Below are 57671 nucleotides of genomic sequence, written 5' to 3' on the forward strand. Positions count from 1 at the left end.
GCTATTTAGGTACAGACCCTAAGCATCGTTACGCTGGTATCCATTTTATGGTGGTTCTATTCGCCGTTGCCGTGGAGAGCCCTTGACCGTCGACTCCTTTGCAGCAGTCATCTTTCGAGGCGCTCAACACACCTCCATTGGAGAGGCTTCTATCCGACCGAGGGCGGTCAAATGCACTATCCGGGAATAAGTGGGCGAGATCGCAAGGCGGATTGGGCATAAATAAGAGCATGTCGCCCACCATCTGCGCGCGGATTCAACTGGCGACATCATAACTGTGACTTCGTCGAAGCGGGCCCGAGCTAAGCGCGTCGGCTCCAGAAGCGCCGCACTATCTTGCGATAGCGGCCAAATGGCCGGTCTTTTGACCAAACATACTCGTTCGATCTCGTCTTAGTGATCCCTCACAGGGCCAGCTGGTTCGGATCACTGTCGGGCCAAGCGCCGGATCGAATGACCTGAGCCGAATTAGAGAAGCCTTGCTCGCGACCTTGCGCGACCTTTGTTTGCCGTTGGAGTCGCTCGAGGTCTGCGGCGCGGATGTGGCAGCGGATCACGTGACCGGGCTCCGCTTCAACAAGCGGCGGCTCCGTGATCTCACAGATCGCTCCAACCTTACGAGGACATCGGCTGTGAAAGACGCAGCCCGACGGCGGATTCGCCGCGGAGGGGATTTCGCCCGTCAAGCGGATGCGCGATTTGACGGTCCCATTAAGGTCGGGGGCAGCTGAAAGAAGAGCCTCCGTGTACGGATGGCTTGGACCTTCGAAAACCCGCTCTGATGGTCCCAGCTCCATGATGCGTCCGAGATAGAGCACGGCAATTCTGTCGGAAAGATAACGCACGACGCCGAGATCGTGGGAGATGAAGACATAGCTGACGGAACAGACAGTCTGAAGCTCGGCGAGAAGATTCAAGATCGCCGCCTGAACTGAGACGTCAAGCGCCGAGGTGGGTTCGTCGCAGACCACAACGCGAGGATCGCCGGCAAAGCTTCTGGCTATTGCCACCCGCTGTTTGAGCCCGCCTGAGAGCTGCCGCGGCCGGAGAGTTAGATGTCGGGTAGTCAGCCGGACCGCCGCTACGAGAGCATCGAGGCGGTCCGCAAGCTCGGTGCCACGAAAGCCCCCGAGCTTGCGCAATGCACGACCAATGATGCGGCCGGCAGAGTGGGAGCGATTCAGCGCCGCGTCTGGATTTTGGAAGATGATCTGTACCGCCTTCACCTCTTGATCCGTTCTGCGGTCAAGACTGGCAGCGAGTGGCTTGCCGTCCAGCTCGATGGTTCCGCCGGAATCGGGACGCACAAGGCCCAAAAGCATCCGGGCCAGGGTGGTTTTGCCTGAGCCGGACTCGCCGACCAGACCAAGTGTTTCTCCGTGCAGGAGGCTTAGGGAAACATCGACAACCGCACGGACTGTATGGGTGCTTTGGCCATAAGTCTTCGAGAGATTGGCAATCCGCAGGACCGGCGCTGCCGCCAATGAGGGCTTTGGTACCGCCACATCGGCCGGTGTGGCAGGGGGATGATCAGCGGTCCGATCCGAGTAGTGGCAGCGCACGAGCCGACCGTTAGAATCCCGCAGCTCAGGAACTTCCGTTCTGCAGCGATCGTCGGCGAGCAAACAGCGCTCGGCGAAGGGGCATCCCGGCAGGAGCGCGCCGGGCGAGGGTAGAAAGCCAGGAATCGTGTCGAGCCGTCCATGGTCCTTCCGCTGCCCTCCTCGCGGCAGGCACCGCAGAAGCGCCCGAGTGTACGGATGGCGCGGTGATCTCAGGATCTCTTGCGTCGGCCCTTCCTCAACCAGCATCCCCGCATAAAGGACACCGATGCGGTCGCACGTCTTCGCCACCACCGCGAGGTTGTGGCTGATGAACAGGATCGAGGTACCAAGCTCGCGCCGAAGATCGGTGATGAGGTCGAGGACCTCGGCCTCCACGGTAGCGTCCAGGCCGGTCGTGGGCTCGTCAAGAATGAGCATTGCGGGACCGTTCGCAAGCGCCATCGCGATCAATACACGCTGCAACATTCCGCCTGAGAGCTGATGCGGATAACGTTGCATGACCGAACTGGGATCAGCGATACGCACCTTTTTCAGCATGTCCAGTGCGCGAGCTTGGCGTTGTGCCGTCGGGACGCCGGCCACCTCGAATACCTCGACCAACTGCCGCCCCACCTTCAGGGAAGGATTCAGCGCTTTGCCAGGGTCCTGATAAACCATCGAGATTTTTTTTGCCCGCAATTCCCTGAGCGCGTCGGGCCCGAGCCGCATCACGTCCGCGCCGTCGAGTATAACCGACCCGCCGGTAATTCTGCCATTCCGGGGCAGATAGCGCACCGCTGTGAATGCCACAGTAGATTTGCCGCAGCCCGACTCCCCGACCAGCCCGTATGCCTCGCCGCAAGCAATCTCAAAACTTACATCGCGCAACACCGCACGGCTTTGCCCGCCAGCGCGGTAGGCAACCGACAGTCGGTCCAGGCGAAACGCAGGCTCAACCATCGAGGGCTCCATGCAGCCCGTCGGCTAGTAAATTTACCCCAACTACGAGGCTAGCAATGGCCAGCGCGTCGAAAAGCACCGTCCACCAATATCCCCCGCTGGTCATCCCGTAGTTGGTCGAGATCGACAATCCCCAATCCGGCGAGGGTGGCTGCAGGCCAAATCCGATGAAGCTCAACGTGGCGACGGCGAAGATCGCATAACCGAGGCGCACTGTTGATTCCACGAGAATGGGCGGGATTATATTGGGTAGAATTTCGAAGAACATAATGTGTGCCGCATTCTCTCGGCGGAGAGCGGCCGCAGCGACGTAGTCGAGCTCCCGTTCCGATAGCACGGCCGAGCGAACGGTGCGGGCGATGAGAGTACCGAAGGACAGCCCGATGACGATGATGACTGTCATATTGGAGGTCCCGAGCGCGACGATCGCGAGTAGCGCGACAACGACCGACGGGATTGCCATCTTCGCCTCGATTAATCGCGAGACGAGGTCATCGACGATGCCTCGGAAATAGCCGGCGAGAAGCCCAAGCACGGTTCCAAAAACGGTGGCCAGGATCGTGGCGAGAGGCGCGACGGTGAGGATGTCGCGCGAGCCAACAATGACGCGGGAAAAGATATCGCGGCCGAGCTGATCGGTGCCGAACCAGTGGTCTAGCGAGGGGGGCCCGAGCGCATTCAGGATGTCCTCGGCTAACGGGTCGTAGGGTACGAAGCTCCGCCCGAAAAGGGCGCAGATCACCCAGAAAAGCACGATGGTCATGCCAACCAGAAAAGAGCTGGAGCGGAACAGCGCGAAGAAAATCTCTTGGCGCCTGCTCCATTGTACAGCGGGGGCAAGGTTAGTCATTGGCATTCCTAATCCGAATGCGCGGGTTGAGAAGAGAGTAGAGGAGATCGGCGACCAAAGTCGCTACGGCATAGATGAGACCAATAGTCAGTACGCACGCCTCAAGCATCGGGAAATCCTTGCTTTTGGCCGCGTTGAAGATCAACGACCCGATTCCCTGGTATCGGAACAATGTCTCCACCACGACAAGTCCGCCAATGAGGTAGCCTGTCTGACTGGCGATGACAGTGATTGTCGGCAGTAGCGCGTTCCTGAGGACGTGCCGCCAGATGACTTCTCGCCAGGGAAGGCCCTTCAGGACGGCGGTGCGGGTGTAATCAGAATCGAGCGCCTCGATCATTCCTGCACGTGCCATTCGGGCAATGTATCCAAACAGAACAAGGACGAGCGGCATCGCGGGCAAGATCAGATAGTAGACTTGGACCAAGAGCCCCGCGCCATCCGGCCAGGCGGCGGAGATTGGCAGCCAGCGCAGCCAGACGCCGAAGAGTAGGATCAGCACGATGCCGGTCACGAATTCGGGCAGCGCTGTCATTGACACACCGGCGATACTGATGATGCGATCAATTGGCCGGTTCACGTTCAGCGCGGCCAGCAACCCGCCGAGAATGCTGAGCGGCACGACGAGCACAAAGGCCAGCGCCGAAAGCTTCAGCGAATGACAAAGCGCCTGTAATACCAAGGGGGCTACGTGGACCCGATAGATGTACGACTCGCCCATGTCGCCTTGAATGAAATGCCAGATCCACGTGCCATATTGCACGAGGAGCGGTCGATCCACGCCGAGCTGATGGTTCACCTCATTTACCGCATCGTGGTCGGCGAAGGGGCCTAGAATAGTTCGGCCAACGTCGCCGGGCAGAACCTGCCCGGCAAAGAAGACGAGCAGGCTCAGCAGGAAGAGTGTCATCAATGAAAACGCGAGTCGTCGAGCAAGGAAGCGTTTCATGAGGTTCTTGGGTGAAGTCGGTAGAACAATTGGTCGCCACGGATTCCTTTGTTCAAGCGAGCCAAGCGAGGTTATGCCTTTCCCGCATTCTGAAGGAAGAGCTGCATCATGCCGGTCGGCTGGACCCCGGCGATGCCGCGCTTCACCACAGTCAGTTTGTCGTAGAAATAACCGTAGAGCACCGGTGTTTCTTGCAGCAGTAGCCGCTGGATTTTGCCTGCTGCAGCCCGCTGCGCATCGAGGTCAAGTGCGGCGATATAGCTGTTGGCGAGCGTGTCGAACTCCGTGTTCTTGAAGTGCGCCGGATTCCAAGGGCCACTGCTCATCAGCGATGATGTGAGATAGACGTTCGGCACGCCGCGGTGCCCGAAGTCGGAGATACTCATTGCCGAGTCCAAGTATGGCGATTTGCCGAGGACAAGACTTCCGTAAAAAGAGGCCCGATCCATGATTTCGAGCTTCAGGTCGATGCCGATCGCCTTGACCCAACTCTGAATGAGCTGTGCGTAGGCCGGGATTTCAAGATATTGCATCGTGGTGAGTGTGACCTGGAACCCCTTCTCCATCCCCGCCGCCTTCATCAGCTCTTTTGCCTTGCTGATGTCCTGATTGCGTTGCGGCACCGTCGGGTCCATCGAGGGATAGATGGAGGCGAAGGGGCTGTCGTTGCCGATCACGCCGCGCCCCCTCAACAGGCCTTTCGTAAGTTTTTCGCGATCCAAGCATAGCGCAACGGCCTGACGGACACGCGGATCTTTGAAGAATTCGCTGTCGCACCGCATATTGACCGGCTGATGCGCAACGGAATGTAGACTCATGACATCCACAGTCGGATCGTCCAGCAGCGCTACACCGGCAAGGGCGGAAACCGTATTAATGATATCGACCTGCCCGGCCTTAAGAGCAACGATTTGCGGCTGGATATCAGCAAAGAACGTGAATTCTGTCCGCGCGGGCAGCGCCTGCGCGCCCCAGTAATTGTCATTGCGCACAAAACTCGCCCCGACGTTCCGGGTGTACTTGTCGATCTTGAACGGACCAGTACCGTCCCACGTCTCCTCAAAATTGCCGGAGTAGCTCGCGGGCAGAATAATGGCATTGGGGGTGTCAGACGAGACCAAGTAGGGGAAGTTGCCGTTCGGACTGTCGAGATGAAACTCCACAGTGTAGTCGTCCACCTTCCTCGCACCGCCCTTCTGGAGGATTCCCTTAAACGCCGAGAGCGCACCTGAGGAGTTTTTCGGATCGGTCAGGCGGTCGAAGGTCGCAACGACGTCGTCGGCCTTCATCTCGCCGCCCGAATGGAATTTCACGCCTTTGCGCAGCGCGAAAGTCCAGATGGTGCCATCCTCGTTGGGCTTCCAGCTTTTCGCGAGACAGGGCTTTGGCAGTAGGTCCGGTCCATCGATGCAGAGATACTCACCGACCTGCTGAATCATCAGGTACAAGGGGGCGTTGGACCCCTTCACAGGGTCGACGGCCGTCGACGGGGGATAGCATGCGACCCGAATGGTGGCACCTGGCTGAGCGACGGCGCGGGCTGCCGTTGGCGCTGCACCGAACCCAGTCGCCAACGCTACCCGCCCAAGGAACGGCAGCGACAGGCCAAGCAAGCTGCCGTGCCGCAAAAGCTCTCGACGGCTCACGCGGCCATCAACGAAAACGTCGATCAAATGGTTCTCGAGAGGCGTGAGGCCGGAGCGAAGTTCGTCGAGCGTGGTGATAGCTCGGGTCATGGCGATTCCCGTTTCTGACAGAATGCGCTACGCTTCATGCATATGAGATACGCAGCGTCGGACGAAGAGAGCCTTTCGACCGGACTTTTTCGATCTCTACCGTCGATTCAGCGTCACGGTGAATTGCGTAAAGCGACCCGATCAAGGGCCCGGAACCGTGGTAGTTTAAGATTAACCCGACGCTCGCGCTCGAATCATGCGAATTCAGGCGTGAGCACGCATAATTGCCGCTCCATCTCGAGACGAAGTGCGGAAAGGCGGCAGGGTTTGTGTTTTTTGACTTTCCTCGCGGCTTCAATTATCTGAACGCGAACGTGTGATAGACGGGTTCACTTCCATTCGGAGCATTCACCTCCGACCGGAACTTTCATAAGGCAGGCACAACGCGCCTCGCTGGCCTCATGAAGTCGCGTGGCTGCAAATGGCTTTCTGAGTCGTAAGGAGATCGGCATGTGCGCAGCTCTCGTGGCAGACCAATCACAAGAGCTTTACACCCGCCAAAATCGATGGCCGGGATCGGCCACAGCGACGACCCGCTCGTCCTCCCTCCCCCTGTACCGCGTTGACAACTCAGGCTTCGCTTACGAACGTGGTTGAACGGTCGGCTGAGACTTAGACTGGGACGTTGTATCTACTCATCAATAGCTTCGCGTTGGTAACGGCGTCATATACCGGCAGGCCGGTCTGCTCACGCACCTGCTGCGTCACTATTGGAAACCCCGCACATTCGAACAGGATGGCCTCGATATCATCGTGTTGCTTTCGCATAAGCGCGATTGCAGCTCCCACGTCTCTGGCGACTTGTGGAATGGTGTAGTTATTCTCAGGCCCCGACATGATGCGCCAGGTCTCAGAATTCTCAATGCCAGCAACCACCACACGATCGAGCGACACTACACCGGCGAGTTTTAGCAGATCGGTGCTCAGGGGTCTTGAATCGAACGTCAATACGGCGACTCGTCCCTTGATTGTGGCGATAAGATACGGCAGGAGCAGCAAAGAGGACATCGAGACAGGCACTGTTAGGGCCCGCGTCATAGCCTTCTGGTACTTAATCGTGAATCCGCAATTGCTCGTGATCGCGACCGCCCCCTCACGCACCAAATCCTTCGCTGCGCTTATGAACGCGGCTTCCATTTTGTCGTCCTCGCCACCGAAAACGACATTCTTTGTCCATGCGCCTGGAGCTTGGCGATAAAGCGTAGGAAATGGGAAGGTAGCAGGATTACTGAGCGATCCCGCCATGGTCTGAGGAGTATTCTGTAACTGCAACACGCCAAGCGCCCCACTTTTCTGCGCCATGTCAGATCTGCCTCCCGTGAACCTTGGAATTCATTGCCGCCTTCCACGTCACCAGCGATCTGGCAACGCCAAGCAACAGTTCGCCGATATCTTCGTGTCGTCCATCCATGAAGCACCCGCCCGGAATCGGCTTGGCCAATTCACGAGATTCGAGCACGGATCTGAGGAAAGCATATGGCCGATCGGAGGTGCTTTTCTGTCAAATCAGTCTACATTGGCGCCGAAATCCCGCATCAGTTCCGAAAACTCGAAGACCTTATGAGATCGCACCGGCGATCTAAGACCAGAGGCCTGCGACCTCAGAGCTGGATTGTAAAGCCAACAGTGGCCATGGTCGCCAACAAACTCGCTATGGGCGGCGACCGGCGCAGTGTTCGCTAGCGAACGCCAAATGCCAACACCAGGCGCGCGCGACGAGATCGAGGCAGCTCCTTTGCTCCTAGGAGGAACTTAGGGGCTCTGATCTCCGAAAGGAGACCGGGCGCTTCGGATCGATTCGAGTGGACGCCTGCTAAATTAGAGATGCCAGCCCCTAGAAACGCTCGATCGGCATCCTAGTCGGCGACACAGAAAAACGGCGCATATCAACCTAAGGCGCCTAATTTCCGCTCAAAATTGCGACCGCAAGATGGTTTTCACCGCACGATTGCCATTATCATGCATCTGCTATTTCAGCATAGTTGCGGTCGAATTTACAACCTTGAGAAAGCCATCGCCGCCGATGAATGCGAGCACTGCAATGAAGGTCGGCCCGGAATTATCCAGTGTGTTTGATCATATTGCGAAGAACAACGACAAGTTCGTCAGCCGTTTGCTTGATTATTTGAGGCATCCCAGTATTAGCGCCCAGAACGTTGGAATGGGTGAGGTCGTTGAACTGCTCGTGAGCATGCTGCGCAAACTGGGGCTCGAAGCGAGCGCAATCCCCACCGCAGGTTATCCTGTGGTCATGGGAAGGTGGGAGCGCGCGCCCGGAGCGCCGACGGTCTTGCTCTACGGGCACTACGACGTCCAACCTCCAGATCCCCTGGAAGCCTGGATTAGCCCTCCATTTGAACCGGTGATTCGGGAAGAACGCGTATATGCGCGCGGTGCGGGCGACAACAAGGGTCAACACTTCGCTCAGATCCTAGCCTTGGAGTCACATCTGGCCGTACATGGCTGTTTGCCATGCAACGTAATAATTTTGCTAGAAGGTGAAGAGGAGATAGGAAGTCCGCACATTGCCGAGTTCGTTGACGCTCATCGGGATCTACTCAAGGCGGACTTAGTGGTCACGGCAGATGGGCCCCTTCACGAGTCGGGACGCCCGATCATTACATACGGCGTCCGCGGAATCGTAGCGTTCGAACTGCGGGCTCGTGCAGCCAGATCGGATGTGCATTCAGGCAATTTCGGGGGCCTTGCGCCGAACCCGGTTTGGACGCTTGTGCACCTGCTAGCGACAATGAAAAATACAGAGGGAAACATTACAATTGATGGCTTTTACGATGATGTTGGCGCACCAACAGAGCTTGAGCGCACGGCGGCAGCACGATTACCTCTAACCGCTGAGGACATTCAGCGGGCTCTCGGTCTTGCAAAGCTCGATAACCCAACAGATCTGCCGCTCGCGGACAGGCTTATGTTTCGTCCGACATTGACCATTAACGGACTCCACGGTGGGTACGGCGGGCCCGGATCGAAAACAATCGTGCCGCATGAGGCCTTCGCGAAGTGCGACGCTCGACTTGTCGAGCGACAAGATCCCGAAGACATTCTTAGGAAAATAGAGGCTCACGTTAAGAACCATGCTCCGGACGTGGAGTTCATACGCATAGAGTCGACGCCTCCATCAAAAACCCGCCTCGACGCACCGTTCTCAAAAGCTATTCAGTCCGCGTTACAGATTGCACACGGCGTAGAACCTCTGATCTATCCCTCACTTGGAGCAACCCTGCCCGACTATGTCTTTACAAAGATACTGGGCACACCGTCCTTTGTAGTGCCTTATGCCAACGCCGATGAAGCCAATCACGCCCCAAACGAGAACATCAAGATTTGCTGCTTTCTGAACGGCGTTCGTACCGGAGCGGCCCTGTTGGATGCTTTGGGGGGATCTCCACGCTGAAGCGGAGATTCGCGTGGCTATGTACAATCGCGCAGCGACCCCAACACCGGCAGCGACCGTCCCGCTGACGTCACAGACGTTGGCCGTTTCGTTGGCAGGCAGATCCGGAGAATGAAGAGAAAGCGGATTTCATCTCGTTCTCGAAGTCGAGCTGTTGTTCACGAGCGCCGCCTCAGCTGCCGTTCCTTCGCGCCGCAGGGCATCTTGCACGTACCTAGCAGCGACCGAGCAGAGCCGGCGTCTGGAATGACCGGTCTGAAGTTCGATTTGGAAAGCGCATGCGGTTGGTTGAAATTGCTCGCCTATTCAGGATACTGCTATCATGTAGATGTTTGCGCTGCACTTTGTTGCGGCTTTGGCGATTTCCTGCATCGGGCGGGCATATTGCGACGAAATAGACCTGAAGGCTGGAGCGGATATGCAATACGATCGAATTGACGCCCGGATCCTTGAGATTGTGCAAAAGAATAACCGCCTAACTTCTGAGGTGATCGGTGAGTTGGCTGGGCTTTCCGCTACCGCGTGTCAACGAAGACTGAAGCGGCTCCGTTCGGAGGGCATCATCGAGGCTGATGTTTCCATCGTTTCGCCGAAGGCAGTGGGACGGCCTATTCAGATGCTCGTGCTAGTGAGCCTCGAGCGCGAGCGTTCAGATATCATCGACAAGTTCAAGAAAGCGATCAAATCATCAGCTGAAGTCGTGAATGGATTTTACGTTACAGGGGATGCTGACTTCGTTCTGTACATCACTGCACGTAGTATGGAAGACTATGAACAGTTCACCCGCCGATTCTTCTATGAGAACTCAGATATTAAGGGAATCAAAACGATGGTCATTATGGACCGCGTCAAGGCAGGTTTTGCCGTTCCTATTGAGGCCCCCTCCGAAGAATAGCGTGACATTTCAGCTCGCAAATCCGCGTGTTTACACTCAACTTAAACCGTCGATCGTCCATTTTACTGCTGCGGTCTGGCTGACCAAGGTTTGGTCCACGAATGGGTATTCGACCTCAAGCCACAAACCGTAGCCTCAACAGTGAGCTCCGCCCGGGAGCTAACCAACGGAGATTCGGTGTCCGTGCCCACGTGCAGTGGTGGACCGGAGCCGTAACTCGAATACGCCAAGGGGTCAGGAGAGGTCTCAAGCTTACGCACGGCGTGTTGCGACCAGACGCAGAGAGCAATAATGGACAGCACGCGCCGCGAGATCGAGGCTTAGGTGAAGCGGATGTGCCGAGCGCAGCCTACTATGGCGCTCAAAGCGTGCGCGCAATCGGAAATTTTCATGCACTCTGTTAGCCGTCGCCTGTTTGATTCGACGCTCCGCAACTCTTATGGAAGCGACTCAGGGAAGGGCGCGCGATCCCGATTTTGATTGTAGCTCTTCGTCAAGCGAGGCGATCACGCCGGCTGATGTGCTATGGAAGAATGACAAAGGCCTTCCGAACCGTTTCAATGATTTTCCATTCACCATTGGTATTAGGGTGAAAATAAATGGAATCGCCGGCTTCGAGGACAATCGTCGGCCCGCCGTCCGGCGTGAACGTACAGCGTCCTGATAGAAACGTTGAGAATTCCGCCTCAGCAACCTGACGGCGCCATTTTCCAGGCGAGCATTCCCAAACGCCGGCACTGGTTGAATCGCTCGAAGACTTGAAGGCGACTTTACTGCGCATAATGGAGACCGGCTCACCGATCGGCCGGGCAACCGGGCTGATGCTATCGAGCTCATTGCTAGGAAGATTGGCTGACGCTTTGAGGATAACTGGAGTCATGATTGGTTCCTGTTCGTATACTTAATTTCAGTCACGCTTCGATGGCACATAGCCGACGGGAGCAAGGTTCGCGATCGCAAGAGTAAGTGGATCAGTGCGCCGGGAACGATCTTCCAGGCCCTCTTTCCGGCGCAACGCTTCGCGGACAAGGACGGAGCCAACATATCGGAAGGGCTCGACCGGGAAATTGTCTACGCCCTCACGAACCAGTCCGCAATTGGACCAGTGGTCCTTTTGGTCAAGCGCGAGAGATGCAAGTATTTTTCCACCCAGAACAGTCGGCCCGACTCCCTGCCCAGAAAAGCCAATGCCGAAAAGAATGTCGGGGTGATTGTCGAGGTAGCCGAAGAATGGCAGTCCATCCACGGACCGATCAATCGGGCCAGTCCAGGACGATTCGATATCCATGCCATCAAGCATCGGGTAAAGATTGCGGAAGCTTTCCTCGACTTCGCCAGCCCTATGCGAGGGCCCTTCGTAGTAGTTGGCTACCTGTCCTGCGAATGCGAAGTGTCCTAGCGATTTGCCGAAAACGATACGACCATCAGGCGCGTTCCGATAATAGTTCAGGAACATGCGAGAATCGCATATCGCCATACCGTTCTCGAATCCAATCTCTCTCAGCTTGCTGGGTTAGCCGTTGTCGCGATCATGTCACTGGAAACGATCGCCACCTTGCGCCGAAGATAAGAGAACTTCGCTCCCCAGGCGTTCATGGCAAGAATGACTTTCTTGCTTGTAATCGAGCCTTTGTGCGTGATCACCTTTGGTGTTTTGGTCCGTTCCAATCTCACCATGGGCGAATGCTCATAGATTGTCACGCCCAGCTTCTGAGCGTGCCTTCGAAGGCCGAGGGCAAGGATGGCTGGCTGCACCGTCGCGGCATCTGGTTCGAACACGCCAGCCAGGTTGCGACTAGTGCCGCTTAGCCGCGCCACATCCGCATTGTCGACCACCTCGAAGGGCCGCACGTTGTGTTTGCCCAGTTCATCGATCAGGACGTTCCAGCAGCCAATTTGTGGACGGGAAGTAGCGGTCCAAAGCCAACCATCGGCTCGGAACTCTGCATTTACACCATTATCCCGGCAGAATGCTCCAATTTCCAATACTGCGTCCGCTGAGCTTTTCGCAATCCGGGTTGCTTCAGCTGTACCGCAAAGCTTGTGCAACGAGAGATACTTAGCCCAGAAGCTGGTGACAAATCCGCCATTGCGACCGCTGGCGCCCGACCCGCACAGGTCTCTCTCCAGTACCGCAACTTTCAATGAGGGCGACCGCTCTTTGATCCGGATTGCCGTCCATAGACCCAGATAACCGCCGCCGATGATCGTCACGTCGGCCGTGACGTGTACCGATAAGCACTCCACCTGAGGCGTTCCTAACCGGTCGAATGCCTGCTTTAACCAAAAATTGTCCATCCTGCAGAGCCTATTGAAATTGCATTTACATTCATAATAATGCGTTTGTGGGGGTTTTTGCGTCGCAGTTTCTTGCCGTTTGGACCGTTTCCTGCATCACGCAGACATACTGCGGTGAAATTCACCTGAGGCTCGAGCCGACATGCAATACGATCGAATAGACGCCCGCATCCTCGAAATCGTGCAAAAGAACAACCGCTTAACCACTGACGTGATCGGGGAACTAGCAGGAATTTCAGCGACGGCGTGTCAACGACGGCTGAAGAGGCTTCGTGCGGAAGGCATCATCGAAGCGGATGTCTCCATCGTTTCGCCCAAGGCGGTAGGAAACCCGATTCAAATGCTCGTGCTAGTAACGTTGGAGCGGGAGCGTTCAGATATTGTCGACAGGTTCAAGAAGGCGATCAAAGCCTCAGCCGAAGTCGTCAACGGATTTTATGTCACCGGCGACGCCGACTTCGTGCTCTACATAACTGCGCGGAGTATGGAAGATTATGAGCAGTTCACGCGACATTTCTTCTACGAGAACCCGGATATCAAAGCGGTCAAAACGATGGTTATCATGGACCGCGTAAAGGCGGGCTTTGCCATGCCCATTGAAACTCCATCAGACGATTGATCTCGCGTGGGCTTCTGCCCGCTGTGCACTTTGCAGTGATAGCTCGGTCTAAACGCCCAGAAGTTGTCGCTTTCGCTCGCCGTCGCCGCTTCACGGAGTATCAGGAACTTTTCCTTTGGTGCTCACAAGGGATACGGCGCTTCGTCACTCATCCAGTCTGCAGGAATGACAAAAGTACTGGGGCGAGGGTCTGCGGCAGCTCCAAAGGATTTTCAGTCTGACGAATAGGAAATCAGGGCGCTCTCGAGGTCAGTAGAGTAGTCCTGCTTTTTTCGTCGTAGCACTACAGCTACAGCTGAGTAGAGGGCAGTGTGCTTTGCATCAGACGTCCCGGTCAGCCTGGGAATACGACAGTTTTCTTTCCGTTCATCAGCACGCGATCCTCGAGGTGATGCCTCACCGCGCGGGCGAGAACGCGCCTTTCAATATCGCGGCCCTTCCGGACGAGATCGTCTGGCGTATCGCGGTGCGAAATCCGTTCGACATCCTGCTCGATGATCGGTCCCTCGTCGAGATCAGAAGTCACATAGTGCGCTGTCGCTCCGATCAACTTGACTCCTCGTTCGTAGGCTTGGTGATACGGCTTGGCGCCCTTGAAGCCTGGCAAGAAGGAGTGGTGGATGTTTATGCAGCGACCCGACAACTTGGCCGAAAAGCCGTCCGACAGAATCTGCATGTAACGGGCGAGGACAACAAGCTCTGTGTTGGTCTCCTGCACGAGCCCCCAAATCCGCGCCTCCTGCTCCATTTTGGTCTGCTTGCTAACCGGGAAATGATAGAAGGGCAGCTGGCCTAGATCTGTGCAAGCTAGGTGCTCGCGGTCATGATTGGAAACGATCGCGGTGAGTTCCATCTGCAGTTCACCGATTCGCCAGCGGTACAGTAAATCCGCCAGACAATGGTCGACCTTAGAGACGAGCAGCATCACACGTTTCTTTACGGAGCTCTGCCGTAGATTGAATGTCATGGAAAGACGGCCAGCGAGTTCCTCGACTGAGGCAGCGATGTCCGCTTCCGAGTTCGCATGCTCGAGGCGATTGAAGACAACGCGCATGAAGAATCGACCGGTCTCGTTATCATCGAACTGCTGAGCATCGATGATGTTGCAACCAGCTTCGAATAGGATCCGCGAGACTGCCGATACGATTCCCGGGCGATCAGGGCAAGACAAGGTAAGAATCATGGAACGGTCGGACATGGCAGTCGCCGCCAGCGGCGGCCCTCGTAAAACACAGAGCTGAAAGTCATTTTTTAGAGCGTGCCATGAGCAGCTCCGGGGCGATTAAATCTTCGGCCTTTCGCAATTCGCCTTTCACTCGAGTGCGATTTGAATCGTAGAAAGGACGAAGCGATGCGATGGCAGCGTGCCTTTGGCTGGCGATCTCTATTTCGAAGTCTCCTTCAGACAGCCATTTGGCACTCACCCCACTCGCGCAATGCAGATATCCCATGCCGATACCGCAGCCGAGCGTGTGACCGAATCCCGCTGAACGCAGGTAACCAACGAGAGATCCATTGCGCCAAACGGGCTCTGTTCCAAACATGAGAGGCACCGCGCGGGGCGCGGCTAACTGCACAAGGCGTCGGTGCGGGATTTGGCCGCGCTGAGACTCGAGAGTCGCGCGGCCGATGAAATCCTCCCCCTTGTCCCAAGCAATTGTGAATCCCAGCCCTGCTTCGATCGGCGTATCTTCATCACTTACGTCTGCCCCCCAATCGCGGTAACCCGCCTCGAGGCGCAGCGTATTCAGTGCCACGTATCCCGCGTGTTGCAGATTGAGATCGCGTCCAGCAACGATCAGTGCATCGTAGACACCCAACGCCTGCTCGGTGGGAATATGCAGCTCCCACCCGAGTTCGCCCACGAAAGTCATGCGGAATGCGAGCGCCATGCCATAGCCAATTTCGATTTCTCGGGCCGTGGCGAACGGAAACGCAGCTTCTGAAAAATCTGCTGGGCTGACGCGCATGAGCAGCTCTCGTGAACGCGGCCCCATCACCGACAGGCATGTGTAGCCCGACGACACGTCGGTGACGAACACGTGGCCTGCTTCTTTGGCATGAGTCCGCAACCAGGCAAGATCTCGAATGCGCTGAACGGCTGCAGTTACGACCAAGAATTCATTCTCACTGGTTCGTGCGATCGTGACGTCTGACTCCATGCCGCCGCGGTCATTGAGCCACGGCGTGTAGACAACACGCCCCACCGGAGCATCAATGTTGTTAGTCGAAAGGCGTTGAAGAAACGCAAGTGCGTCGCGGCCCTGCACAAGAAGATGTGCGAATGAGGTCTGATCGAAGAGTGCAACTCCGGAACGAGCCGCCTCGTGTTCCGCCCCGCTTGCCCTGAACCAATCATCGCGAGCAAATGTGGCGTGGCCGCTCGCCGGCATCCCGGGATAACCAAACCACTGCGCTCGCTCCCAGCCCGCAGCCTCGCCAAAGTTCGCGCCAGCGGCAGCTAGTCGATCATGCAGCGGCGACACTCGCACGTTACGAGCTGTCATGGGTGACTTGTGAGGCCAATGAAGCGCGTAAAGAAGTCCAACGGCCTCGCCTGTTCGATCGCGCAAATATCGGCGGTTGCGCTGGAAGGGCATGGCGCGTCGGACGTCCATTTCCCAATAGTCAGCCGTCGGCATACCGGTCGACATCCAGTCGGCCATCACTTTGCCCGCACCGCCGGAAGATTCGATGCCACACGAGTTGAAGCCAGAAGCAACATAGAGGCCAGCGATGTCGGGCGCAGGCCCCAGCAAAAATCGATTGTCGGGCGTGAAACTCTCTGGTCCGTTGAAGTTCAGTTGCAGTCCTACATCCGCAAGCGCCGGCATACGTCGCATAGCATTGATGAGGTGAGGCTCCATGTGATCGAGATCGTCAGGAAGAGACTCAAAACTGAATTCTGAGGGAATGCCTTCCATGCCCCATGGCTTGCCTTTCGGTTCGAAGAAGCCAACCAGCAATTTTCCTGCATCCTCCTTGGCATAGAAGCATGCATCAAGGTCGCGCACTGTGGGAGTATCAGGCAGCAAGCCTGAAATGGCCTCGGTCACCACGTAGAAATGTTCTGCGGCGTGGAGCGGCACGGTCCAATCAAGGTCAGCAGCCAGCGTCCGGGTCCACATCCCTGCGCAGATGACCACCTTTTCGGTGCGCACGACGCCCTCGGCAGTTTCGACGCCAGCGATTCGCCCCTTCTCAACCAGAATGCGGGTCACCGGCGTGCGTTCCAGGACTTTTGCTCCTCCCTGCCGCGCGCCAGTGGCGAACGCGCGCGCCGTGTCCACCGGATTTGTCTTTCCATCGGAGGCAATCCACGCCGCGCCAAGTACGTCGCTTACGTCGAGCAAGGGCACCCGCCGCTTGGCCTCCGCAGCGTCGATGATCTCAACATCGAGACCAAAGGAGCGCCCCATAGACGCGCCTCGCTTCAACTCCTCGAGACGCGCAGGCGTCGCCGCGACGGTAATCGACCCACATTGCCGAAAACCGGTGTGCTGACCGGTCACCTGCTCAAGCTCTCGGAATAGGCCTGCGGTATACTGAGCCAGCTTCGCCATATTTTCGCTGGCGCGCAGCTGGGTAACGAGCCCCGCCGCATGCCACGTAGTACCGCAGGTGAGCTGGTCGCGTTCGAGCAGCAAAACGTCGCGATGTCCAAGTCGAGTTAGATGATACGCGATGGATAGGCCAATGATGCCACCACCGACGATTACGTATTCAGCTTGGGAAGGCAGTTTGCTTTGCATTTGAACAACTCAGAGAAATGACCGCAGGCTGCCTGGACTTTCCGCAGGATCAGCAGGTGAATAGCGCGGCGTGTTTGGAGGCTTGGGCAGAGCGCCACGGAACAGCGCACTATACGGGAGCCGATCCGCACATGCGCGAAATCAAAAGTCCATGCATATTGTGCCTGATGGCTGATGCCGCGCGTCATGCAGGTATGCGCGATAACGGTACGCTATCTGGAGCTTCGCAAATTGGTCCCCTTCCGCGTTGTAATTCGGACTTGGTCAGCCGGAGCGTTCTATTTCTCGCGCAAATAGTATCGGGCTGATGGAGTTGAATTAAACTGAAATGGCGCTCCCAAAGCAGAAATACTGCACGCTCTCCGCAAGGTGTGAGGTTTTTATTCTGTCGACTTAAAGTTACCTGAGCACATCAGACGCGATCCAGCGCGCGCAGCGCATGCCGTGTTGGTTCTCGCTTGGAGAAATCATCCTGCCGAGAACGGCACTTGATCCGCCATAGATGAGATTGTCGGACGCGGCGTTCGCTTCACCGCTAGAATTTGCGGGCGTCTCGGCGGACATGGGGCCGTGCCGTCGTCCGCCGATGAACCGGAGGCGAGTTGTTCAGATGCCCACCGCATATCTGCCCTCTGAACGGGACGCTTGCTTGCATGCGGCGGACAAAGACCGCGCTATGTTTGACCGGTATACCTCCTGCGATGATTGCCTAGCGACGATCTTCTTCGGCGGGAATAACGCGAAGGTCGTCCGTGCTTATTGTGACGCTGAGAAGATCGCCTGTTTTCGGATGGCGCCAAAACGGAAAGCGCTCCTGCATCGTCAGCTGCTCTCCGTTAAGGTCAAGCACGATTCGTGTCGCCCCACCGTAGTAGTGCGCCTGCAAGACGCGCCCTTGATAAGATGGTCCGCTAGCGTCATCGGTCGATAGCCGGACGTGCTCCGGCCGGATCACCGCTGTCGCAGAACCAGCACTCCAATTTCCATCGAGGCGCAGGCCCGCCGCCGACGTAAAACTGCCATCAGGGCCTACTGTCCCCTTCAGAAGAGAGCACCAGCCAATAAACTTGGCAACGAAAGGTGTTTCCGGCGACTCGTAAATCTCGCCAGGCGTGCCAATCTGTTCAACCTGACCGGCATTCATAACAACGATGCGGTCCGACATAGCCAGCGCTTCTTCCTGATCATGCGTCACAAACAGGGTCGTGACGTTGACGCTCCGCACTACTTCCCGCAACTCTTCTCGCATGCGTAGGCGCAGCTGCGCATCGAGATTTGAGAACGGTTCGTCAAGAAGCAGTACTGCTGGTCGCATCGCAAGAGCACGCGCAAGCGCGATCCGTTGCTGCTGCCCGCCAGACAGTTGCGCCGGAAGACGGTCGGCTAAATGAGGCAGCTCCACCAGCCTGAGCATTTCCTCAACCCGCGCTTTGCGCTCGTCACGCGGCCATTTGAGATTTTCGAGGCCAAATTCAATATTTTGCGCGACCGTCATATGCGGGAATAAGGCGTAGCTCTGAAATACCATTCCGGTATCTCGCCGATAGGGTGGCTGGCGCGTCATGTCGACGCCGTTTATCGTAATGCTACCTGACGTCGGTTCTACAAATCCCGCCACCATGCGCAGCGTTGTTGTCTTGCCGCAGCCTGACGGTCCAAGCAGGCAAAGTAGTTCGCCACGACGGACCCCAATCGAAGTGTTCGAAACTGCAGCAACTTCACCGTAGTATTTGGAAACAGAGCGCAATTCGACGACAAGATCATCTGCTTCAGGCACGAAGTTGTCACGCTCTTTCGATAAAGCCAGCATATTCACTCCTATCTACGCAAGTCTTTCCGCGCCAATCAGACGTTCAATTGTTAGGATAACGACCAATGTTACGACGATCATGAGGCTAGAGACGGCCGCCACTAGTGGGTCATAGCTGGTATCGACGTACGCAAAGATTTGTACCGGCAGAGTAACGTGGCCGCCGTAGGTGAGAAATGAGGAAACGGTCACGTTTCCAAACGATGTCACGAAAGCGAAGATCGAAGCAGAGAGTAAGCCGGGCATGATCAGCGGCAGCGTAATGCGTCGAATGACTCGGAATGGTGTAGCTCGGAGGTTCATTGCGGCCTGTTCGAGTTGCTGGTCGTGCAAAGTAAGGCTCGCCAGGATCGTACGCACGACGTATGGTATCGTAAGAACTAGGTGTCCCAGAAGTAACGGATACATTGTCTGTGTAAGATCGAGCCACGCGAACAGCTGCAACAATCCGATTCCGAGCACGACAGCCGGGACCACCAGCGGCGAGAACGCCAGGCCTTGCAAGAATGCCTTTCCTCGAAAAGAAAACCGGTTCATGGCGAATGCGCCGGCAAAGCCGACCAACAGCGCGACGATGGCAACCAGCACAGCCACGTAGGTACTCGTCCAGAGCGCGGCCATAAATAATTCGTTTGCAAATGCGACTTTATACCATCGTAGAGAAAACCCCATGGGAGGGAAGTTCATGGTGTCGCTGCTGGTGAACGATGATAGAACCACTAGGATCGCGGGCGAGGCAAGCATCAAGTAAACGAGCGCACGAATAAGCGTGCCGGACACGGCCATCAGACGATCAATTAGATCAGCGCGCATAGACTCATCCCCTGACGGTGAAACGCGAAGCAACCAACGCATTGAGCGCCACTGTGAAGGCAAGTCCGCTCACGAAAAGTACGAAAGCCATTGCCGCACCAAACGGCCAATTCAGTTGCGCCATAATGGTCTCATAGATCAGGCTTCCGAGCATCGCGACGCGTGCTCCGCCGATTAGACGAGGCGTTATGAACGCCGAAATCGAGAGAACGAATACAATGTTAAAGCCAACGAGAATTCCAGGCACGGCAAGTGGAAGAATGACCTTTCGAAAAGTCACGAAGCGGTTGGCACGCAGATTCGAAGCTGCCTGCTCCAATACTGGATGTATTTGGGTGACTACGCTCATGACCGACAAGATCATGAATGGGAGGAACTGCTGTACCAAAACGATCAGCACGGCAGGTCGACTAAAGAGGAGCGTTTTTGGCGAGGAGAAAATGCCAAGGTATACGAATAGCGAATTGAGGAGACCATTACGACCAAGAATGATCAGCCAGCCAAATACAACGACGACGAGACTGAGCGTCAACGGGAGGATCACAACAATCATCCGCCACCTCCGCGCCGCAGACGTTAGACGGGCGAGCGAATATCCGGTGGGAAAGCCGATCAACAAGCAGACCAGACTGACGATAAGTCCGTCGACGAACGTCTCCACCAGAACAGACGAGTAGTAAGTATCTGAGAAGAAATGCACGTAGTGCTTAAGGCTGAAACCCGTACCATCTAGGAGATGGGTACTTGGCAAGAAGCTCGATCGCAGCAATCCTAGGACTGGAAGCACCAAAAAGCCTGCAAGAAGCAAGACCATTGGGGTCAGCAAGATCACCAGAGTTAGGCTTCGGCGCTTGAGCAATGACTGCTTCACGGCGTACCCTTCGTACTTCGATCGAGCGTTCTAGGTTGGCCCGGCGTTTGCGTACTCCCGAGAATCCGCGCCACACCGAGATGAAACACTCCTAGTTCCGGATCGTTTTATTGACCCGTTCGATCCAACCGCTGCGGTTTGCCCAGAGCTGTTGCCAATCGATCTGCTTTCTCAGGGCATTGCGCTCAGGAGAATTGAACAGGAGATCTCTGCGAAGATCTTCGGGCAGTTTGACATCCGTCGTTACTCCATACCGGAGCGCCTCAGGTATCGCGAGCATGCCTTGATCCGAGAGCAGCTGGTCAGCAAAGGCGTACGCGGCTTCCGGATACTTCATGCCCTTGACGACGTTGATATAACTGATTGTGGAGTAAACGCCTTGGGAGGGAAAAACCGTGACGATAGGAATGCCCTTGGTGCGCAATTCGTGAGCGCGGCCGTCCCAAAAAATACCGGCGTAGCCCTCTTCGCTTTGAAACATCTGCAGTTCGGCGACGTTCGTTTGTGCTAGCGCAACAATGTTGGGCTTCGCGGCACTTAGTATCTTCATCGCAGGCTCCATTTCCGAAATCGAACCTCCATTCTCCTCAGCCATGCCCAGAAGATATAAGCTGCTGGCGATTTGGTCCGGGGCAGGTAGGATCACGCGTCCGGTCAGGTCGGACCGGGCGATATCTGAGTATGAAGTAAGGGGCCGCTTGATATATTTGGAATTGAAAACCGGTACGACGGACGAAACGTTAAACGGAACACCATAGTCACCGAATTCGCGAAACCCCGGAAGAATACGTTTGATGTTGGGAACGTCTGACACCTTGATTTCTTCGACGATGTCGGCCTTAAGAAGCTCGACGACGTAAGAGCTGTCGCACATAAACAAGTCGTACGGCGGGCTGCTCTTATTCGCGATCAGTTTGACGAGGTCTGCTTGCGTCGCGCCAGCGGTAAATTGGACTTTTAGCCCGTACTTTTCTTCTAGCGGCCCGGCCACGCCTTTTCTAAGAGCTTCGTCGAACGCGCCGCCGAATCCGTTCACGCGCAACGTAACATTGGCGAATTTTTTCGTCTGAGCCTGGACGTAGGGAGCGGCCAGCACGCCAGCGGCAGCCGTAGTAGCAAATCTCAAAAATGCTCGTCTTTTCATTGCCGGATCTCCTCTCCTTTGTTCCCCTCAACAGATGATGAGTGGTTGTCCCTCAGTCTTTACGTTGGCCTTCAATACCGTGGAGAATGGGCCTCCAATTTAAGTATTGAGCCGTTCTCGAGCAGAAGATCACTGGTCGGTTTGTACGCAACTCGCTCCAAGCCTCTTTGCTCATTTCCTTGCGCCTCAGTCCGGAGCAATTTCGAGCGAAGTTCGCCGCCGCAGCATGCGGCGAACGCCCCCGGCTTCGCTAATGAGATCCGCGCGACTCCGCCGCTTTGATCTATTTCGTGGAAATAGTATCGGGCGATCAGCTCGAATATAACCAAAATGGCGCCTTTTGCGCATAAATTGCGCGCTCCGTCTGGTAAAGATGAAGCTTTCCTGCGAAGTTTAGGGCGAACATATTGGAACGCGGATTGGGCATTAGCCGTTATCGCCGACCGAGAGCATCTGTGCCGCGCCAGTGACAAGGGGATTCGCTTCATGAACCTTCGCATTCAGAAGCGATTGCCTAAAGCGCCGTCAACCGGCGGTGATGTCCAGCACCCTACGTGATTCCCGGTGCGGGTTGATTGTCGCCGGCCGATTCTCCAGCTCGGGCTGGTCGAATGTAAAAACCCCAGCATTCGTCAGCAGGGACAGTCCTCTGCGCGAAACTGCCGCAGTGATGGTGTTCGCGAGCAAGTAAGCGACAGTCATAGGCCCAACGCCCCCGGGCACTGGGGTTATGTAGCTTGCGCGCTTACTCGCTTCGACGAAAGCGACATCTCCAATAAGTCTGGCAGTGCCGTTCGAATCGATTGTACGGTTGATACCTACATCAATGACGATTGCGCCTGGTTTAAGCCAATCGCCCCGAACCAGTCCCGCGCACCCGGCGGCGGCGACGACAATGTCGGCCCTTCGACAGAGATCGGGTAGGTTTCGCGTCTGGAGTTGTGCACCTGTAACTGTGCATCCAGCATCGCCAAGCAAAAGCGCCAGGGGCTTTCCAACGACATTCGAGCGACCGATGACAACAACGTCCATTCCATTTAAATCGCTGACAACGGTCTTAATAAGATGAACAACACCGAGCGGAGTGCAAGGGGCGAGAGCGGGCCGACCCGCTGATAGTCTTCCAATGTTATACGGATGAAAGCCATCGACATCCTTGGCCGGATCAATGGCTTCTAAGACGCGCCAGTGGTCGATATGGCCGGGGAGCGGAAGCTGAACGAGTATGCCATCGATGGAATCGTTGGCGTTAAGCTCCTGGATTAATCCCAACAGCTCGTCTTCACCAACATGACTCGGCAGCACCAGTTGTTGCGAGTTGAAGCCTACCGCCTGCGCCTGTCTTGCCTTGGTCTTTACATAAATCGAACTCGCCGGATCTGTACCGACTAGCACCACAGCCAAACCAGGGGTGACATCACACCTGGATTGCAGCAACGCCACATTCTGCGTGACACGAGCCCGAATAGCCTCAGCAATAGCTTTTCCATCGATCTTGATGGCATCCATGGTTAGTTCCTGAGAGAGGAAATTGGGCAGCTTGTGGACGCGCCTGATTTGTCTCTCCACGCGACATTCAATGCAACTTCAGGCCCGCTGGAGCTAATGCACGCCATTAGGCCCACTTTTGTGCGCCGTACAGATCCCGGCTTCGAGAGCAGTATCGGCCTGAACGAAAGTCTGTCAGTTGGGGCGTCGCGGGACCGTCGGGCAACGAGTTAGCCGTCTCGGGCGCGAAGTAACGACAGTCTTTCAAGCAGCAGATTCCTTCGCGAGTTCGTCCATAACCTGCTTGGTCGCTCGGTACGCTAGATCAACAATTTCGTCTATCTCAGCTTCGGATACGATTAAAGGTGGTGCAAAACCAAGAATGTCTCCGTGTGGCATCGCTCGTGCAATTAGCCCCCGATCACGGGCAGCTTTCGAAATACGTGCCCCTACTTTGTGGTGCGGGTCAAATCGCCTTTTCGTCTGGCGATCTGCAACGAACTCAACGGCGCCAAGTAAGCCCACCCCTCGAACTTCCCCGACGATCTCGAGCTGAGCGAATCGTTCCTTGAGCCGCTTCTGGAAATGCGAACCGACGATCCTGGCGCGCTCGCTTAATTGTTCCTTTTGGACGATATCAAGCACTGCATTGGCAGCTGCTGCCGCAATCGGATGGCCCGAATAGGTGTACCCATGCGAGAACGCTCCTACTCGTTCCGCAGCTTCCTCCATGACCGCGTAAACTCTCTCGCCGACGATAGCTCCCGAGAGCGGCACATAGCCGGAAGTCAGGCCTTTGGCGACCGTAACCAAGTCTGGCTCGATCCCGTACAGCGTGCTCCCGAAATCAGCGCCGGTTCGGCCAAATCCACAAATTACCTCGTCGGCGATGAGAAGAACGTCGTAGCGCCTGAGCACGGCCTGAATTTCACGCCAATAGCCGGTCGGGGGCGGCGTGATGCCCCCCGTACCCAGTACCGGCTCGGCAATGAACGCGCCAATCGTTTCCGGCCCCTCTCGCAAGATCAGTGCTTCAAGCTCCGCTGCACGGCGGCGGGAAAAGGAGTCCTCTGTCTCGCCTGGCTCAGCGCCCCAATAGTAGTGCGGGGCGCCCGTATGCAGAATCCCCGCAAAGGGGAGATCCATGTGATCATGGTAGAACGACATCCCGGTCATCGAGCCGGAGACTACCGAGCAGCCATGATAGCCTCGTTCGCGCGAGATGATTTTCTTCTTCTTGGGCTGACCACGTAGATTGTTGTAGTACCAGACGAGTTTAGCTTGGGTCTCGTTGGCATCCGAGCCGGACAACCCGAAGAACACTTTGCTGGGCTTGCCAGGCGCCATGCGCACGAGACGATCCGACAAGATGGCAAGCTCTTCGGTCGTGTGGGCCGCGTACGTGTGATAGTATGCCAGTTTGTAGGCCTGTCGCGCAATGGCATCGGCCACCTCGGTGCGACCGTAGCCGATATTTACACAGTAGAGGCCGGCAAATCCGTCTATGTAAGCGCGCCCTTGGGCGTCTTCGATTCGAATACCTTTCCCTCCCGTAACGATCGTGGGATCGCCACTCTTGCCGCTAGCGAAATCCTTCAGCTGCGTGAAAGGATGCAAAACACTCGAACGGTCTCGTTCAGAGATGGCCTTAATGTCTACCATACCGCTTCTCCCTAAGCCGCCAAGTCGCCAAAGCAGACGTATTTCAGCTCCATGAACTCCGCTAATCCGTGCCGCGACCCTTCGCGACCGAGCCCGGACTGTTTCCAACCTCCAAACGGAATAGGAGGCCCTGTGAATGAAGCCGTATTGACGCCGACCATGCCGTACTCGATCTGCTCTGAAAGCCGGAGCGCGCGACGCAAGCTATCGGTGTAAATGTACGCCGCCAAACCCATTTCGCTGGCATTGGCTCGGGCGATGACCTCTTCTTCAGAGTCGAACGGAAGCACAGCAGCTACAGGCCCAAATGTTTCCTCACGTGCAATCAGCATGTCTTCGGTGACATCACTTAGCAACGTCGGGGGAACGAAATTCGGTCCCATAGCAACTCCACGACTTGCGGAAATGGCTCGCGCGCCCTTCTTCACTGCATCATCGATTTGAGCCCTGCACTTGTTAGCGACCGACAACTTAGTCATCGGGCCAATCTCAGTGGCCGATTCTAGACCATGGCCGAGCCTGAGTTGCGCCACCGCCCTACCAAGCGCCTCGACAAAAGCAGCGTAGACACCCTTTTGCACATAGATGCGGTTAGCCGCTAAGCAGTCCTGACCGGAAGTGGCAAATTTTGCGGCCACCACACCTTTGACGACCTTGCCAAGATCAACGTCATCAAAAACAAGGAACGGGGCATGCCCTCCGAGCTCGAGCGAGACCTTTTTCACCGTCTTCGCCGCCCCCTCCAGAAGCAGACGGCCAACTTCGGTCGATCCTGTAAACGAGAGAGCGCGTATTCTTGGATCACGTAAAAGCGGAGTCGAGAGATCGATTGGGTCGCCAACGAGCACCTGGACTACGCCGCGCGGCACGCCAGCCTCTTCGGCTAACCTAGCCAAGGCGAGAGCAGAAAGCGGCGTCTCCGGAGCAGGCTTCACAATTATCGGACAACCGGCCGCAAGAGCCGCACCCGCCTTTCGGGTGATCATAGCGACCGGAAAATTCCATGGCGTGATCGCCGCAGCGGGACCGATGGGCTGCATCCTGACTTGAAGCAGACTTCCCTCTTTATGACTGGGGATCGTCTCGCCATAGGCACGCTCACCCTCGGCCGCAAACCACTCAAGAAAGCCAGCGCCGTACTTAATCTCGTAGCGCGCCTCATCGAGGGGCTTTCCCTGCTCGCTCGTAATCAGGATAGCAAGCTCTTCTGAATGCTCGTTCATCAATGACGCCCAGCACCGAAGAATCGCTCCACGCTGGGTCGGCAATAATCCTCGCCACGCCTGGAAAGATCGTTCGGCTGCAGCGATGGCCAGATCCATGTGCGTAGGGTTGCAACGAGCAACCTCCGCGATCCCTTCGCCAGTAGCGGGATCCACCACAGAATCCCTCTCATCGCTCGCAATCCAGCGACCGTCGATCAGCGCGTTCCCCGCCAGAAAATCGCGACGACGGAGATTTTGCAGGTGCCTAGCAGCAATGCCGATCAAATCCGGACCCTTGTGACGAGCAGCTTGAAAGTCCATTTGAACTCCATGCGGTCGCGTGGTGAAATCTCCGGTGCAGAATACTGTTGTCGCAAAGATATTTGCGTCGCAATTTCCGGCCATTTCGAGGATTTTCTGCAAGACGCAAGCATTTGCGATGGAATGCGGCTGAAAGCTGGGAGCCAATTATGCGGTACGATCGAATAGATGCCCAGATCCTGGAAATTGTGCAAAAAAATAACAGGCTGACTTCCGGGATGATTGGCGAATTGGCGGGGCTTTCTGCTACCGCGTGTCAGCGACGGCTAAAGAGGCTCCGTTCGGAGGGTATCATCGAGGCGGATGTATCCATCGTGTCGACGAAAGCGATAGGATGTCCTGTTCAAATGCTCGTTCTCGTGAGTCTCGAGCGGGAACGCTCAGACATGATCGATGACTTCAAGAAGGCAATCAAATCGTCAGCCGAAGTGATCAATGGATTCTACGTTACAGGGGACGCTGACTTTGTTCTCTACATCACTACGCGCAGTATGGAAGAATATGAGCAGTTTACCCGACGGTTCTTCTATGACAATCCGAACATCAAGGGATGTAAGACCATAGTCATAATGGATCGCGCAAAGGCTGGCTTTGCCGTTCCCATAGAGATTCCGCCTGAAGCTTGATACGCGTGCACGGTTCACAAAGCGGGCACATGTGTGTTTTTTCCTCGCTCGCCGGCGCGAAATGCAGAAAACGGGCAAGGTTCCTCCTTTACTCTGTACTCGATCAGAGACTCGAGGCGGGGCTTTCGCGCTTGCGCACTGAAGGCGACGCATCAGCTTCCAAAAGGGAATTAATGGACATCGCCGCATCCTCTCCCGCTGGAACGGAGTTGCCATGCCGGCACAGTCCGGGGAGCACGTGGAATGTCCGGCCACAGGCCGAGCGTCAAATTCCATCGCGCCGGGCCCTAATTCCGAACCTCGATCTGGCCCTCGGGAGCTTGGCGGACTCAATAAGCGCCCGGAAACGGGGTGCGCAAAAACGAAATCTGACAAGAAACGTTGGCCGGTTATGAGAACCCAACTCTGCCTGGGCATGGCTGATGTGGTCACAATCGCGCCATGGTAAGTAGGGAGCTGAGGTGACGCATTCGTCCAAGCCCGTGCCGGCCAGTAGCGACGGCATCATCGCACCGTTGCACTATGCTACCTTTCGTCGAATTTGGCTTGCGAGCTTGCTCACCAATCTCGGGATCCTGATCCAAGGCGTAGCCGCAGCCTGGGCGATGACACAGATGACATCTTCCGCGGATCAAGTCGCGCTGGTGCAGACCGCGCTCTTGCTGCCCGTGATGCTGATCTCGATGCCAGCTGGAGCGGTCGCTGACATGTATGACCGTCGGATCGTGGGGCTCGTTGCACTCTCGATTGAGCTTTGCGGCGCAACCGCGCTGAGCGTGCTCGACTGGTTCGGTCTCACCACTCCAAATCTCTTGCTGGTGCTTTGCTTTGCGGTCGGCAGCGGCATGGCGCTGATGGGGCCCGCTTGGCAATCCTCCGTGAGCGAGCAGGTGCCCTCCGAAGCACTTCCTGCCGCCGTGGCGCTGAATGGCATTAGCTACAATATAGCGCGCAGCATAGGGCCGGCCGTCGGCGGCATTGTCGTTGCGGCGGCCGGCGCGGTAGCTGCCTTCGCGCTCAATGCACTACTCTACCTGCCGCTGATGTTCGCGCTCTTCATGTGGAAGCGCATCTCCGAACCCTCTCGTTTGCCTCCTGAGAAGCTTAGCCGCGCCATCGTTTCGGGCGTGCGCTATATCGTCAATTCGCCCTCGATTAGGATCGTGCTCACCCGATCCATGGTCATGGGCGTGATTGGCGGCGCGATTTTTGCACTGATGCCGCTAGTCACGCGCGATCTCCTGGGTGGTGGCGCCGAGACTTATGGCCTCATGCTCAGCGCCTTTGGTTTGGGCGCGGTGGTAAGTGCGCTCAACATCACTGAGGTACGCAAGCGCATGAGTGGAGAGGCAGCGATCCGCGCCTGTTCACTGTCCATGGGCGGAGCGGTTGCCGCAGTCGCTCTTAGTCGCGACTCCGCTATGACGGCGGTCGCACTTGTCTTGGCGGGAGCGGTGTGGATGATGGCCTGGGTTCTTTTTAGCATAGGCGTGCAACTGTCGGCCCCACGATGGGTCGCAGGGCGGTCGCTCGCGGCGTACCAGGCAGCGAGTTCCGGCGGGATTGCCCTCGGTAGCTGGGGCTGGGGCCATCTCACGGATGTCGTCGGAGTCGATACTACGCTTTTGATCTCGGCTGGCCTGATGTTCGCTTCTCCGCTCTTGGGGCTTTGGCTACCTATGCCGCGTATCAGCGCTCGGAGCGAAGAGGCCGAGATGCTTGACGATCCTCAGGTGCGGCTGGCGCTGACCGGCCGCAGTGGCCCGCTTGTTGTGGAGATCGAGTATCGGATCGCGCAGGAGAATGCGCGCGCATTCCACATCCTGATGCAGGACATTCAGCTGTTTCGCAAGCGGAACGGTGCGTACGGCTGGTCGATTGCTCGCGACATCGCTGATCCCGAATTGTGGACTGAGCGCTATCAGTGCCCAACCTGGTTTGACTATTTGCGCCAGCGTAACCGCGCGACTCAGTCGGAACGCGCGCTGGATGAGAAGGCTTTGGCTTTCCACATCGGTCCCGAACCGGTGCGCGTCCGACGCATGCTGGATCGCCCATTCGGATCTGTTCGCTGGAAGGAAGACACTCCGGACAGAGATGTAAACCATGTCCTCCCCGGGAGGCTGTCGAGGTAGCGGCCGTTTAGAGCCACAGAGGGAATAATTGCGCTTGCAGCAAAGCGCCTCGCGCCATGCTTTGAATTTCAGCCAGTTCTTGCTTTCGCCACTGAGGACCGCGGCGATGCGGAAGTCAGCCAAGAGCGCCCAGCACATCCTACCCTCTAGACTAGTACTGCGCAAAAATGGGTCCGACCGAGCGGCGACCATGGCCCGTTTAAGGAGGCCAATCGCCTTGCGGGCGCATCGAACAGAAAGAACGGGGCCACCCCGAAGAGTGGCCCCATCAAGTCAGGGAGGAAATGTCCCAAGGAGGGACCTCTGGGTTCAGGCTGCGGCCTGATCGATCGGTGAGAAGGGCAAACCGAGGCTCTCTGCCACGGCCCTGTAAGTGAGCCGCCCACGATAAACATTGAGCCCTGAGCGCAGGTGCGGACATTCGAGCACGGCTGAGAATCCCCGGTTGGCGAGAGCCAGGCCAAAAGGCAGCGTCGCATTGTTCAGCGCTTGGCTTGAGGTGAGCGGAACAGCTCCCGGCATGTTTGCGACGCAGTAGTGAATCACGCCATCCACCTCATAGGTTGGATCGGCGTGCGTCGTCGGGCGCGATGTCTCGAAGCAGCCGCCCTGATCGATAGCCACATCCACCATTACGGAACCTTTGCGCATCGAGCTCAACATGTTTCGGCTTACAAGCTTCGGCGCAGTTGCTCCCGCGACGAGGACTGCACCGATGACAGCGTCCGCCGAGAACACCTCTTCCTCAACAGCGTCTATTGTTGAGAACCTGGTACGAACGCGGCCTTCGAATAGTTCATCGAGCTTCCGAAGCCGGTGTATCGAGCGATCCATCACTGTGACATCAGCACCCAAGCCTGCTGCCATCCGCGCCGCATGTGTCCCAACAACGCCGCCTCCGATTACCACAATACGAGCGGGCTGGACACCCGGCACGCCACCGATTAACAGTCCTCGCCCCCCCGCATACCGCTTCAGGGCCGCACCAGTAGCCTCAATAGCAAGCCGGCCCGCGACTTCGCTCATTGGTGCAAGGAGCGGAAGGCCACCATGTGCATCAGTCACAGTCTCGTAAGCGATTGCGGTGCATCCGGATTTCATGAGGCCCTTGGCCTGATCCGGGTCCGGAGCAAGATGTAGATAAGTGAACAGAATCTGGTTCTCTCGCAGCTGCACCCACTCGGAAGGCTGCGGCTCCTTGACCTTCACGATCATGTCGCTCGAGGCGTATACCTCTCGGGAGGAGGGGAGAATCGTAGCACCGGCTTTTCGATAAACGTCATCTGTAGCCCCAATGCCCGCGCCTGCATTTGTCTCGACCAGCACATTGTGACCGGCAGCCGCGTATTCTCGGACGGCTCCCGGGGTCAGGCCCACGCGATATTCGTGGGTCTTGATTTCCTTGGGAACACCGACCTTCATTTGCGATCTCCAGATGTTGACAATGTTTTCTAGTCGAAAAAGAAGTGCGAACCTGCGACGCAGATGAGCAAACTGCGCAGAAATTCAGCTATCTTTGGAGCCGTGTGCAGGATTCCAAACTTATGGGGTTGCCGACAAGATCAATGTCGCGATCTCTTCAAGCTCTCAAGCTGGCGAGTCAGCTAGACCGAACTGTCGAGTCCGTCGAACTGCTATTAACCGTCGTCCAGACTGGATGCAATTTTCCCTCGACCAGTTCGCGCGGTAGATCCACATTTGGCATTACCGAGGCGCCGTCTGGTTATCCACGATGTATCAAGCTTTTCAAACGTTCGTTGATCGACTCACCGAAAGTACAAATCCGTACGCTGCTCGGCAGAGCATGGCCGATATCACCGCTACACTAAATTCATCTTGCTTCGCCTATCTTGCTCTACCCCACGCGGCGGCCACTTCCCCCAATTTGATTTCGACATATCCCTCCTCCTGGACGGCTTTGTACTTGCGGCGCAAATACCAATCTGTCGATCCCGTAGTGCGGCGGGCAATTCGCCAGACTGAACCCTTTCGATGGGGGCTTGAGTTCGAACCGAGAGATCGATCGAAGTCTGAGCGTGAGCTATTCGAAGAAGCGGCCGAATTCGGTATTCGCTGCGGATTCACATTTCCAATCCACGATGACAAGGGAGCTATCGCTGCGCTGACCTTTGCGACCCATGCGCGTCGAAATGTTTTTGAGCGCTCGGTAGTCAAGCACGTCCAAAACCTGCGGCTAATTGCAATGGTTTTCCATGCACATGCGAGGCGTTTCTGGACGTCCAATCGCGCGGTCGGTGGGGTGGTGTTGTCCCCTCGTGAGTTCGACTGTCTCGAATGGTCTTCTGGTGGCAAATCCGCCGGGGAGATCGGGATCATTCTCGGCATCTCTGAGCGAACTGCACGCTTTCACCTAGATAACGCGCGAGCAAAGCTCGGCGTACGCTCGCTTCGTCAAGCAGCCACCATGTTAGCGGAATCGAGATATCGAAGGTGATCAGACGTTAAGTCACCCCTGTATCTTTGCACAGGATGCGCTGCATCCGCTTCTCTGCTTTGAAGGAAGTACAAAGCAAGGAGGCACGAATGATGCTGCTAATCACGCCGGACTACTACGGTGAGTTTATCAATTATCTCGCTGAAATGCACCGGCTGCGCTACCGCGTATTCAAGCAGCGCCTGGGCTGGAACGTCGAGGTCAGCGGCGAGATGGAAGTCGACGAGTTTGATGTCCTTCGACCCGTGCACCTCCTGAACCGCTCGAACGCTGGACGTATTCAGGGTTGCGTCCGACTTCTGCCTTCGACCGGCCCAACCATGCTGAGGGATACCTTCCCGATCCTTCTGGACGGGCAGCCCGCGCCACGAAGCGACCGGATTTGGGAGAGCAGTCGATTCGCGCTTGATGTTCCCTCCGGATGCGCCGAAGGCAGGTGGTAGACTTGCTACTGCTACTTACGAGCTGTTTGCGGGCATGATTGAATTCGGCCTTTCGATTGAATTGACCGAAATCGTCACGGTCACTGACGCCCGGATGGAACGGATTCTTCGGCGCGCCGGCTGGCCGCTCCGCAGAATCGGAAAAGCTCGTCCTCTCGGAAACACCACGGCGATTGCTGGATACCTGGAGGTCTCGCCCGATGCGTTGCATCGCATCCGCAAAGCGGGACACATCTCAGGTCCGGTGCTCTGGGCTCCAGTCATCCGAGCGGCCGCCTAGGATCTGGAAGCAAGTACAATCGGGGCATCGCTGCGCATTGGAGCGGAAAGCCCATCTGCTTAGAACCTACGATGCACAAACCACGTCGATCAACACCCTCCATTCAAGCCAGCAAGGCAATCGAACTGAAACACCTGCAATCGGTCGTGGCTGCGGCTGATTGTGGCAGCCTCCGTCAAGCGGCGGAATTGCTGAGAACCCAACAATCGAGTCTCAGCCGAAGAATCAGCGAGATCGAATATCACCTGGGAATTGTGGTTTTTGAGCGCTTCAGCGGTGGTGTGCGCCCCACGCAGGCAGGCCGCAGTGTTCTTCGCCTGGCAAGGACAATTCTGGAGGAGTTCGATGCTCTCATCGCGACCGCGAGGGCTGTACGGAACAGCGAGGCTGGCCGGCTGAGTGTCGGGCTCTGCACCTCACTTTCCATTGGCAACCTGCAGACGTCCTTGCTGGACTTCAAGCAGCGATTCCCGCAAATCGAGCTCGTGACGATCGAGAAATCACGAACACGCCTGGCGACGGCACTTCGCAACGGCGTTCTCGATATCCTGATCGTCACAGGGAACCTGGCGTTACTCGACAACAGAGTGATGTCGCTGTGGAGCGAACGTGTACTGGTCGCCTTACCCCATGATCATCGCCTCACCGCGCGCGACACAGTCTATTGGACTGATCTACGCGGCGAGACGCTCCTGCTGAGCCATTTCGATCCGGGAAAAGAATTTGAAGATCTTCTGATTTCCAAGCTCATGTCGCCTGAAGATCGTCCCAAGGTCGAGCGTCACGATGTCAGCCGCGGCAACATCAACAGCCTGATCAGCATGAAGTCGGGAATCACCCTGGTGCTCGAATCCGATATTGGAGCCAATATCGGAGCCAATTTTGCCGGCTTGGTCTACCGGGAGCTGCGCGACGGCACCGGCCCGAGCCGGTTCGACTTTTCGGCCTATTGGCGCGTCGACAATGAAAACCCTGCGTTGGCTGCCTTCTTGAACTTGCTTTCTGAGCGCTATCCCTCGCCTCCGCTCGGATGTTGACGGGCCCGTTGAGCCTTCCGAAAACTTCTGTCCGCTGCCATGAACCGTGCCAACATGGGAGCGATAAGCTTGGCCGGCTCCCCGATCGGCTGTCCGCTCTCTTGTGCGAGGATTTCTGCATACGCTACGAGATCCCTGTGGACGCTCGCCGGGAGTTCATGCGTAATCTTGATCGGCTTATCGTCTTCGATCGCTCCAAGTTTAAGCTTTGTCATCGTCCTCACCCTCTGTACGGTTCGAGCACCAGGTCACGGTTGACGATCACCCGCACCGGAAATCCCGGACGAATCGTCAAGGTCGGCTGGATGTTGAGATTGCGGCGGACCACCTGCTGGCCCGTCTGGTTCATCGAGTCCCCAGCCCCGCGGCGGAGCGCAGCGATGAGGTCGCTGTTGGTGCTACCCGTATCCGACCCGGAATTCACCTCGGTGCCGACGGCGAGCAGCGTCGAAAGCGCAGCGGCCCCCAACAGCTCCTTCCAATGATTGTCGACCTCATCCTCAAGCCCAGAGTAGCCCGCGGCATCTGCGCCCGGCTGCCGCTCCAGCACGATCGAGCGCCCATTTGGCATGATGAGGCGCGTCCATACCAGGAGCACGCGCGATTGGCCAAATGCGACTTGGCTATCATACGTCCCGATCAAGCGGGCTCCTTGCGGTATAAGGCGAGCTCGCCCGGTAGGGGAATCGTATACCGCTTCTGTGACTTGGGCCGTGATCTGCCCAGGCAGGTCGGACCGAATCCCCGTGATAAGAGCAGCCGGAATGACCGTTCCCGCCTGGACCACAAAGGGAGAGACCGGTCTTGCCAGGCGATCGGGACTGGTGGTTCGACGGTCAACGGAAGCACTGACGAACGCAAGTTTTCGATCCTGGCCATTCTGGGCAAATGCTTCGTCAGATGATGGCGCTGCATTTGATGGGGCTTCACTTGGCGATGTGACAGGGGCCTGTGCGCGGACGTTCGTGCTGGCAAACACCTTGCTGGTGCGTGCCGCCTCGCTCTCCTGATTGACGCGCTGCTGTTCAGCGTCAACACCGAGCGGGCTGGGCGTCGAAGAGCCCTGTGCTGCAACGATCGGCCGACCAAGATCGCCGGGTAAAGGTGGTCCAAGACGCGGCACCTCCTTCGGGATCTCAGTGTAATCCTTCGGCAAGGTTGCAAGCTGATCGGCGACATTGTGGTGGTCGGTCGCGTAAAGCTCCTCGGCGGCCGGCGTGCGTGATCGCTTCTCCTGCAGAGCCCAGAACACCGCACCAGAGATGAGCACCAGCAAAAGGGCGCTGCCACCCGCAAGCACCTTGCGCGATAGGCGCGTAACTTGCGGCCGTTCCGGCCGGAGCCGAAGGGTTTCGGCGATATCTTCCGGCGGCTTGACCCGAGGAGGGTCCTTGGGTGTGTCATTCGGCTGGCCAGTCTCTGTCACAGCGACCTCCCGTCGGTTCGGACGATCCTGACCTTCTGCTGGTGCTCCTCCCCCAGCCTCAGCTCCGCGGCCGCGAACAGCCGGTCGACGATCAGCATATTGCCGTAGGCGCGATAGTTGACGAGCTCGGTCTTGCCATCAGGCCCGATCACGAACAGCGGCGGCATCTCGCCCTGGCCGACGCCGGGCGAAAACTCGATGTAGACCTTGCGCCCATCGTCATAGGCAATGACAGGACGCCAGGGTGGGCTGTCTCCCTCGATGGCGTAGCGGTAACGGCGCTGCGCCTGGTCCGGGATGACAGGTGTGGGCGGCAGAGCTCGACCACGCGCGGTCCGATCCTCCGGATAGAACCACGCGACCTGTGGCATGTAGGGCTTTTCCCGGGAGCGGAGCTCGATGAGGTAAGTGCGGCGATCGGTGTTGACGACGAGATTGGTCTCGATCGCCGGACGTGTCGGCTTCACCATGATGTGGACACGACGCGTGTCGCCGCTGCCGCTCTCGGTGTCACCGACCACCCAACGCACGGTATCACCCGCAGCAACTGGTCCCGACCCGATCAGCTGCTCGCCGGGCTCCAAGGCGATGTCGGTGATCTGCCCCGGCGCGGCATAGATTTGATAGAGAGCGCCCGGACTATACGAAAACACCTGCACCGCATTGAAGTAGCCAGCCTTGCGCGGCTGCACGCGTGCGGCGTCATTCGCGGTTTCAATCCGCTCGACGGGCTCTTTGGCTTCCGCGTTCTTGCCGCCGCGCGCCGCCTTCCAGGCCGGTGGAACATGCAGCGGCCGCGGCCGATCGTCGGCAAGCGCCGGCAGATCTGAAGCCGGCGGGACATCGCTATCGTAACTGATTTGCGGCGGCTTGAACGTGGTGCAACCGCCAAGGGTGGACACACCAATAACAAGAGCCAGGGCCAGGCTCGGGCGGACCCTCTGTGACGCAATAACGAGACCTGACGGCATTGCTAACCCAGCTCCTTCGACCAGTTGATGGCGTTGACGTAGATGCCAAGCGGATTCTTGCGCAGGCGATCCAGATCGCGCGGCGTTTCCACAATGATGCTGATGATCGAGCTCCAGCGCTCAGTCGCGGCAAGCTGACCGTTGTCGTAGCGGCGCTCGATCCATGAGATTCGAAAGCTCTCGGGGGAAGCCCGGATAACACTCGAGACCTCGATCGCAATCTGCGTCTTGCCGAGCTTGGCGAAGGGGTCGTTGGTGCGGGCGTAGTCGTTGAGCGCGGCGGCGCCGCGATCGGTGGTGAAGTCGTAGGCGCGTAGCCAGTTTTCGCGAAGGACGATGGCGTCCATCGGCAGGCCGCGCACATGCTCGATGAAGCGCGCCAGGTGAAAAGCTACTTGCGGATCGGTCGGTTGATAGCTGGCGTTTGCCGGAGCAACGGCTTTCGCTTCCCCCAATTGATCGACCTCTACCACCCAGGGCGTGATCGTCCCGTGAGCGGATTGCCAGACCAGGGCGCCGGCAAAGCCGGCTGATAAGAAGAGGCAGCCAAAGGCCATCAGGCGCCAGTTCTTGGCCTGCACGCGCGCAGACCCGATGCGGTCATCCCAGACCTGGGCGGCGCGTTGATAGGGAGTGACGGCTTCTGGCGTGCGGCCATAGTGAACGGCCGATCGTTTGAACATTGCTAGACCTCAAGTGACGGGTAAGAAAACGGAACTGGTCGATCAGCAGAGTCAGCGGTCATGTTGCGAGAGGTCGACAGATCCGCCGCCCCCGCCGTGATCACCCGAACGGATCGCGTGCGTTGCCGCTGATGCGCCATGACTGATCGTCTGCGCTCTCTTCATGCGCCGAACCCAAGCGGGTACACTGTCGGAAGCTCTCGAGGCGTCCCCTTCGCCGTTACCGGCATCGCTCGCCGGTCCACCAAGACCAGCTGCGACCGAGCGCAAGGGACTTGCAGCACCGGACGCGCTCGCCTCGGAGCCGGACTGACTCCCCGCCCGAAACACGCTCGTGGTGCCGCTTGCAATCGCACTTCCACCTCTTGCGGCGCCTGCAATCGTGCCGCCGGCGAGACCGGCGGCACCGGCCGCAAGGCCAGCGCCAGCCGCGACGACTCCACCGGCGGCAAGTCCCGTCCCGACGGCGCTGCCAGCGCCGAGCTGCGGACCTCCGGAGACGATGCCGTTGGCAATCCCGGGTCCGAAAATGCCGAGGCCCAACAAGGCGAGAGCGCCGAGCACCAGCGCCATCGCGTTCTCGATGGTCGGTTGGTTGCCGCCGAAACCTGCCGTGAACTGAGAAAACAAGGTCGAGCCGATGCCGACGATGACGGCGAGGACCAAAACCTTGACGCCGGAGGAGATGACGTTGCCCAGCACCCGTTCGGCCGCAAAGGCGGTCTTGCCGAACAGACCGAAGGGGATCAGGACGAAACCTGCAAGCGTCGTCAGCTTGAACTCGATCAGCGTGACGAAGAGCTGGATGGCGAGAATAAAGAAGGCCAGCAGCACCACGATCCAGGCGAACAGCAGGACCGCGATCTGGACGAAATTCTCGAAAAAGCTGACATACCCCATCAGCCCCGAGATCGAGTCCAGGATCGGACGGCCGGCATCGAGCCCCACTTGCGCGATCCGGCCTGGCCGCAAGAAATCTGCCGATGACAGGCTCGTGCCCGAGGCCTTGAGGCCAAGACCAGCAAAGCTCTCGAAGATGATGCGCGCGAGGCTGTTCCAATTGCCGATCAGGTAGGCAAAAACACCGACAAACAAGGTTTTCTTGACGAGCCGGGCAAGAATCTCCTCATCACTTCCGAGGGACCAGAACAGGCCCGCAAGCGTGAGGTCGATTGCAGCTAACGTCGTGGCGAGATAACCGACTTCGCCCCCGACCAGGCCGAATCCGGAATCGATATAGCGGGTGAAGGTTTCCAGGAACTGGTCGATGACGGAGGTGCCGCCCATTGCTCACTGGCTCTGGCTTGGAATGGAGGGAGAGCCGGACGGGAGGCGGCTTTCGTCCTTGCGCGGCACAGGCGAGGAAAATGGCGCGGCGCCTACCCCGCTATCACCGTCTACCGATCCACTTTTCCCCAAGAACTGGCTGCGCCGTCCCGCCCAGATCCTCTGGCATTCGAGCAGAGCCTCTCTCTGCTCGTAGGTGACGGTGCGGCATTGCTCGAGCTTTGCCGCCGTCGGATCGGGCTTCGCAGCGAGCGAGGCGGAAGATTGGGTTGCGCTATCGTCGCCGCGCAGGCGAATGGCGCAGGCGGCGACGACCAAGACGATGAGGCTAACTGCCACCGTCATCGGCAGCCGTTCAAATCTGTTCTTCATCATCAGTGGAACATCTGCACGGTTGTCGGTTGATAGCCCTGACCTTGGGTCAGAAAGCGCCGCAGCTGCTCCCTCCCCTGATCCTGGGCACTTGCTCTTTGCGCGGCTTCGAGCGTTTGTGCGCGCCCCTGCGCGGCCACGGCCGCGGTGAGATCAGCAAGCTGCTGTGCTTGCAGCGCAAGGAGCTGGTTGCCGGCCTGACTTGCCTGCAGAGCACCTGACGCGCCCTGGCTCGCCGTGACCAGGGCCGACATCTGGGTGCGGTTGGTATCGAGATTGCCGACGACGGTTGCCTGCACCCGCATGGCGTCCTGCAGCCCGCCAACCGCATTCTGCCAGCGTGTCTGGGCGTTGGCGACGAGGAGCCCATTGGACATGCTTGCGGATGCCGGCGCATAAGTTGTTGAGAACGCGCGATCGATCTGCTGGACATCGTATGCAATGCGCTGCGCTTGACTGAGCAGCTGCTGCGTGCGCTGAATCGATTGCTCGAGCTGCTGCAAGGACGAGTATGGCAGGCTCGCCAGGTTCTTCGCCTGATTGATCAACATCTGCGCTTCGTTTTGCAGCGAGGTGATCTGGTTGTTGATCTGCTGCAGCTCGCGCGCGGCCGTCAGCACATTCTGCACGTAGTTGTTAGGATCGAACACGATCCACTGTGCCTTCCCTTGCCGGGGCATTTGCGCCGCGGCAATGGCGATGACACTCGCTACGAGGAGCGGACGGAGACGGTTCATGACAAGCCTCCTTCCTTGGCAAGCTGCGGAATGAGATTGCAGGCCCAGCCGAGGTCGCGCGCCTTAAGCCAGCCGGCGACGAATTCGTCTCGTCCGTGCTCCTCAAGAACCCGCTCGATGAGAGTCTGGTCGGTCTTGGAAGACGCGGCCGCAAAAGCCAGCGCGATCTCACCAAGGCCGAGCTCGAACAGCCGGTTGCCCCGGCGCGACTGGCAGTAGTAGTCGCGCTTTGGCGTCGCGCGGGCGAGGATCTCGATCTGCCGGTCATTCAGTCCAAAGCGCCGGTAGATGCCTAAGATCCGCGGCTCGATGGCGCGGTCATTGGGAAGGAGGATCCGGGTCGGACAGCTCTCGATGATGGCGGACGCAATTGCGGAGCCGTCGATATCGGCCAGCGACTGGGTCGCAAACACGACGGAGGCGTTCTTCTTCCGAAGCGTCTTTAGCCATTCGCGGAGCTTGCCGGCAAAATCGGCATCGTCCAGCGCAAGCCAGCCCTCATCGATGATGAGCAGGGTCGGACGGCCGTCGAACCGATCCTCAATCCGGTGGAACAAATAGGAAAGAACCGCCGGCGCGACACCGGTCCCGATCAACCCGTCGGTCTCAAACACCTGGACGGAACCCTCTCCCAGCCGCTCACCTTCCGCATCCAGCAGCCGCTCAAACGGACCGCCGAGGCAATAGGGTTGCAGCGCGCGCTTCAAGGCATTGGATTGCAGAAGAACGGACAAGCCAGTCAGCGTCCGCTCCCCAACTGGCGCCGAGGCGAGCGAGGTCAATGCCGACCAGACATGATCCTTGGTCTCGGGCGTGACCTCGATGCGCTCGCGCGCAAGGATCGATGCGATCCAATCGGCTGCCCAAACGCGCTCACCGGTCTCCTCGATCCGCGCAAGCGGCTGGAGCGCGACGAATTCTGCCGAGTCTCCACCAACCGCGCCGCCAAGATCATGCCAGTCGCCACCCATGGCGATGGCCGCTGCACGGATCGACCCACCGAAATCGAAGGCAAAGATCTGAGCGGCCGGATAGCGCCGGAACTGCAGCGCCATCAGCGCGAGCAGCACCGATTTCCCGGCGCCGGTCGGTCCAACGATCAGAGTGTGTCCGACATCGCCGACATGCAGCGAGAACCGGAAAGGGGTCGATCCTTCCGTCTTGCCGAAGAGCAGCGGAGGCGCCTTGAAATGGTGATCCCTCGCCTCTCCCGCCCAGACTGCCGACAGCGGGATCATATGGGCGAGGTTCAACGTCGAGACCGGCGGCTGGCGGACATTGGCGTAGGTTTGTCCGGGCAGGCTGCCGAGCCAGGCTTCGACGGCATTCACCGTCTCAGCCATGCAGGTGAAGTCCCGGCCCTGGATCACCTTTTCGACGAGGCGGAGCTTTTCGTCGGCCGCGCTAGGATCCCTGTCCCAGACCGTGACCGTTGCCGTCACGAAGGCCTCTCCAATCTGATCGGAGCCCAGCTCCTGGAGCGCGCTGTCTGCATCCCTCGCCTTATTGTGGGCATCGGTATCCAGAAGCGTGGACGCCTCGTTGGTCATCACCTCCTTCAGGATCGCGGCAATCGACTTGCGCTTGGCAAACCATTGCCGCCTGATCCTGGTCAAGAGCTTTAGAGCATCCGTCTTGTCGAGCATAATCGCCCGGGTCGACCAGCGGTACGGGAACGCCAGCCGGTTGAGATCATCGAGAATTCCGGGCGTGGTCACCGTGGGAAACCCCACAACCGTCAGGACACGCACATGCGCGTCACCCAGCATCGGCTCAAGCCCGCCTGTCAGCGGCTGATCGGCAAGGAGCGCATCGAGATACATCGGGATTTCCGGCACCCGAACGCGATGCCGCTTGGTCGAGACCGTCGAGTGCAGGTAGGTGAGCGTTGCCTCGTCATCGAGCCAGCCGCATTCCGGCATAAAGTCCTCAACGAGCTGCAGCACGCGGTTGGTCCGGTCGACGAAGCCACTCAGCACCTCGCGCGCATCCGCCCCGGGGCCGCGATGGCTGCCCTCGTACAGGAGACGCTCGGCCACAGCTGCACTTTCTGCCGGCGGCAGATAAAGGAAGGTCAGGTAGTAGCTCGATTCATAATGGCTGCCAGCCTCCTCGAATTGCGCTTTGCGCTCCGCATCCACCAAGGCGGATGCGACATCCGGGAACGTGTCGGGCGGATAGCGCCCTGCCGAATGCCGTTGCGCCTCGACGAAAACCGCCCACCCCGATCCGAGACGCCGGAGCGCGTTGTTCAGCCGGCTTGCGACCCCAACAAGCTCAGCCGGCACAGAACTGTCGAGGTCCGGTCCCCTGAACCGCGCCGTCCGCTGAAACGAGCCATCCTTGTTCAATACAATTCCCTCGTCGACGAGCGCGGCCCAGGGGAGGAAGTCGGCAAGGCGCGTATTCGAGCGGCGGTATTCGGCAAGATTCATCATATGCAACTCTAGGAGCTGAGGTGGCTTGGAATGCGGACGTGCCGGCGCACGACTTCCACGAAATCGGGATCGCGTTTTGCGGCCCAGACGGCGGCCATGTGGCCCACGAACCAGAAAAGAAGGCCGGCAACCCACAGGCGCAGCCCAAGACCGAGTGCAGCCGCTAAGGTGCCGTTGGCGATCGCCACGGCGCGCGGCGCACCACCCATCAGGATCGGCTCGGTGAGCGCACGGTGCACGGGCGCTATAAACCCTGCGACAGGCTCCTCCATCAGATCACCACGCCGCCGCCGAACGAGAAGAAAGACAAAAAGAAGCTTGATGCGGCAAAGGCGATAGACAGACCGAACACGATCTGAACCAGGCGACGAAAGCCACCAGACGTGTCGCCAAATGCGAGCGATAGCCCGGTCACGATGATAATGATGACGGCGATAATCTTGGCGACGGGACCCTCGACCGATTGCAAAATCTGATTGAGCGGCTGCTCCCACGGCATGTTTGAGCCAGCGGCCCAAGCCGGGACACTGCTCAGCCAAAGGGTCACAATGGCCGTGGCCGGAATGCTGGCGCGGCGGAGAGAGGAAGGCATCGTCATGACCGGTCTCCAATTGCAGATAGGATGTAATCACCTGATGCTCCTAAGCCGGTGACGCGGGCGAGCTCGCTCAAGCGGCGTTCGGCGCCGCGGCCGCTGAGCACCGCGATCACGTTGATTGTTTCGGCGATAAGCGGCCGCGGGACTGTGACGACAGCTTCCTGGACCAGTTGCTCGAGCCGGCGTAGCGCCCCGATCGCCGTTCCGGCATGGATCGTGCCGATTCCGCCCGGATGTCCTGTGCCCCAAGCCTTGAGCAAATCGAGCGCTTCGGCTCCGCGCACCTCACCAATGGGAATTCGATCAGGGCGCAGACGGAGCGACGAACGGACCAGGTCGGAGAGCGAGATCAAGCCGTCCTTCGTGCGGAGCGCCACGAGGTTTGACGCCAAGCACTGAAGCTCACGCGTATCTTCGATGAGAACAACGCGGTCAGTCGTTTTAGCGACCTCGGCGAGAAGGGCATTGGTCAGTGTCGTCTTGCCGGTCGAGGTGCCGCCGGCGACCAGAATGTTCTTGCGCGCGCGAACTGCATCCCTCAATGCACCGGCCTGATCCGGCGTCATGATGCCGACCGCGACGTAATCCTCGAGGCTGAACACGGCAACCGCCGGTTTTCTGATCGCGAATGTTGGCGCGGCAACGACCGGCGGCAGCAGCCCCTCGAACCGCTCCCCCGTCTCAGGCAGCTCGGCAGAGATCCTTGGGCTCCCCGGATGAACCTCGGCACCCACGTAGTGAGCCACCACGCGAATAATTCGCTCTCCATCAGAGGGGGATATATTCTCGCCAGTATCCGTAAGGCCGCTCGACAGTCGGTCGATCCACAATCGGCCATCGGGATTGAGCATCACCTCGACGATTGCCGGATCTTCCAAATATCCTGCGATCGCAGGCCCTAGCGCGGTACGCAGCATACGCGCTCCGCGCAAGTTCGCTTCTGAATCAAAAGAATGGATCGCCACGATTTGCCCCAAGCTGCTGAGGCCGCTTCGGCGCCTCATCTGGAGGCAAATAAAAGCTAGGTCCTGTATTACCGCAACAAAGGGGATATGCCGTTCGTAGCCTAGCGTAGAAGAAGAAGCATTTGAAAAGAGCTGGCTTGACGCGCCGACGGCGAGGCGAGAAATCAGCAATGACCAATGATCCGGCGTTGACTATTTCTACGCCTCTCGCGGTAGCGATGTTTGCTCAGGCTCCGTTGCTTCTCCTGAACCACTGTCGTTCGCCCACGTGGGCGCGATTGAGATCCCGCATTTTTAGGAAAGCTCAACCCGGGGATAATGAACCACACCAGCCGGCGGGCTGCCGCAAACACCAATCCGAAAGGCTGGTCTGGTACACCACCCCGAGTGTCGCACCCCCTGCAGGACCATTTCTTCCAAATCAGGCCGGCCGACTACTGCACGAAAATTGCCAACGCAAAATGCAGGAGTTCAAAAGAGCGATTTCTAGTCCGCAATTGCAGCAAGTTCTGGAAATCTCAACGCCTTTAGCTGGCGCTCCCGAACAGGATTGAACCGCGACTTTTGCTGGCCCGCGGCATTCTGTTGGCGACGGTATTGGCCGTCGCAGGGCCGAGCTGAGCTCGCTCATCTACTTGAGCTGCGCGTGTAGCGAGACATGGTCGAGTTCGCCTTCCCACCAGGACACAAATACCGCGGCAATACCGTTCCCGATAATGTTCGTAAGCGCGCGCACCTCGCTCATAAACTTGTCGATCGAGAATACGATCGCAATGCCCGGGACAAGCTCAGGACTGACGACCGTCAACGTTGCGGCCAGGGTGACGAAGCCAGCACCGGTAACACCGCTTGCGCCCTTCGAGGTGAGCATTGCCACAACCAGTATCGTGAGCTGCTGGCCGAAGTTGAGATCGACCCCGAGCGCCTGCGCGATGAACAAGGTCGCCAACGTCATGTAAATGTTGGTCCCATCCAAATTGAAAGAGTATCCGGTCGGCACCACTAGGCCCACGACCGGCTTGGAACAGCCCAGCCGTTCGAGTTTTTCCATCAACTGCGGCAGCGCGCTTTCGGAGGACGACGTTCCGAGCACGATCAGCAGCTCATCCTTAATGTAGACGATGAACTTTAGGATAGAAAAGCCGACCAAGCGCGCGATCAGGCCAAGCACAATGAGCACGAAGAGCCCGGCTGTCACATAGAACAGCGCAACCAATCCGATGAGTTTACCGAGCGCGGAGGGGCCGAATTCGCCGATGGTGTAGGCCATCGCGCCGAACGCTCCGATCGGCGCGGCCTTCATCACGATCCTAATGACACCAAACACCGCCTGCGCAGCATCGTCAACCAGACCGCGCATCCGCTCACCCCGCTCGCCAAGCGCCATCAGCGAGAACCCGAATAGGATGGCAAACAGCAGCACCTGTAGCACGTCGCCTCGCGCCAGGGCGCCAACCACGCTATCAGGAATGATATTGAGGAGGAAATCGACCGCCTTCTGCCCTTCCGCCCTTTTGACGTAGTTGGCTACCGCCGCGGCATCAGCCCTGGGAGCGAGCCCATGACCGGCCTGAACGAGATTGCCCATCACGAGACCCAGGACGAGCGCGAAGGTTGATACGATCTCGAAGTAAAGCAGCGCCTTGACCCCCACTCGGCCGACCTTTCGTGCATCCTGAACATGCGCAATTCCGGACACAACAGTGCAGAAGATGATCGGCGCGATCACCATTTTGATCAGCTTGATGAAACCGTCACCAAGCGCTTTGACCCAGCTGCTCGTCCCCACGCCAGGCCACAACCAGCCAACGAGAATGCCAATCAGGATCGCGATGAGTACCTGGATGTAAAGAACTTTGTACCAGGGGCCAGATGGCTGGAACAGGGCGGCGGCTTTGGCAGAGCGGCGCTGGCGGTGAATGTACATCATGCTCGACCCAGCGCCGTGGTATCAAAGAGGGATGACAATGAAGGTACGGCTTCGCTCAGTGTTCCTTCGGTGCGGGGCGCAGGGGAATCTGACCGCTCCAGATGCCCCCGTCCATTGCGGCGGATTGGCGCCTCTCCCGAATCGGCTTGTGGTCGACGCGAAGCGAAGTTCTGAATCGCTTCTGAGAGCAGCGATAGAAACTTAAGAAAGCTTCCTTGAGAGCTGGAAAGCATCAGCGTCACCACCCATTTCTATCTTTTTTGGTTGTTCGAAGATGCCATCCAGCATCTTCGAGGACGCCAACCTTAGCAGCCGGCGACCACTCTTCACTTCGGCAGGCACTCTCGCCGCTATCGCGCCGGAGCGCGACGAACCTTGAGAAAACATTCGCCATAAAGAACTTGTGGTGGTGCGGCCTCGCCTGCGTTTACCGGCTCGCTCCTCCTGTCCTCACTTCATATGAATGCCCCGACATTCCCAATAGGCATCGACTTCGATCCCAAAACCACGGCCGAGAAGATGGCAAGCAGCATTGCTCACGCTGCCTCCCTCGGCGATCTCGGTTCCGGTTTCTCGGGAGCCGTGTTTTGCGCGGCAGAACAACACTCCTCGTAACAAAGCTTCTCACTCCTGTAGCTCGCCAAAGCCTGCAGAGGGCACTGCACGACATCCCGTTTCGCTACATCCGAGGCAGGCGCTGCATCCAGCCACGTCAGCGCCACCTCGACCAATTCGATCGCGCGATCCCTTCTAGCGGTCTCGTAATAGTACTGAGCGACCGCCCCGTACGACAGGAACTTCGCGCCATCGCTGCCTTGGGGCGGATTCGCCGCCAGGATGTGTTCGGAGAGGTCCTTACCCATGGCAAAGCGCTCGGCATGTGGGAAACCGGAGTAGTCTTTCGCGGCGTCGAACAGTTGGCGGATGGCCACGCTCATCCAAACCACCGATTTCTTTTCGATCGCGTCGCGAACCGATTGGTGCAATACCGGCAGGCCGGCCCCCATGTCGCGTATCTTGTGAAGCAACAATTCCGCATGAAGCCCACGGAAGGTGACCTCATCCGGCATCGCAGCGAGTGCCTCCTCAACCGCTGAAAGGGCTGCCGCCCAATCCTTCCTCTTCATGGCGGGTTCAAGTCTGGCAAAGATCGGCTCCACCGGCGCTTGCTTCTGCGATAGTTCGCGCTTTCTGCGTCGACCCGTGTTTATCCTCGCCGTATCCAGCGCTTTGGCTTCATCGCTCACTGCCTAGGAGCCTTTCATAATTTTGGGCAACGCGTTATCGAGTTGCGTCGAATGGCCGATAAAGGCGAAGCGGCCGTCACGGTCGACCACGAATGACGTGGGAATCCCGACAGAAAAGCTGGGATCCATCCAAAGCTTGTTCATTTCACCGGCGTAGTCGAATGCGATCGCGTAGTTCAGATTTGGCACGCTCTTTGTCAACCAAGCGTCCAAGCTGGCTCGCGCTTCATCTGCTGTCGAAGCTTGTTCGTGAGCCGCGATGCCCACCACCTCAACTCCATTGTTCCTGTATTTGTCTTGCAGGATCACCAAATTTGGCATCGAGGCGATACATGTTCCGCACCACGTCGCCAAAAATTCGACGATGTATACTTTCCCAGGCTCGAACTTTGTAACGGGCTGGCCACGTAGCCAGTCCTCAACTTTGATCGAGGGGGCCCGCGAACCGACGCTCAGCACGTTCGCCGCACCGACTTGGCTTGCGCTCTCAGTCACACTGGTCATGGCTCTAATTCGCTTTTCCTGGCTCTGCGGAGAAAAATAGCAAGTCGCGTGCCAGCCAGCGCTCATTGATATTGCGCATTTTTAGTATCATTCCTGTCGACCTTGCGACGCATGTCGCATATCCGACCAGCTGTTTGGAGCTTCTCAGGCAATCAGTCGGCCGGACGTTCTTGACGCGCCTGTAGACCGACGAGGCGGGAAGTCAGGCTCCGCAAGGCCGAGTTCACCACTCCACATCTTCATCGGCTTCCAAAATGACCATTTCGGCGCTCGGGATCACGACCTGAACTGACCTGCTTTGGTCCGTCGACTTGCGCCTGAGGGCGATCTGAGTTTTCCAATTCAACTCTTTGAGCCAAGGGGCGATGAACCAGACCAGGGCGGCCAGCTGCAGCAGCACATTGATACTGAACGCCGTCTGATACGCGATTGAGGGGTAGTGTCCGTCCTTTGCCGGCCATTGCTCGAGAATTAACCCCGTCCCGTACTGGACCAGGAAAGCCCACCCGAAATGCAGAACGTTGAGCACGCCGTTTGCGCGGGCGATCAATTCGGCCGGAAAGTAATCTCCGATGATCGCGTAGCTGAGGGCGATTGCTGATCCGACCACCGCCACAATGATCCATGACGGTAGCGACAGGAAAGGTGGATGCAAGATCAGCGCGAGTTCGGCTGCAATGAACACAGCAGCTATGATCGCGAGCAACGTTTCAATGTTCTTGCCATGCCGGCGCAGCGAATCGGCGACCCCACCGAGCAGCAATGCGCCAATGCTTAGGGCTACCGCCATGACGAACAATTGTGTGACAAGGCTTGTTCGATCCAACCCTTCCACATCGCTCAGCCAAGACGCTGCCCACAAGGACTGCAGGGCCCATGCGGATCCGATACATGTTGAAGAAATCGGCGCAATTCTCCAGAACCGCCCATCCGTATAGACGGTCTTCAGACTGACTATCCCTGGAGGGCTCTTCGTAGCTGCGTCTTGCTCTGGAACTAAAAAATAGATCGCAGCGGCTGTGGTGGCACTGGATACGGCAAGCACCTCAAATAGACCGCGCCAGCCTATCCAGTTAAGCAATGCCTCCGCTGGTGCGGTTGCCGTCACCGCGCCCAGTGCACCCAGCATGATCATATAGCCGTTGACGAGCGCCACGCGCTCTCTCGGAAACCAGAGGACAATTGTTTTCAGGCCAGACATGAGGGAAGCTGCGGTGCCAAACGCTATCATCGTGCGACCAAGCAAAAGCGACAGGAATCCGCTCGATAATCCGAAAAGCGCAGCGCCTGCGGCGGCCAGCAGCAAGAGCGCACTTTGGACCCGGCGCGGACCGAAGCGATCCAAGAGCATGCCTAGCGGGATCTGGCTGCCGGTAACGATCAGAAAGTAGATCGAGGTCAACAGACCCAAATCGGCCGTACCAAGCTCCAATTCAGAGGCGAGGCGGCCACAAATGAGCGTATTGATCATCCGAAACAGGTACGAAAGATAATATCCCGCGGCAAAGGGAAGGAACACGCAAGAGATGATCCGCCAGCTCCAAGGCCGGTTGACCGGCTTTTCGCGTGATATCTGCTCAGTGGCATCGCTACGCGTGCTTCTCCGAGCGCGGCTATCTTTAGCAAAAGGCGTTTGGCAACTGTCGAAAGTTGACATTGCTGCCGCCCTCCTCGGCGACAGCACACACTTCCGATTTTTTACCTACGTCCGCCACACGGTGGGCTTCTTGTTCAACTGGCGCCCGTGCAAGCGCGCCTGACGCCCCGCCGCCCATTTCAGACCCGGATCGGCTCGAATTTGCAACGCGATCAATTGTCTCCTGCAGCAAGGGCCGGCCAAGCCGTACCCGACGGTCGACCTGCTCGGCAAAGGCCTTGAAGCGCTCAAGCCCGAGTACGCACGCCTCGTCCTGCTTTGATGGCGGCATCGGCGGCGTCAGCGTGAGGTGGTATCGCGCATGGAGGGCCACTATTTCCGCGATCATCGCGATGTCCGTACGCAGACTGAGCACCTGCTCATTCGTTCGCTCGATAGCCTCGTAAACAAGACCCTCTATAGACGGCGCCGGATCCAGGAAGCGCTCAAGAGCCGCCTCTACGACGACGCTCTTGCCCATCCCTGGGCGGTCAGTCGCGGCTTCAAGTCGCTGGAAAATGCTCTCCGAAACTTGAATCGTGATCTTTCTGGTCCGCTGAGCTTCGCTTGGGCTCGGCTGCGCGTCCACCTCAGCTTCATTCCGACTTGAGCTCGGTTCTTTCCGGCGCTCACCGCTCATCTGCATACTCCAGCTTCCTTCTCTCTGCGACTGCACACCGCCCGAGCTTGCACGCGCGTGCTCTGGATGTTCGGTCAAAGCGATGAATCGCCCTGCGATATCGCACGACAAAAGGGCCGAGACCGCATGCCGCTTCAACCGCGGGAACATCCTGGTCGCAGTCTGGCGTACCGAAAGAAAGAAACGGCAGACTCCTAAAGACAAGCGCCAGAGCTCACGTGCTAGCCTGTTGTCCCTCTAGACCAATCAGGTCGCCGACAGACGAGCGATTTCGCGGACGGTACCTGCACCCTTGCTTGAAATCGAAAAAGCTACCGATCGGACAAAGAAGTCCAGCGCGACCTAGACGGCGCGCTCGCGCCGCGACGTCGCGAACGACCGCCGCGGATGCGCCGGCATCATCCCTTTCCGCCCAATGCGCCTCATACCAAGCGCACCAGCTCATGCGCGCGCGACGGAATACACCTGCCTTGTCGATTTCCGGTATGCACAACCGTTCGCGCGCCGCGCGCGAGCCCCCTCAGGATCATCGAAATGTATCTGCTGGCACCGGCGCGACCACTCACTTGTCGGGAGGCTTCAGGGGACTGTCGGCCCCATTTGCGGACGGCTGGATCGCGCAGCGGGTCCCCCTCGGTGTGGCTGCAGACGTAGCGCTCCTTGTGCCCGCTCCCGCCAGCCAGGAGATTCGTCGGTCCCCCGCACTCCGGGCACCTTCCGGATCTGATGCAGGACTGCAATGTGAATTGCCGCTGCCGACGGCGAGCTTACTTGCGCCAGATCGGCTGCTACAGGCTCGTCGCAGAACATTCTGCGACGGGCCCACCCTGCTCGCCCGCCTTGACGTTGGAGCCGTCTATGTACTTAAATGTGACCTTGGTAGCGTCGAGTGGGGACACATCATGGATGTCGAGTTCTACAGGCTTTGCACAGCGAGCCCGCGATCTGGCCGATAAGGCCGACCCATACACGCGAAAGCGGCTTCTGGTGCTGGCCGAGAGATACGATGCCAAGCTCGGCAAGCCGTCGCCGGCCAGCCGCAACCTTCAACGCACGCTGCCGCTTCCCCGCACCGTGCCAGCCGTGAGCTCCGTCTCAGATGCTGGCGAGGCTTGACGAAGAGCGCCGGCTGCGACGTCTGCTGCGGCAGCAGGCATCGACCCTCGCATGGGCTCCAAGGCGCTGGATTTTCCAGGGACGATACACGACCAACACCTGGAAAGGATGCGCACCCAAACCGGAGTGAGCATGCCGGATGTCACGGGTCGACCGCCCTCACCGCACTTCGGAAGCACTGCGGTCGCCGAGCATCTTGCCGGTGGAGGCATTCGCCAAATGGACCGACGAGCATGCCGGACAACAACCGGCAGATGACTGTCGGGACCGATCTGCTCAAGTCCTGTCAGCAGGTGCTGCACGTGTATGCCGGTGCGCGGGCACCTGAAAAGTACTGATTGCTCCATCTGGCCAGCATAGGCCTGGATGCTGCGCCCTGAAACTGCGGTTGTTTACTGAGGGCGCGCCCGCACCTCCCGGAGCACCGTGCGGCGACAGTAGTGAATCTTTGATGGCGTCTGGAGGGGCTGGTTCGAGCACACCGGCAGGGATTGTTGGACTCAGGGCTGCGTGCTGCGTCCGCCATCGACAGCCACGTCGATGCCGGTGATGTACGATGCGTCGTCGAAAGCGAGAAAAGTCACCCGTCGCGATCTTCCGCGGCTTTCCGAAGTGTTTCGCGGATATCTGCTCCCGCAGGGCCTTTCCGTGTTCTTGCACGCTGACCTCGGAAATGCCGAGCCTCCTAAACGGCGGGCCTTCGATGACGCCCGAGCTCTCGGCGTTTACCCGGACGCTTCCGCGGATCAGCTCGGCGCCAAGCCTTCGCGTGAAGTTGCGCCGTACAGCCTTCGTTACCGATACGGTCGATGTGGCCGCGATTCCGGCCTGATCGGACAAAGAAGACGTGAAAACGATCGCGCTGCCGTTGTGCATCAGACCCAATGCCTTCTGAACGTCGAAATAGGATCTGCGGAAATTGACGTTCAAGACGTCAAAGCTCTGCTGCGTTGCTTCCGCGAGCGAGCCGAGTTTCGCGATTTCGGCATTGGCATCGAAATGAGCTATGATCGTTTCGCGCATTCCTTCGAAGCGGGATAGCCGGCGCGAAAAGCGGCAATAGCTCCCTGTCTGGATAGCTGCGCAACGCCCTGCAGGACTTTGGCTCATGACGCGTTTTTCCTTCGCTTGGCTTATGCATTGAGGGATAAGGCTTTCTGCCCGCTGTGTGGGTAGTCGCGTCGGCTACTGCCGTAGTCGAATGATGCGCCATCATGTGGTACGTGGCGAAGTGGCCGCTCTTGCTGGCGATCCTGCCATTCTTGCGAGTGACGTTGCCCTTCTCACGTTGGGAAATCAGCTGCATCTTGCACCGCTTGGCGATCAGAGGCATCGGGACAAGCTTCCATCCCGTGGCCTTGCGCAACTCTGCTTGCGTAACGCCGTCTGGTCGCAAGGCGAGAGAGAGCTGATCAGATTGATCTTGGTGTGAGGATGCTTGGCCATCGTCGCAACCCGGGGGAATTGGGCCTCATTGAACGGCTCCAAGCCAATGTGCTTCTCTTGGCCCAGTTGCCCCTTTCATCGAAAGGGGACGATTTAGTTCGCGTCCCTTTTGAAGGCCGAAACCTATTGCAGGCGGTCTCAGGCACCGCCTGATTGCTATCTGACGTAAATGGATCACGTCGCACCGATCGCTGATCTTTGGGTAGTGTAGGTTGTCGCATTTTTCGACATTGTGTTCGCGAAGTCAGGCCGGACAATGTGGATTGCTAACACAGAGGACCTGCCGTGCAATCCGCAAAAACTGGTAGGGGCAACCATTAAGAAGACCTTGCGAAGGCTGGAGAGGCTTGCGCTTGCTCAAGCAAGCGGCGTTACTCAATTGAGCGGCAGCTCGGATGGAGGCCGGACCTCGTCTCAACTCGCTTCAGATTTCAGCATTGATGTCATGCAGCCTGCCCCCTCAGATATCTGCCGTCGACCCTGATCTAACGCGCTCGCTCCGTTCGATTTAGCCCTATCCTTGTTTGCGGCCGAAATGTACTCGGCGCGATCACCCTCGCAAATTCCCTTGTAGTCCTGCATCGTCCGCCCGCTCCGGCGGTTGATCGAATTACTCTGGAATTTCGGCGTTCAAATCGAAGCTCACCTCTTTCAGAACGGTTGATCCGCTGGAAAGCCTTCGGCCGAGTGCTTCAATGAACCGATCATAACGTTCGGCGCCTTTGGCTCGGGCGGCTGGACTAGACTGTTCCGGTAACGCCGGCACCGACGTCAACCAGAAGCGGATGAACAGGGCGAGCGTCTCCAGCATGATGGTGTCATTGCGTTCGAGACGTTCGAGCAGCCGCGCGATCCGATCCAGCCGCTTGGCAACAACCGCCTCGCGTCGGTCGGAATCGTCAGGAGAGAGAAATGACGCGATCGCGGCCTCTGCGACCAGCGACTTGGGCTGGCCACGACGCTCTGCGAAGACGTCAAGCGTTCTGAATGTCTGCGGATCAAGGTAGACGCTGAGCTGAATCTTTTTCACCAATTTAGCCCGCTCACAGGTCCATGCCATCGTCAGGGTCGAGGCTGGTCGCTCGCGCTACTCCCTGCATTGCGCGGCTTAAGGCTTGTGCCTGGACCGCATCTGCGTCGGGCTCATCGGGACCAGCATCGAACTCATGTTCCGCAAGGGGTGCCTTGATTTCGATCTCCTCGTGCTGCGGCAATTCTGGCTCGCGCCGCAGCCCCCCATTCGGATCGCTACGCTTTCGCTGCCGAGGCGCAACCAATTCGATCGAGGGTGCAGCGCTTGGGTGCCCTGACCAGTCCTCATCCGGGCGCATGGACAAGAGAATCGTTCCTGTGTTAGCGGGCTTAAAGATTCGCTTCTGAAATTGCGGGTCCTCATAATAACGAACCTTGGTGGCGCGCAGAGGGTGGAGGCCCGAAACCATCACAATCGCCTCTTTCGATGAGAGCTGCATGACTTCGCCGGGCGTCAGGAGCGGACGGGACGTTTCTTGCCGACTCACCATCAAGTGTCCAAGCCAGGGGCTTAAGCGATGCCCGGCATAGTTTTTCATGGCGCGCAGTTCGGTCGCGGTCCCCAGCGCATCCGAGACGCGCTTGGCGGTGCGTTCGTCATTCGTGGAGAAGGCGATCCGGATGTGGCAATTGTCGAGGATCGCGTGGTTCGGCCCATAGGCGCGTTCTAATTGATTCAAGCTCTGAGTAATCAGGAAACTGCGAATGCCATAACCAGCCATGAAGGCAAGCTGGCTCTCGAAGAAGTCGAGCCGGCCAAGGGCTGCAAACTCGTCGAGCATCATGAGGAGCTTTTGGCGGCGCCGGTCGGGATCCAGGCTCTCCGTCAGGCGCCGCCCGATCTGATTGAGGATGAGCCGCATCAAGGGTTTTGTGCGGACGATGTCGGATGGCGGCACGACGAGATAAAGCGAAACGGGCTGCGGCCTGTCGACGAGATCGCGAATGCGCCAATCGCTCCGCGCGGTGACCTTGGCGACGACCGGATCGCGATAAAGGCCCAAGAAGCTCATTGTGGTCGACAGTACGCCCGACCGCTCGTTCTCGCTCTTGTTAAGCAGCTCTCGCGCAGCTGAAGCGACGACGGGATGAACGCGATCACCAAGATGAGGCGTCGCAAGCATGGCATTTAGCGTGGTCTCGATCGGGCGGCACGGGTCCGAAAGGAATCTGGCAACGCCGGCAAGTGTCTTGTCAGCTTCAGCGTAGAGGACATGCAGGATAGCGCCGACGAGCAGAGAATGGCTGGTTTTTTCCCAATGATTGCGGCGCTCGAGCGCCCCTTCGGGATCGACGAGGATATCCGCCACGTTTTGGGCGTCTCGTACTTCGCAATCACCACGGCGAATCTCAAGAAGGGGATTGTAGGCGGCGCTAGCCGCGTTTGTCGGGTCGAACAAGAGTACATCTCCAAGGCGCGCGCGCCATCCCGAGGTCAACTGGAAATTCTCGCCCTTGATATCGTGGACGATCACCGAGCGCGGCCAGGTCAACAGAGTTGGAACGACCAGGCCGACCCCCTTGCCCGAACGGGTAGGCGCAAAGCAGAGCACGTGCTCAGGTCCATCATGGCGAAGATATCGACCATCGAAACGCCCGAGCACGAGGCCATCGGCGCCTAGCAGCCCCGCCCGTTTGACCTCGCCCGTATCGGCCCAACGCGCTGATCCGTAAGTCGTGACATCGCGGGCCTCATGCGCGCGCAAGACCGAAAGCACCATCGCTGCGGCGACTGCCGCGATCCCACCACTTCCGGCGATGGCACCCCCCTGGAGGAATATCGTGGGGGCGTAAGCGTCGAATTCGAACCACCAGATGAAGAAGGCAAACGGCTGGTAGATGGGCCAAGTCCCTAACCTGAACCAGGCCGGTCCAAGCTGCGGCTGGAACGCAAGCTGATAAGCGGTCCATTCGGTTGCTGCCCACATGAAGGTGAACGCGATCAGGCAAACCAGGATCACCTGATGCCAAATGATTTTTGTCGCAGACATGGCTTGCCGATATCGACACCATCGACCTGTTCGCTACAATCAGAGGCTTACGTTTCTCGTAGTCGCGCGCGCCCTAGCGAAGGGATCGGAGGGTGAGATCAGGAAGCGGCGTTTGGGCCGAGAATGTTCGCTCGGCCTAGAACAGGTCTTCTCAAAGAACCGTCTTAACCAGCTTCGCGTGATCGGCACTTGGATGTTGAGAAAATCAACTCGTACCACGCTGTCGCTCGAGGCGAACCGGCCGGCCTTCGCGAAGCGAGGCTCCGGGTTATGGATGCCTGGAACGCTAGCTCGCGTCTCCCCTAAGCTCCGCGCCCGATCAAGAGAGCGTGCGGCGTGGCTATTGATGAGGCGGGCGTTCGCGGATTGAATCGGCGTGAGGCGGGGGCTCGCGGAGTACAAGAATCATGGGGGGGGGGGCAGCCCGGCAGGAGCTTATTCACCGGCGAGACGATAGTGCTGGGCCGACCTTCATCGAGATACTCCCGCACATCGGCATCGAGCGAGTCCCTCCTCCAGCCGGTCGGCTATTGCCGCCCTATTGTTTTGGCCAGCCAGATGCTCGGATGTTGCACGTCAGCTCTTGCGGTCTCCCTGGAAGGACAGGCGACTAGCGTTTGCCAAATCCTCATTGCGCGAATCGGTTGCAGTTCGCCTATCCTCAAGCTGGCTTGCCGGACTTCCGATTGCTCGCCGGCCTGCGTACACGGATAACCTCGCGCGAATGCCTCCATAGTCGAGCAGGTTGAAACCGTTATTCGCCCGCTCCATGACACCCCACAACTGTGTACAGCAAACTTGACTCTGGCGAACGGGAAGGCGGTGAGCGAAGCGGCGGACTCTTCTGCAGAGCATCTGACCATCGGCATCCGGACCAGCACGCACGGAAGTACTGGACTGCGATCACGCCACAGCCAGACACCTTCCGATCACTTCAAGATCGAAAGTCCCATGCCGTTTCCGCGACACGGGATGGCCATGTAGATTCGAAGGGTCCGGCTAGCCGATTTGGCCGATGAGAGGCTGACGAGTCTCAGCAAGCTTACGATGAACGGCGCATTTTTCCACACAGGTGCGTCCAGTCGATGATCGAGCGCCACCAAGGTCGAGGGAACCCGGAGGCGATAAAGAGATAGGTCCAGAACGGTAGATCCTCCATTTGCCATTCGCTGCTCACTGTCGCTCCTCTCCCATTTTTCCGTCTTGACCAGTCCACACGGGGGCAACCAAGTCTCGCCCGCCCTGCAATCGGGCGCAGTGCAGCGCCAGGACCTCAGGTCAGAGCGATAGGCCACGCTTGCGCCCGAAGTCCCAGTTGACGCTGCTTGGACCGGCGATGCCGCTGACCTGTTTGCCCAATTCCCGCTCGAGCGAAGGCGACCAGGGCACAAGCTGAAAGCCGAGGCCGTTGTCGATCATCGCGAAGCGCCCCGAGGCCAACGACAGGCGCCGACGATAAACCCCCGAAATCTGCTCGCCTGCATCAGATGGCAAGTGCGGAAGGCCCGTTTCCTCCGTGAGGCGTCGTGTGACGACGTCGAGTTCGCGATCCCGGAGGGTGTCGACCAGATTGCGGCTTAGCCGAACCTTGTTGCCATCGCGCTGGGCGAGCCCTTGGTCGGCCAACACATCGATGCGCTGTTCGAGTGCCGCACGAACCTCGGCGCCAAACGCATTGCGGGAGAGCTCGGCAGGATCTCGCGCGACGAGCTGCCGGTCTAGCCACGTGGCTCCGTCCGCCGCGACCTGCTGGTCCAGAACGAGTTCCGAGCGAACCGCGAGCGCAATCCGTGTCCGACCACGGGCGTCCGCAAACCGGCGCAGTTCCACAATCCCGCCGATCGGCCCATCACCGGCCGCCTCGAGGTCAGGAAGCTTCACGTGATGCACGCGCCCGTCAATCCCATCGACAATGGCAAAGGCGGTGCCATTGAGCTCGTCATCAAGCCCGCGCGCGATGAGTCGGCCGACGATCGGTTCGCCATGACTTTCGCCCTCGAGTGCCCAGGATGCGAGGGCGCGGCTGGCGCCGTCCCGCGTGAGGCTTTTGTGCAGCCGCTTGATGATCTCACCGCGCTCGCCAAGCGCGCGCAACCTCGCCTCCGCATCGGCGGCCAGGACCCAGACCGCGGGCCCCGCAGGTTCCGCCAAGCCGAGCCGCTCGAGCGTCCTCATCCGCCCGATCCGAATTTCCCGCAATGGATCGCGCCCGGCATCCCGCTCTAACCTCAAATCGATGACGCCGTCCGCCGTCCCCGCTTCCCGGGCAAGCGCCCGGTCGAGCCTGGTCCAGCGTTCGGCTGTCATGTCCGCCTCAAGGCTCTGGCGGATCTCGAGCTCCGAGCGAGGGCCAAGTTCGCGCGTGACAAGGTCGCTGGCGCGGGCGCGTAGGCCCATAGCGATATAATCGCGACTGATGACGAGGTCGGCACCGTCATCCGTACGGCCCCGCACGAGGATGTGAATGTGCGGATGCTCGGTATTCCAATGGTCGACCGCGACCCAGTCAAGCCGTGTGCCAAGGTCGCGCGAGGCCTGGTCCATCAGCTCCCGAGTGAAGCTACGCAGGCTGTCAAGTTCACCAGCATCATCAGGCGAGACGATGAACCTAAAATGATGGCGGTCACCCTCGCAACGCGTGACGAAGGCGCGACCGTCCGCATCGTCCCCCGCAGCGTCGAATAGTTTGCCCGGAGCGCCGTCGCGCGTGACCCCATCGCGCTGCAGGTAACCGATATGGGCGCGCAACGCGCCCGGCGAACGCGTCCGCCGCACCACCCGCGCCTTGACCATTGCGCCCCGGGCGCGGGCGTTGAGAAGCCGCGCCGCAGCGATGCTCGCGGCGCGGCCGCGTCCAAATTTACGGCCATGGCCATGCTTGCCGCGCGAGAGGCCGCCGGCCTTCTGAGCGGCTGTGAGTGCCTGCGCCAAAAAGGGCTTTGTCCGGGGCGCGCGCGTGGAACGGATACGGCCGGGACGGATCCGAAGATCATCGTCACGCGTCATTCCGGCTGCCGCAAGGTACCGAAAGCCGTGTAAGAACAGCGCCTTGGGGAAAGATGAACCTTGCTCTGAGTCCCCGTAATGTTTACTTGATCATTGAAATCGATACACTTTCTCGCACAACCGACCGGCCGCACCTTGCGGCTTTTATCCTGCCCTCGCCGGTCGGCTCCCCCCTGCTCCCTCCCGACCATTCTCAAAGGTGCGAGAACCTTAGAGGCCATGCGACGAACTGCGATTGCTATCATGGCAACTGCACCTTGACTGATCGATGCACAAACAGCCCCGTCGCGCGAGGTACGATTGCAGTGGCAACCGCTTTAGTCGCTGGCGTCGACGAATTC

46 protein-coding genes and 2 pseudogenes (1 of these 48 running past the window's edge) are annotated in these 57671 nt (G+C 58.3%); 9 read left to right on the top strand and 39 right to left on the bottom strand.

Annotated features, from left to right (window positions below; translation table 11 throughout):
• Positions 1-404: 404 nt before the first annotated feature.
• From FXB38_RS38755 to FXB38_RS38775, 5 genes are all read right to left on the bottom strand, one after another.
• Positions 405-2504, bottom strand: a complete 2100-nt coding sequence (locus tag FXB38_RS38755) for a dipeptide ABC transporter ATP-binding protein (protein ID WP_246230473.1) — start codon at positions 2502-2504, stop codon at positions 405-407.
• Complete coding sequence (locus FXB38_RS38760) at positions 2497-3354, bottom strand: ABC transporter permease (protein ID WP_148756179.1); 858 nt, start codon at positions 3352-3354, stop codon at positions 2497-2499. Before FXB38_RS38760 ends, FXB38_RS38755 begins: the two co-directional genes overlap by 8 nt.
• On the bottom strand, positions 3347-4303 hold the full coding sequence (locus FXB38_RS38765; RefSeq protein WP_148756180.1) for an ABC transporter permease: 957 nt from the start codon (positions 4301-4303) through the stop codon (positions 3347-3349). The genes FXB38_RS38760 and FXB38_RS38765 overlap by 8 nt, the downstream gene beginning before the upstream one ends.
• 71 nt (positions 4304-4374) lie before the next feature.
• Positions 4375-6039, bottom strand: coding sequence for an ABC transporter substrate-binding protein (locus FXB38_RS38770; protein ID WP_148756181.1), 1665 nt, complete (start codon positions 6037-6039; stop codon positions 4375-4377).
• 612 nt (positions 6040-6651) lie between these two features.
• Positions 6652-7341, bottom strand: coding sequence for an aspartate/glutamate racemase family protein (locus FXB38_RS38775; protein WP_148756182.1), 690 nt, complete (start codon positions 7339-7341; stop codon positions 6652-6654).
• A gap of 721 nt (positions 7342-8062) precedes the next feature.
• Between FXB38_RS38775 and FXB38_RS38780 the strand changes: the two genes are divergently transcribed.
• Positions 8063-9451, top strand: a complete 1389-nt coding sequence (locus tag FXB38_RS38780) for a M20/M25/M40 family metallo-hydrolase (protein WP_148756220.1) — start codon at positions 8063-8065, stop codon at positions 9449-9451.
• A gap of 418 nt (positions 9452-9869) precedes the next feature.
• Positions 9870-10346, top strand: a complete 477-nt coding sequence (locus FXB38_RS38785) for an Lrp/AsnC family transcriptional regulator (RefSeq protein WP_148756221.1) — start codon at positions 9870-9872, stop codon at positions 10344-10346.
• A 523-nt stretch (positions 10347-10869) separates the two neighbouring features.
• On the opposite strand, the gene FXB38_RS38790 is transcribed toward FXB38_RS38785, so the two are convergent.
• From FXB38_RS38790 to FXB38_RS44745, 3 genes are read right to left on the bottom strand one after another with little or no spacing between them, the layout of a single operon-like run.
• On the bottom strand, positions 10870-11226 hold the full coding sequence (locus FXB38_RS38790) for a cupin domain-containing protein (RefSeq protein ID WP_148756183.1): 357 nt from the start codon (positions 11224-11226) through the stop codon (positions 10870-10872).
• A gap of 27 nt (positions 11227-11253) precedes the next feature.
• Positions 11254-11802 carry an NAD(P)/FAD-dependent oxidoreductase gene (locus tag FXB38_RS44740; protein ID WP_187435452.1) on the bottom strand — a complete coding sequence of 183 codons (549 nt, stop codon included), beginning with the start codon at positions 11800-11802 and terminating at the stop codon, positions 11254-11256.
• 44 nt (positions 11803-11846) lie between these two features.
• Complete coding sequence (locus FXB38_RS44745) at positions 11847-12644, bottom strand: FAD-dependent oxidoreductase (RefSeq protein WP_148756185.1); 798 nt, start codon at positions 12642-12644, stop codon at positions 11847-11849.
• Positions 12645-12786: 142 nt separating this feature from the next.
• Here FXB38_RS44745 and FXB38_RS38805 point away from each other — a divergent pair, with 142 nt between their 5' ends.
• Positions 12787-13263: an Lrp/AsnC family transcriptional regulator gene (locus FXB38_RS38805; protein WP_148756186.1), complete on the top strand. Its 477-nt coding sequence runs from the start codon at positions 12787-12789 to the stop codon at positions 13261-13263.
• A gap of 334 nt (positions 13264-13597) precedes the next feature.
• Here FXB38_RS38805 and purU read toward each other — a convergent pair whose 3' ends face one another.
• The 9 genes from purU to FXB38_RS38850 all read right to left on the bottom strand — a co-directional run bounded on the left by purU (position 13598) and on the right by FXB38_RS38850 (position 26293).
• The gene (gene purU / locus FXB38_RS38810; protein WP_148756187.1) at positions 13598-14461 is read right to left on the bottom strand and encodes a formyltetrahydrofolate deformylase; all 864 of its coding nucleotides are present in this window, start codon (positions 14459-14461) and stop codon (positions 13598-13600) included.
• A 46-nt stretch (positions 14462-14507) separates the two neighbouring features.
• On the bottom strand, positions 14508-17015 hold the full coding sequence (locus FXB38_RS38815; protein WP_148756188.1) for a GcvT family protein: 2508 nt from the start codon (positions 17013-17015) through the stop codon (positions 14508-14510).
• Positions 17016-17724: 709 nt separating this feature from the next.
• Positions 17725-18825: an ABC transporter ATP-binding protein gene (locus FXB38_RS38820; RefSeq protein ID WP_148756189.1), complete on the bottom strand. Its 1101-nt coding sequence runs from the start codon at positions 18823-18825 to the stop codon at positions 17725-17727.
• A gap of 12 nt (positions 18826-18837) precedes the next feature.
• On the bottom strand, positions 18838-19638 hold the full coding sequence (locus tag FXB38_RS38825; protein WP_007606015.1) for an ABC transporter permease: 801 nt from the start codon (positions 19636-19638) through the stop codon (positions 18838-18840).
• 4 nt (positions 19639-19642) lie between these two features.
• The gene (locus FXB38_RS38830) at positions 19643-20509 is read right to left on the bottom strand and encodes an ABC transporter permease (RefSeq protein ID WP_007606014.1); all 867 of its coding nucleotides are present in this window, start codon (positions 20507-20509) and stop codon (positions 19643-19645) included.
• Positions 20510-20600: 91 nt separating this feature from the next.
• Positions 20601-21653, bottom strand: a complete 1053-nt coding sequence (locus FXB38_RS38835; RefSeq protein ID WP_148756190.1) for an ABC transporter substrate-binding protein — start codon at positions 21651-21653, stop codon at positions 20601-20603.
• A 525-nt stretch (positions 21654-22178) separates the two neighbouring features.
• Entirely contained in the window at positions 22179-23162 is a 984-nt protein-coding gene (folD, locus tag FXB38_RS38840) for a bifunctional methylenetetrahydrofolate dehydrogenase/methenyltetrahydrofolate cyclohydrolase FolD (protein WP_148756191.1), read from the bottom strand.
• Positions 23163-23405: 243 nt separating this feature from the next.
• Positions 23406-24803 (bottom strand): aminotransferase, encoded by a 1398-nt coding sequence (locus FXB38_RS38845; RefSeq protein WP_148756192.1) that lies wholly within the window; start codon positions 24801-24803, stop codon positions 23406-23408.
• 11 nt (positions 24804-24814) lie between these two features.
• On the bottom strand, positions 24815-26293 hold the full coding sequence (locus FXB38_RS38850; RefSeq protein ID WP_148756222.1) for an NAD-dependent succinate-semialdehyde dehydrogenase: 1479 nt from the start codon (positions 26291-26293) through the stop codon (positions 24815-24817).
• Between the two features lie 185 nt (positions 26294-26478).
• On the opposite strand from FXB38_RS38850, the gene FXB38_RS38855 reads away from it, so the two are divergent.
• Both FXB38_RS38855 and FXB38_RS38860 read left to right on the top strand, forming a co-directional pair.
• The gene (locus tag FXB38_RS38855; RefSeq protein WP_148756193.1) at positions 26479-26955 is read left to right on the top strand and encodes an Lrp/AsnC family transcriptional regulator; all 477 of its coding nucleotides are present in this window, start codon (positions 26479-26481) and stop codon (positions 26953-26955) included.
• Positions 26956-27416: 461 nt separating this feature from the next.
• Complete coding sequence (locus tag FXB38_RS38860; RefSeq protein WP_148756194.1) at positions 27417-29090, top strand: MFS transporter; 1674 nt, start codon at positions 27417-27419, stop codon at positions 29088-29090.
• 309 nt (positions 29091-29399) lie between these two features.
• Here the strand turns inward: FXB38_RS38860 and ald are convergent, their stop codons facing one another.
• Positions 29400-30512, bottom strand: a complete 1113-nt coding sequence (gene ald / locus FXB38_RS38865; RefSeq protein WP_148756195.1) for an alanine dehydrogenase — start codon at positions 30510-30512, stop codon at positions 29400-29402.
• Positions 30513-30822: 310 nt separating this feature from the next.
• Here ald and FXB38_RS38870 point away from each other — a divergent pair, with 310 nt between their 5' ends.
• The 3 genes and pseudogenes from FXB38_RS38870 (at position 30823) to FXB38_RS38880 (ending at position 33305) form a co-directional block, all read left to right on the top strand.
• Positions 30823-31545 carry a LuxR family transcriptional regulator gene (locus FXB38_RS38870; RefSeq protein WP_148756196.1) on the top strand — a complete coding sequence of 241 codons (723 nt, stop codon included), beginning with the start codon at positions 30823-30825 and terminating at the stop codon, positions 31543-31545.
• An 89-nt stretch (positions 31546-31634) separates the two neighbouring features.
• Positions 31635-32268 (top strand): annotated as a pseudogene (locus FXB38_RS38875) (acyl-homoserine-lactone synthase).
• A 71-nt stretch (positions 32269-32339) separates the two neighbouring features.
• The gene (locus FXB38_RS38880) at positions 32340-33305 is read left to right on the top strand and encodes a LysR family transcriptional regulator (RefSeq protein WP_148756197.1); all 966 of its coding nucleotides are present in this window, start codon (positions 32340-32342) and stop codon (positions 33303-33305) included.
• On the opposite strand, the gene FXB38_RS38885 is transcribed toward FXB38_RS38880, so the two are convergent.
• The 16 genes from FXB38_RS38885 to FXB38_RS38955 form a co-directional block, all read right to left on the bottom strand.
• Positions 33278-33520, bottom strand: coding sequence for a DUF2274 domain-containing protein (locus tag FXB38_RS38885; protein ID WP_148756198.1), 243 nt, complete (start codon positions 33518-33520; stop codon positions 33278-33280). The two genes, FXB38_RS38880 and FXB38_RS38885, sit on opposite strands and share 28 nt — an antisense overlap.
• A gap of 5 nt (positions 33521-33525) precedes the next feature.
• Entirely contained in the window at positions 33526-34731 is a 1206-nt protein-coding gene (locus tag FXB38_RS38890; RefSeq protein ID WP_148756199.1) for a TraB/TrbI/VirB10 family type IV secretion system protein, read from the bottom strand.
• Positions 34728-35702, bottom strand: a complete 975-nt coding sequence (trbG, locus tag FXB38_RS38895; protein ID WP_148756200.1) for a P-type conjugative transfer protein TrbG — start codon at positions 35700-35702, stop codon at positions 34728-34730. Before trbG ends, FXB38_RS38890 begins: the two co-directional genes overlap by 4 nt.
• Before the next feature lie 2 nt (positions 35703-35704).
• The gene (gene trbF / locus FXB38_RS38900) at positions 35705-36385 is read right to left on the bottom strand and encodes a conjugal transfer protein TrbF (protein ID WP_148756201.1); all 681 of its coding nucleotides are present in this window, start codon (positions 36383-36385) and stop codon (positions 35705-35707) included.
• Between the two features lie 51 nt (positions 36386-36436).
• Complete coding sequence (gene trbL / locus FXB38_RS38905) at positions 36437-37672, bottom strand: P-type conjugative transfer protein TrbL (protein WP_148756202.1); 1236 nt, start codon at positions 37670-37672, stop codon at positions 36437-36439.
• Positions 37673-37675: 3 nt separating this feature from the next.
• On the bottom strand, positions 37676-38047 hold the full coding sequence (gene trbK-alt / locus FXB38_RS38910) for a putative entry exclusion protein TrbK-alt (protein ID WP_148756203.1): 372 nt from the start codon (positions 38045-38047) through the stop codon (positions 37676-37678).
• Positions 38047-38781 (bottom strand): P-type conjugative transfer protein TrbJ, encoded by a 735-nt coding sequence (gene trbJ, locus FXB38_RS38915; protein ID WP_148756204.1) that lies wholly within the window; start codon positions 38779-38781, stop codon positions 38047-38049. The genes trbK-alt and trbJ overlap by 1 nt, the downstream gene beginning before the upstream one ends.
• Positions 38778-41219, bottom strand: a complete 2442-nt coding sequence (trbE, locus tag FXB38_RS38920) for a conjugal transfer protein TrbE (RefSeq protein ID WP_148756205.1) — start codon at positions 41217-41219, stop codon at positions 38778-38780. The genes trbJ and trbE overlap by 4 nt, the downstream gene beginning before the upstream one ends.
• Positions 41220-41227: 8 nt before the next feature.
• Positions 41228-41491: a VirB3 family type IV secretion system protein gene (locus FXB38_RS38925; protein ID WP_148756206.1), complete on the bottom strand. Its 264-nt coding sequence runs from the start codon at positions 41489-41491 to the stop codon at positions 41228-41230.
• A complete protein-coding gene (locus FXB38_RS38930) occupies positions 41491-41817 on the bottom strand; it encodes a TrbC/VirB2 family type IV secretion system protein (protein ID WP_430640214.1) in 327 nt (108 codons plus the stop codon). The genes FXB38_RS38925 and FXB38_RS38930 overlap by 1 nt, the downstream gene beginning before the upstream one ends.
• Positions 41814-42734 (bottom strand): P-type conjugative transfer ATPase TrbB, encoded by a 921-nt coding sequence (gene trbB, locus FXB38_RS38935; protein ID WP_187435455.1) that lies wholly within the window; start codon positions 42732-42734, stop codon positions 41814-41816. The genes FXB38_RS38930 and trbB overlap by 4 nt, the downstream gene beginning before the upstream one ends.
• Positions 42735-43413: 679 nt before the next feature.
• The gene (dctA, locus tag FXB38_RS38940; protein WP_187435456.1) at positions 43414-44709 is read right to left on the bottom strand and encodes a C4-dicarboxylate transporter DctA; all 1296 of its coding nucleotides are present in this window, start codon (positions 44707-44709) and stop codon (positions 43414-43416) included.
• Between the two features lie 539 nt (positions 44710-45248).
• A complete protein-coding gene (locus FXB38_RS44980; RefSeq protein WP_347340265.1) occupies positions 45249-45959 on the bottom strand; it encodes a hypothetical protein in 711 nt (236 codons plus the stop codon).
• 3 nt (positions 45960-45962) lie between these two features.
• Positions 45963-46463 (bottom strand): TlpA family protein disulfide reductase, encoded by a 501-nt coding sequence (locus FXB38_RS44985; RefSeq protein WP_347340266.1) that lies wholly within the window; start codon positions 46461-46463, stop codon positions 45963-45965.
• A 223-nt stretch (positions 46464-46686) separates the two neighbouring features.
• Complete coding sequence (locus FXB38_RS38950) at positions 46687-48120, bottom strand: MFS transporter (RefSeq protein ID WP_148756207.1); 1434 nt, start codon at positions 48118-48120, stop codon at positions 46687-46689.
• A complete protein-coding gene (locus FXB38_RS38955) occupies positions 48083-48739 on the bottom strand; it encodes a hypothetical protein (protein ID WP_246230475.1) in 657 nt (218 codons plus the stop codon). Before FXB38_RS38955 ends, FXB38_RS38950 begins: the two co-directional genes overlap by 38 nt.
• A gap of 906 nt (positions 48740-49645) precedes the next feature.
• On the opposite strand from FXB38_RS38955, the gene FXB38_RS38960 reads away from it, so the two are divergent.
• Positions 49646-49855 (top strand): hypothetical protein, encoded by a 210-nt coding sequence (locus tag FXB38_RS38960; protein ID WP_148756208.1) that lies wholly within the window; start codon positions 49646-49648, stop codon positions 49853-49855.
• A gap of 648 nt (positions 49856-50503) precedes the next feature.
• Here the strand turns inward: FXB38_RS38960 and FXB38_RS45210 are convergent.
• The 5 genes and pseudogenes from FXB38_RS45210 to FXB38_RS38985 all read right to left on the bottom strand — a co-directional run.
• Positions 50504-50965 (bottom strand): annotated as a pseudogene (locus tag FXB38_RS45210) (SDR family oxidoreductase); the annotation flags it as partial.
• A 946-nt stretch (positions 50966-51911) separates the two neighbouring features.
• The gene (locus FXB38_RS38970; protein ID WP_148756210.1) at positions 51912-52331 is read right to left on the bottom strand and encodes a CopG family transcriptional regulator; all 420 of its coding nucleotides are present in this window, start codon (positions 52329-52331) and stop codon (positions 51912-51914) included.
• A gap of 13 nt (positions 52332-52344) precedes the next feature.
• Positions 52345-54324: a conjugal transfer protein TraG gene (locus FXB38_RS38975; RefSeq protein ID WP_148756211.1), complete on the bottom strand. Its 1980-nt coding sequence runs from the start codon at positions 54322-54324 to the stop codon at positions 52345-52347.
• Between the two features lie 1278 nt (positions 54325-55602).
• Positions 55603-57330 carry a relaxase/mobilization nuclease domain-containing protein gene (locus FXB38_RS38980; protein ID WP_148756212.1) on the bottom strand — a complete coding sequence of 576 codons (1728 nt, stop codon included), beginning with the start codon at positions 57328-57330 and terminating at the stop codon, positions 55603-55605.
• A 241-nt stretch (positions 57331-57571) separates the two neighbouring features.
• Positions 57572-57671, bottom strand: the end of a protein-coding gene (locus tag FXB38_RS38985) for a lytic transglycosylase domain-containing protein (protein ID WP_246230479.1). It continues 494 nt past the right edge of the window; only the last 100 of its 594 coding nucleotides appear in the window; its start codon lies beyond the right edge, outside the window; it ends in the stop codon at positions 57572-57574.

Origin of the sequence: Bradyrhizobium cytisi (assembly GCF_008123515.1) — a bacterium.
Lineage (GTDB): Bacteria > Pseudomonadota > Alphaproteobacteria > Rhizobiales > Xanthobacteraceae > Bradyrhizobium > Bradyrhizobium cytisi.

Coding starts and splice junctions, on each gene's coding strand:
- FXB38_RS38755 (WP_246230473.1), bottom strand. CDS start 2,504: ATGGTTGAGCCTGCGTTTCGCCTGGACCGACTGTCGGTTGCCTACCGC.
- FXB38_RS38760 (WP_148756179.1), bottom strand. CDS start 3,354: ATGACTAACCTTGCCCCCGCTGTACAATGGAGCAGGCGCCAAGAGATT.
- FXB38_RS38765 (WP_148756180.1), bottom strand. CDS start 4,303: ATGAAACGCTTCCTTGCTCGACGACTCGCGTTTTCATTGATGACACTC.
- FXB38_RS38770 (WP_148756181.1), bottom strand. CDS start 6,039: ATGACCCGAGCTATCACCACGCTCGACGAACTTCGCTCCGGCCTCACG.
- FXB38_RS38775 (WP_148756182.1), bottom strand. CDS start 7,341: ATGGCGCAGAAAAGTGGGGCGCTTGGCGTGTTGCAGTTACAGAATACT.
- FXB38_RS38780 (WP_148756220.1), top strand. CDS start 8,063: ATGAATGCGAGCACTGCAATGAAGGTCGGCCCGGAATTATCCAGTGTG.
- FXB38_RS38785 (WP_148756221.1), top strand. CDS start 9,870: ATGCAATACGATCGAATTGACGCCCGGATCCTTGAGATTGTGCAAAAG.
- FXB38_RS38790 (WP_148756183.1), bottom strand. CDS start 11,226: ATGACTCCAGTTATCCTCAAAGCGTCAGCCAATCTTCCTAGCAATGAG.
- FXB38_RS44740 (WP_187435452.1), bottom strand. CDS start 11,802: ATGTTCCTGAACTATTATCGGAACGCGCCTGATGGTCGTATCGTTTTC.
- FXB38_RS44745 (WP_148756185.1), bottom strand. CDS start 12,644: ATGGACAATTTTTGGTTAAAGCAGGCATTCGACCGGTTAGGAACGCCT.
- FXB38_RS38805 (WP_148756186.1), top strand. CDS start 12,787: ATGCAATACGATCGAATAGACGCCCGCATCCTCGAAATCGTGCAAAAG.
- purU (WP_148756187.1), bottom strand. CDS start 14,461: ATGTCCGACCGTTCCATGATTCTTACCTTGTCTTGCCCTGATCGCCCG.
- FXB38_RS38815 (WP_148756188.1), bottom strand. CDS start 17,015: ATGCAAAGCAAACTGCCTTCCCAAGCTGAATACGTAATCGTCGGTGGT.
- FXB38_RS38820 (WP_148756189.1), bottom strand. CDS start 18,825: ATGCTGGCTTTATCGAAAGAGCGTGACAACTTCGTGCCTGAAGCAGAT.
- FXB38_RS38825 (WP_007606015.1), bottom strand. CDS start 19,638: ATGCGCGCTGATCTAATTGATCGTCTGATGGCCGTGTCCGGCACGCTT.
- FXB38_RS38835 (WP_148756190.1), bottom strand. CDS start 21,653: ATGAAAAGACGAGCATTTTTGAGATTTGCTACTACGGCTGCCGCTGGC.
- folD (WP_148756191.1), bottom strand. CDS start 23,162: ATGGATGCCATCAAGATCGATGGAAAAGCTATTGCTGAGGCTATTCGG.
- FXB38_RS38845 (WP_148756192.1), bottom strand. CDS start 24,803: ATGGTAGACATTAAGGCCATCTCTGAACGAGACCGTTCGAGTGTTTTG.
- FXB38_RS38855 (WP_148756193.1), top strand. CDS start 26,479: ATGCGGTACGATCGAATAGATGCCCAGATCCTGGAAATTGTGCAAAAA.
- ald (WP_148756195.1), bottom strand. CDS start 30,512: ATGAAGGTCGGTGTTCCCAAGGAAATCAAGACCCACGAATATCGCGTG.
- FXB38_RS38870 (WP_148756196.1), top strand. CDS start 30,823: ATGTATCAAGCTTTTCAAACGTTCGTTGATCGACTCACCGAAAGTACA.
- FXB38_RS38880 (WP_148756197.1), top strand. CDS start 32,340: ATGCACAAACCACGTCGATCAACACCCTCCATTCAAGCCAGCAAGGCA.
- FXB38_RS38885 (WP_148756198.1), bottom strand. CDS start 33,520: ATGACAAAGCTTAAACTTGGAGCGATCGAAGACGATAAGCCGATCAAG.
- trbG (WP_148756200.1), bottom strand. CDS start 35,702: ATGCCGTCAGGTCTCGTTATTGCGTCACAGAGGGTCCGCCCGAGCCTG.
- trbF (WP_148756201.1), bottom strand. CDS start 36,385: ATGTTCAAACGATCGGCCGTTCACTATGGCCGCACGCCAGAAGCCGTC.
- trbL (WP_148756202.1), bottom strand. CDS start 37,672: ATGGGCGGCACCTCCGTCATCGACCAGTTCCTGGAAACCTTCACCCGC.
- trbK-alt (WP_148756203.1), bottom strand. CDS start 38,047: ATGATGAAGAACAGATTTGAACGGCTGCCGATGACGGTGGCAGTTAGC.
- trbJ (WP_148756204.1), bottom strand. CDS start 38,781: ATGAACCGTCTCCGTCCGCTCCTCGTAGCGAGTGTCATCGCCATTGCC.
- trbE (WP_148756205.1), bottom strand. CDS start 41,219: ATGATGAATCTTGCCGAATACCGCCGCTCGAATACGCGCCTTGCCGAC.
- FXB38_RS38925 (WP_148756206.1), bottom strand. CDS start 41,491: ATGGAGGAGCCTGTCGCAGGGTTTATAGCGCCCGTGCACCGTGCGCTC.
- FXB38_RS38930 (WP_430640214.1), bottom strand. CDS start 41,817: ATGACGATGCCTTCCTCTCTCCGCCGCGCCAGCATTCCGGCCACGGCC.
- trbB (WP_187435455.1), bottom strand. CDS start 42,734: ATGCTGCGTACCGCGCTAGGGCCTGCGATCGCAGGATATTTGGAAGAT.
- dctA (WP_187435456.1), bottom strand. CDS start 44,709: ATGTACATTCACCGCCAGCGCCGCTCTGCCAAAGCCGCCGCCCTGTTC.
- FXB38_RS44985 (WP_347340266.1), bottom strand. CDS start 46,463: ATGACCAGTGTGACTGAGAGCGCAAGCCAAGTCGGTGCGGCGAACGTG.
- FXB38_RS38950 (WP_148756207.1), bottom strand. CDS start 48,120: ATGTCAACTTTCGACAGTTGCCAAACGCCTTTTGCTAAAGATAGCCGC.
- FXB38_RS38955 (WP_246230475.1), bottom strand. CDS start 48,739: ATGAGCGGTGAGCGCCGGAAAGAACCGAGCTCAAGTCGGAATGAAGCT.
- FXB38_RS38960 (WP_148756208.1), top strand. CDS start 49,646: ATGTCGAGTTCTACAGGCTTTGCACAGCGAGCCCGCGATCTGGCCGAT.
- FXB38_RS38975 (WP_148756211.1), bottom strand. CDS start 54,324: ATGTCTGCGACAAAAATCATTTGGCATCAGGTGATCCTGGTTTGCCTG.
- FXB38_RS38980 (WP_148756212.1), bottom strand. CDS start 57,330: ATGACGCGTGACGATGATCTTCGGATCCGTCCCGGCCGTATCCGTTCC.